The 40,866-nt window shown below is 33.8% G+C and carries 24 protein-coding genes and 1 tRNA gene; 9 read left to right on the forward strand and 16 right to left on the reverse strand.

Annotated features, from left to right (window positions below; all coding sequences use genetic code 11):
• Positions 1-620: 620 nt before the first annotated feature.
• On the reverse strand, positions 621-1,097 hold the full coding sequence (locus RINTHH_RS00005) for a hypothetical protein (protein ID WP_008231328.1): 477 nt from the start codon (positions 1,095-1,097) through the stop codon (positions 621-623).
• Between the two features lie 1,176 nt (positions 1,098-2,273).
• On the opposite strand from RINTHH_RS00005, the gene ubiE reads away from it, so the two are divergent.
• The gene (gene ubiE / locus RINTHH_RS00010) at positions 2,274-2,981 is read left to right on the forward strand and encodes a bifunctional demethylmenaquinone methyltransferase/2-methoxy-6-polyprenyl-1,4-benzoquinol methylase UbiE (RefSeq protein ID WP_008231329.1); all 708 of its coding nucleotides are present in this window, start codon (positions 2,274-2,276) and stop codon (positions 2,979-2,981) included.
• A gap of 613 nt (positions 2,982-3,594) precedes the next feature.
• Here the strand turns inward: ubiE and RINTHH_RS00015 are convergent.
• The 4 genes from RINTHH_RS00015 to murC form a co-directional block, all read right to left on the reverse strand.
• Positions 3,595-4,080, reverse strand: a complete 486-nt coding sequence (locus tag RINTHH_RS00015; protein WP_044304250.1) for a low molecular weight protein-tyrosine-phosphatase — start codon at positions 4,078-4,080, stop codon at positions 3,595-3,597.
• Between the two features lie 67 nt (positions 4,081-4,147).
• Positions 4,148-4,495, reverse strand: coding sequence for a YbaB/EbfC family nucleoid-associated protein (locus tag RINTHH_RS00020; RefSeq protein WP_008231336.1), 348 nt, complete (start codon positions 4,493-4,495; stop codon positions 4,148-4,150).
• A gap of 219 nt (positions 4,496-4,714) precedes the next feature.
• Entirely contained in the window at positions 4,715-5,713 is a 999-nt protein-coding gene (gene murB / locus RINTHH_RS00025) for a UDP-N-acetylmuramate dehydrogenase (protein ID WP_008231338.1), read from the reverse strand.
• 175 nt (positions 5,714-5,888) lie between these two features.
• The gene (gene murC / locus RINTHH_RS00030; protein WP_008231339.1) at positions 5,889-7,358 is read right to left on the reverse strand and encodes a UDP-N-acetylmuramate--L-alanine ligase; all 1,470 of its coding nucleotides are present in this window, start codon (positions 7,356-7,358) and stop codon (positions 5,889-5,891) included.
• A gap of 999 nt (positions 7,359-8,357) precedes the next feature.
• Here murC and RINTHH_RS00035 point away from each other — a divergent pair.
• Positions 8,358-9,371, forward strand: coding sequence for a type I glyceraldehyde-3-phosphate dehydrogenase (locus RINTHH_RS00035; RefSeq protein WP_008231341.1), 1,014 nt, complete (start codon positions 8,358-8,360; stop codon positions 9,369-9,371).
• 44 nt (positions 9,372-9,415) lie between these two features.
• On the opposite strand, the gene thiL is transcribed toward RINTHH_RS00035, so the two are convergent.
• From thiL to pdhA, 6 genes are all read right to left on the reverse strand, one after another.
• A complete protein-coding gene (gene thiL / locus RINTHH_RS00040; RefSeq protein ID WP_008231343.1) occupies positions 9,416-10,423 on the reverse strand; it encodes a thiamine-phosphate kinase in 1,008 nt (335 codons plus the stop codon).
• Positions 10,424-10,801: 378 nt separating this feature from the next.
• Positions 10,802-12,016, reverse strand: coding sequence for a peptidylprolyl isomerase (locus tag RINTHH_RS00045; protein ID WP_008231346.1), 1,215 nt, complete (start codon positions 12,014-12,016; stop codon positions 10,802-10,804).
• 436 nt (positions 12,017-12,452) lie between these two features.
• The gene (gene fba / locus RINTHH_RS00050; protein ID WP_008231348.1) at positions 12,453-13,532 is read right to left on the reverse strand and encodes a class II fructose-bisphosphate aldolase; all 1,080 of its coding nucleotides are present in this window, start codon (positions 13,530-13,532) and stop codon (positions 12,453-12,455) included.
• Between the two features lie 372 nt (positions 13,533-13,904).
• A tRNA-Lys gene (locus RINTHH_RS00055) sits at positions 13,905-13,976 on the reverse strand.
• A 58-nt stretch (positions 13,977-14,034) separates the two neighbouring features.
• Positions 14,035-14,892 carry an aldose epimerase family protein gene (locus tag RINTHH_RS00060; protein WP_008231350.1) on the reverse strand — a complete coding sequence of 286 codons (858 nt, stop codon included), beginning with the start codon at positions 14,890-14,892 and terminating at the stop codon, positions 14,035-14,037.
• An 820-nt stretch (positions 14,893-15,712) separates the two neighbouring features.
• The gene (gene pdhA, locus RINTHH_RS00065; protein ID WP_008231351.1) at positions 15,713-16,741 is read right to left on the reverse strand and encodes a pyruvate dehydrogenase (acetyl-transferring) E1 component subunit alpha; all 1,029 of its coding nucleotides are present in this window, start codon (positions 16,739-16,741) and stop codon (positions 15,713-15,715) included.
• 894 nt (positions 16,742-17,635) lie between these two features.
• Between pdhA and RINTHH_RS00070 the strand changes: the two genes are divergently transcribed.
• The 4 genes from RINTHH_RS00070 (at position 17,636) to RINTHH_RS00085 (ending at position 26,914) form a co-directional block, all read left to right on the forward strand.
• Positions 17,636-19,840, forward strand: a complete 2,205-nt coding sequence (locus RINTHH_RS00070; RefSeq protein WP_044304252.1) for an IMS domain-containing protein — start codon at positions 17,636-17,638, stop codon at positions 19,838-19,840.
• A gap of 2,338 nt (positions 19,841-22,178) precedes the next feature.
• The gene (locus RINTHH_RS00075) at positions 22,179-23,042 is read left to right on the forward strand and encodes a Tab2/Atab2 family RNA-binding protein (RefSeq protein ID WP_008231355.1); all 864 of its coding nucleotides are present in this window, start codon (positions 22,179-22,181) and stop codon (positions 23,040-23,042) included.
• Between the two features lie 238 nt (positions 23,043-23,280).
• On the forward strand, positions 23,281-24,594 hold the full coding sequence (locus tag RINTHH_RS00080; protein ID WP_044304253.1) for a TldD/PmbA family protein: 1,314 nt from the start codon (positions 23,281-23,283) through the stop codon (positions 24,592-24,594).
• Between the two features lie 910 nt (positions 24,595-25,504).
• Positions 25,505-26,914 (forward strand): hypothetical protein, encoded by a 1,410-nt coding sequence (locus RINTHH_RS00085; protein ID WP_008231358.1) that lies wholly within the window; start codon positions 25,505-25,507, stop codon positions 26,912-26,914.
• Between the two features lie 778 nt (positions 26,915-27,692).
• Here the strand turns inward: RINTHH_RS00085 and ahcY are convergent.
• From ahcY to RINTHH_RS00105, 4 genes are all read right to left on the reverse strand, one after another.
• Positions 27,693-28,970 carry an adenosylhomocysteinase gene (gene ahcY, locus RINTHH_RS00090; protein WP_008231359.1) on the reverse strand — a complete coding sequence of 426 codons (1,278 nt, stop codon included), beginning with the start codon at positions 28,968-28,970 and terminating at the stop codon, positions 27,693-27,695.
• Between the two features lie 173 nt (positions 28,971-29,143).
• Entirely contained in the window at positions 29,144-29,956 is an 813-nt protein-coding gene (locus RINTHH_RS00095; protein ID WP_008231360.1) for a TIGR01548 family HAD-type hydrolase, read from the reverse strand.
• 1,104 nt (positions 29,957-31,060) lie between these two features.
• Positions 31,061-31,855 carry a metal ABC transporter ATP-binding protein gene (locus RINTHH_RS00100; RefSeq protein WP_008231361.1) on the reverse strand — a complete coding sequence of 265 codons (795 nt, stop codon included), beginning with the start codon at positions 31,853-31,855 and terminating at the stop codon, positions 31,061-31,063.
• A gap of 277 nt (positions 31,856-32,132) precedes the next feature.
• Complete coding sequence (locus tag RINTHH_RS00105; RefSeq protein WP_008231362.1) at positions 32,133-33,161, reverse strand: metal ABC transporter solute-binding protein, Zn/Mn family; 1,029 nt, start codon at positions 33,159-33,161, stop codon at positions 32,133-32,135.
• Between the two features lie 179 nt (positions 33,162-33,340).
• On the opposite strand from RINTHH_RS00105, the gene RINTHH_RS00110 reads away from it, so the two are divergent.
• Positions 33,341-34,954 (forward strand): iron uptake porin, encoded by a 1,614-nt coding sequence (locus RINTHH_RS00110; RefSeq protein WP_008231363.1) that lies wholly within the window; start codon positions 33,341-33,343, stop codon positions 34,952-34,954.
• 1,235 nt (positions 34,955-36,189) lie between these two features.
• Positions 36,190-36,648, forward strand: coding sequence for a hypothetical protein (locus tag RINTHH_RS00120; protein WP_044304248.1), 459 nt, complete (start codon positions 36,190-36,192; stop codon positions 36,646-36,648).
• A gap of 1,023 nt (positions 36,649-37,671) precedes the next feature.
• Here RINTHH_RS00120 and pedR read toward each other — a convergent pair.
• Positions 37,672-37,938, reverse strand: coding sequence for a photosynthetic electron transport-dependent transcriptional regulator PedR (pedR, locus tag RINTHH_RS00125; protein ID WP_008231365.1), 267 nt, complete (start codon positions 37,936-37,938; stop codon positions 37,672-37,674).
• A gap of 259 nt (positions 37,939-38,197) precedes the next feature.
• Between pedR and RINTHH_RS00130 the strand changes: the two genes are divergently transcribed.
• Entirely contained in the window at positions 38,198-39,175 is a 978-nt protein-coding gene (locus RINTHH_RS00130) for a carbohydrate kinase family protein (protein WP_044304249.1), read from the forward strand.
• The last annotated feature ends 1,691 nt before the right edge of the window (positions 39,176-40,866 follow it).

Genomic DNA, 40,866 nt, shown 5'->3' on the forward strand with positions numbered 1-40,866 from the left:
CAGTAATAGAATTAGATAAATAAAACCCTATATTAGAAGATAATTAAGATAAGAAAAATATATCCTGCTGTTATTAGAATAGATAAAATAGACAAAGTATAATATATATCTCTTACATGGAAGAATCCACTAAGATTATGCCTAAGAGAGATTTTAAGAGAAATAACCATTACTTTAAGTTCATAACTTTGGCTTTAATCCTAAAAATAAAAGAAAGTCATAAATACATTTGAGTGAAGGCAGAAAATATAAGAGAAATTAGAATACTTAAAATTAGAAAATAAAAAGATCAGATGCTAATTATATCTACTATAGTCCTACATATGATAAGCATTATAAAAATCCTAATTCCAACTTGCCTAGGATTATTTTAGTATTTTCATACAAGTATTATTATTACCTAATATTAATTTTACATTAGAAAATGTTTTTTAATGTTTTAACAAGTAACTTAAATAAATAGTAACATGATTTTTTTAGGAAAGCATAGTTATGATTTATCACTTCTACTGATAAAGAATAAATTTTCCCTATAAGAAATAATTTTAAATCCTCATATTAAACATAGGAATAATAGTTTAATATAGCTGCTTTACAAGCATCTATCCTAATCTTATTAACTATTCTGGTGATTTTAAGGCTCGATCTAGTATATGTCGGGCTTCCTCTGCTTTGACTCGGGCTTCCTGGTAGCGTAGATTTGCTTGGGCAAAGCTTTTAAGAACTTTAAACCCCTCTCTCAAACTGATAATCCCCTCATGTGTGATAGCATCATCTGAAAACAGGATATCAATAGCTTTGCGTATTTCCAGGGCCTCAGTGCGTGATTCTTGAACCTTTAACTTTAATGTTGCCAAATTGCTGAGAATTTGAACAGCTTGGGTAACTTCTTCTTCTTCGCTGTTAGTCACATTACTGGGTTCTTTTACTTCAACTAATTGTTGTGGACTGAATCCATCCTCCAATTCACTGGGTAGTTTACCCTCTTCCATTAGTTCTATTAACTGATCCATGGCTTTATCACGGGCTTTGGCGGAATCTCTCCCAGGGACTGAGAGTATAATTTCTGGACTTTGAGCAAGAGTGTACTGAACCATAATCTAAACAAAAACTAGCCTAAAAACAGCTATTATTACCAGTTGAGGAATCCCATTGTACAGTAAATCTCTGATCCTTAAATACTATTTGGAATTAAATTGACATAATTTGGATATAAAAATAGAGATGATAATGCATACAAACAAGTATCAATTCTGAGGTATTTCATTCAAGTATTAGTATAAACTATAGATATAAAAAGATCCAAACTTATTAGATAGATTAGGTAATTAGATAACAATGGTTTTTAGCAAGTAGATAGATATTAAAAATACCTCTTATGAGGAAGAAACAATCAGCTCAGATTGAAAAACTCATTTCTATACTTAATAAGTAATAATAAAATAGCCCCCTAAGAGATTTGAATTTCTCTCATATGAGCAATAGGGTCGGTTTTGAAGACAAATATTAAGAATACACTATGAATATATGGTGAGTTTTTCCACCCTTCTCATTTCCCATTTAATTTTAGCTACTAACTATTTATTATTTCTTTGAGTTTCAGACAAAAGATATATATAGATACTAATTGATATCTTATGAATAATTCTGTATCTAATAATGATTATTTTTTGATCAATTGAGAAAATTGAGAAAATGTAAATTACCTGTAATAGCTCCACAATTATAAAATTTTGGAAACATAATGAATGAAAACAGCGTTAGACAGAATTTTAAAATCCATGATTTACCTAAGCAAAGCATAAAATAGACTAATATCTAAGTAGATATACTAGGAATATTTAAATGATGAGCTTGATTAAATAATGCTAATACTTAATAGTAGATAATTATCTTTAAAAGATATTAGAAAATGCTATTCCAGTAACCTCAACAGTAATTTTCTAAAAAAAAGAAAATTACTTAGCCGAAAGTATACTATTTCAAAACTTAATAAATATTAGAAATTATTAGAAAAATAACAGGTATAAGTAAATGCTTTTCAAGTATCAAAGATACTTATACATAAGTATCTTTGATACTTGTCATGAAAATCTAGTGTAAAGCAATTTAAATTGTTAATTATATAGTGAGAAAATACTATACCTTACTGGAAAGTAAAATGAATTGTAAAGTATTAATTTATTGGTATCACTGGTGATAATTACCTTTGGATTATAATGGATATTTATTAGTGTACAAATATTTAAAATTTATTCTTTACAGAGGAACTAATGATTACGACTTCATCTAACGAAATACGTAATATGTTTGACCAAATTGCCCCCATTTATGACGATTTGAATGATTGGTTAAGTTTCGGACAACACCATATTTGGAAAGAAATGACAGTAAAATGGAGTGGAGCAAAACTAGGAGATACTTGTCTGGATTTATGTTGTGGTAGTGGTGATTTAGTATTTAAATTAACTAGGCATATAGGTAAAAAGGGATTAGTATATGGGGTAGATTTTTCTGCTGCTCAATTAGCAATCGCACAAAAACGTTCCCGTAAAGAGTATCATGCCTCCCCCATAAATTGGATAGAAGGGGATGCCTTACAACTACCCCTTGACAATAATACCTTTGATGCAATCACTATGGCATATGGGCTCAGAAATGTGAAAGACATACCTCAATGCATGAAAGAAGTCCACCGCGTTCTTAAACCAGGCAAAAAGGCGGCCATTTTAGATTTTCACAGACCCCAAAGTAACTTAGCAATCGGGTTTCAAAACTGGTACCTTGATAATATAGTTGTTCCTGTGGGGAGTTGGATAGGATATCAAGAAGAATATACTTATATTAAATCCAGTTTAGACTGTTTTCCCAGAGGTAAAGAGCAAGTAGAAATTGCCTTAAAAGTTGGTTTTACCCAGGCAACCCATTACTCCATTGTTAATGACATGATGGGAGTACTAGTAGTGACTAAATTTAGATAGATGAATTGTTAGCTTTGTAGTTAATTGTAAGAGCGGTAATACTGAATATTAAAACTTGTAATTAACATTAATAAAAAATGCCAAACAATATCAAGCCTAAATATCAAACATCTGGTGGTGTAGACTTCCACTGTTGGTAGCCAATATGCCAATAATTAATGATATAGCCATGAAGATATTATTTTGATCCTATCCAACTATCTACAGAAGTGAACAAAAATATGGTGTAGCCATTACTAAAAAATTATCCAGTATAGCAGGATTTTATTAGGTTATTTACAGGATTCATGGAGATAACTCCTATCAGAAATAATCAAGTTAATATTATGAGGATATTCTTTCTTTAGTTTTATGATTAATCATTTGACTTGAGATGAGCACCGTATAAAATTATTGTAATTATCAGCAATTTCTTTTGTTTCCTTAATATAATAATGGTGCATAGTAAAGTTAATATTCTTTAATTATTGATTAGTATAAAAAGTCAAGGCAAAATTCTATGGGAGTCTTAAATAAAGCAAAATTGGTAATCATTAAAGATGTCTCACCAATAGTTAGAAATCAATACCATTGGTACAGTATAAGTTAGCAATCATTGTCACACAAATCGGAGCTAAATTAATCCTTGACTAAGAATATACTCTAAAAGTCCTCTACAACCATCTACTAGTAAATCTATTACCTGATCAAAACCCTCATAGTCACCATAATATGGGTCAGGCACTTCTTTGAGTTTATACTGAGAACAGAAATCACATATAAGATGAACTTTATGTTTGTGCTCTCCCCCTGTAGGATTGAGAGATAGAATATTTTTATAGTTATCCAAATCCATTGCCAATATCAAATTGAACTCTTGAAAGTCTGAAATTTGAAACTGACGTGCTTTACCTACGAGTGGGAAACCTAATTTCCGTATAGCTGTTGCACTCATTCGTTGATCAGGAGAATTACCAATATGGTAGCCAGATGTGCCAGCAGAATCGCAGATAATACGTTCTGTTAGTCCTGACTGCAAAATTAGGTGATTCATAATATTTTCTGCCGATGGTGATCGACAAATATTGCCTAAGCAGACAAATAATAATTTATAAGCCATAAACTGATTTGATTGTTTGCCATTGACCATTAATAAGAAATAAAGATCAATGACAAATAAATAGTTACTATAGTCCAGGTAATTCCAAACCACCTGTTAGGTCTTCCATCCTTTCTCGCATGGTAGCAGTAGATTTATTGTAAGCGTCTTTCATTGCTACTGTGACTAGGCTTGAAAGTACTTCTGCACCCTTATTGAGAGCATCAGGGGAGATTTCTACCCGTCTAGGTTCTTGGTTGCCACTGACAATTACCTTAATTAGGCCATTATTAGCTTCACCAATAATTTCCATTTGCTCCAATTCTTCTTGGAGTTGCTTCGCGCCTTCTTGAACCTGCTGTGCTTTTTTAAAAGCATCAGCTAATTCCTTCATTTTTCCCAAGCCAAAGCCAAATCCTTGTCCTTTTCCTGTCATAATTTTTATCCAAGTGTGCTTTAGATCACAGATTAAATTCAATTATAGATGTGGGAAGTAATTTGTTCTTTCCCCATAACGCTTTTGATTTTCACTTTATTGTGGATTGTAAATACTTGAAACACTTTACTATTTGCTTTTGAGCAAATACGTGGAGTATAACTCCATATTGTTACATACTCATAATCCCATGATTACCAACAGTCTTGATAGACGATTTTAGCTAATTGCTGAGAATTCTCCAATCATTTTGACTTCTGGTTCTAACCAAATAGACCACTGTTCTTGGACCTTGTACTGAATGTGGCGAATGAGACGAAATATGTCACCAGCAGTAGCTCCGCCGCAGTTAACAATAAAATTGGCATGACGCTGAGCTACTTGGGCCTTACCTATTTGAAATCCTTTAAGACCAGTTTGTTCAATTAGCCACCCTGCACCATGGGGATTAGGATTACGGAACACACTACCACAACTAGGCTTATCATATGGCTGGGTACTAAGACGATGTCTTTTATATTCTTTAGTAATTGCCAACAATTCAGCTGGATCTGCCCCTGGTTGTAATTGGAAAACTGCTTGGGTAACTATGCGATTACTTCCTTGCAAATTAGAAGTGCGATATCTATAACCCAACTGCTTGGGAGTCAAAGCTTCTAAAGTTCCATCAGGAGATAGAACTTGGACACTGAGCAAAATATCTGCGATGGAGCTTGCATGAGCCCCTGCATTCATTACTACAGCTCCACCAATAGTCCCAGGAATACCTACAGACCATTCTAATCCCCGCCAACCTAATCCAGCAGCTTCCCATGCCAAACTAGGAATAGACTCACCTGCAGCTACACTTAATTGACCAGTTTCTGGATCAAATTTGCTGTATCGTAAATGGCGAGTTACAAGTACTAACCCAGATATACCGCGATCACTAATTAATAAATTGGAGCCAGAACCGATTACTGTAATTGGCAATTGATAATTTCTAGCATATTCAATACTTGTCTTTAAAGATTCCAAACTACGCGGGGCAGTATAGTATTCGGCCGGACCACCAACCCGATAGGAGGTGCATCCCGATAGAGATACCTGAGTTTTAATTCCACAGTCTGTACCTGGTAAGTAAATGTCTTTCAGCCGACTTAATTTGTCTGTAGCCCGTGAACTTGATTTTATACTAGCAATTGAGCAGACACTTGCAGTTGTCTGAGAGATTGTCATATTTTGAATCAGTGTTAATTTTAACAATTTTTACCGTAGTTATATGGTTATAACGTCAATTTGTATAGCACTTGTTATACGGATAATACGTAAATTATGTGAACAAACTTGGATACAAAATCTATAGGTTTTACTTTTGGAATAAACCTAAGGCCATGTAAGTATAATAGCTCCCCTAGGATGTAGCCGTAGCCGGTTGGCGAAGTGTGTTAATGACTTCAGGAATTACCTGATTTAAATTACCCGCTCCTAGAAATAGTGTTAAATCCCCTGGACACAGTGTCTGTAATAGACAATCACACACGTTTGTCAAACTGGGCTGGTAAATCACTTGCTTATGGTATTTACCAATTTCCTTTGCCAATTTTTCCCCACTAACTAGTCCTAAATCTGCTTCTCCAGCACTGTAAATTTTAGTTATAACTACTGCATCGGCAAAAGCAAAGGATTGGGCAAATTCATATAAAAAAGTTAGGGTACGACTATAACGATGAGGTTGGAATACAACAACTATTCTCTCCCCTGGTTGCAAGAGCAATTTTGCAGCAGCCAGAGTTACCCGAATTTCGCTGGGATGATGTGCATAATCATCAATGAACGTAATACCATTGACTTCACCCCGTAATTCAAAACGTCTTCTGGCACCAATAAAAGAAGCTAGTCCTTTGGCTATATCTTCAAATTCCAAACCAAGATTACGCCCAATTGCAACTGCTGCGAGAGCATTACTCAAGTTATGATGACCAAGCAAGCATAATTTTAATACTCCTAGAACTGTTCCTTTTTCCCAAACCAATGCCGTAGTCCCCTCAGCATGGTAATCAATATCAGTTACACTATAATCAGCATCAGTATTAGAATGAATACTGTAGCTGATGGTTGGTTTTAAGCGATTACGTACTGTAGAGCAATCATTACAGCCCACAACAATTTCACACTGTTTGGCAAACTTTAGGAAAATATCCACCACTTCTTCTAATGTCTCATAGTGATCTGGATGATCCAACTCAATATTAGTAATAATACCTATTTTAGGGCTATGTTTTATGAGAGAACCGTCAGATTCGTCCGCTTCAGCTACTAAATATTGGCTTTGTCCAACTCTTGCATTTCCTTTCCAAGCATTTACTTCACCACCTACAATTATGGTGGGGTCTAGACCCGTTTCTAGCAACATATATCCTACCAAACTACTAGTGGTAGTTTTCCCATGGGTTCCAGCAACTGCAATGCTATGATGGAGAGCTATTAATGCTGCGAGAACATCAGAGCGGTGAAAAATTGGGCATCCTAATTCTAAGGCTGCCTTATATTCTGAATTATTATTGTTAATAGCTGTAGAACAGACAACTTGTGGTGTCATTCCCTGTTCAATATTATGTATTTTTCCTTGTTTTTCTAGGTATACTTCATTTGTGGATGTTGGTGTTGGTGATCGAAAAAATAGCAGATTATTAGCTTCTTGTCGATCAAAAATATTAACCCCAATAGATTCTAAACGCTTTGTTATGTGATTAGGATACTTATCTGAGCCCGAAACTGGTAGTTGCTTGTTTGCCAATACATAAGCTAATGCTGACATTCCAATACCACCAATACCAATAAAATGAAATGGTCTACCGTCAAAATCTACAGAGTTGCTCATCAATTATTCCTCAAACACCACACCACATAATGATCACAAATGACACGCGTATCATAACAGGCTTTTGTTTTCCACCGATACTGTACCCCTACAATTTTCATATTTAGGATAAATGATTTCTTTACATTTTGTATTTACTTATTCAATAATATTTTTACTGCCATATTTTAGTTGTTATTACTGAATCAGTATTATATTTATTCTAAAAAATCACTGCAGTTATGTATATAAATCCTAAGCATATTCTCAATTCAACATTTGTAAACCAGCTACTACAAGTTAACTATAATTGTATTTAAAGCTATACTTAAATAAGTAAAGAGTGTTAATTAAGTCAAGTTTTACACCTAAAAATTTAGTGCTGGGTAGTTCATAAACACAATAATTAATTACTTACAACACCTAATAATTAAGAATAAAAACACTTTATAGAGTTAAGCAGTGCGTATAAATTTCACAGAGTGAATTAAATTTATACTTTGCTTGATATTAATCAAAATATAGTAGTAATTGCTGCACATTTACTTGGAATCAGTTTGATTAAGTGCTACTTAATATTTTCGTAGTAATCACTTGCAGATATTCAATTGTACAGGCGATTAAAATCAGTATGAATTCAATCAAGAAATTGCCTTGATCCATTACCTTTAGTTATTATTCTGAGCCCACGGAATTTTTTGAATAGTTCAGTTTGATATTAAACGACTCAAAATCTACAAAAATAAAAATAACCAAATACACCTTCAGGATTCAAAATGCTTAATATTTAATGAGTTTTAATATCTAGCCCCCAACTTATGTTCAATTGGGCTTGGCCAAGACCTAAAATCCAGTCTAAACCTCAGTAGTAACTGCAAGTTTTGCAGGTATATTTACACGGAAAAATTTTTCTTTTTTCAAAAAATAGCAGTTTATGGTTATAAATACTTCTCTGTTTGCGATATGATTGGGGTCAATAAGAATTTTATTTAAGCATAATCAAGCAGAGGGCAAGACGCTGTGATTAGAGTTGCAATCAACGGTTTCGGGCGCATCGGACGTAACTTCATGCGGTGCTGGTTGGGTAGAGAAAATAGCAATTTAGACTTAGTTGCCATTAATGACACATCAGATCCTAAAACAAATGCTCTTCTGCTCAAGTATGATTCCATGCTTGGGAAATTAAAAGATAATGACATTCAAGCCGATAAAAATTCATTAATTGTTAATGGTAAAACAATTAAGTGCGTATCTGATCGTAATCCAGAAAACTTGCCCTGGAAGGAGTGGAATGTTGACCTTATTATTGAATCCACAGGGGTTTTCACTTCAGAAGAAGGGGCCCTCAAGCATGTTAGTGCTGGAGCAAAAAAAGTACTAATTACAGCTCCTGGTAAAGGTGGTAATGTTGGTACTTTTGTGATTGGTGTAAATGACCAAGACTATGACCCTAAAAAGTATCAAGTTATCAGTAATGCTAGTTGTACAACCAACTGTTTAGCTCCTGTTGCCAAGGTTTTACATGAAAAATTTGGGATTATCAAAGGTACTATGACTACTACCCATAGTTACACTGGTGACCAGCGCTTATTAGATGCTTCTCATAGGGATCCTCGTCGTGCTCGTGCAGCAGCTGTTAATATTGTGCCTACTTCCACTGGTGCTGCTAAAGCTGTTGCATTAGTGCTACCGGAACTCAAGGGTAAATTAAATGGTATTGCACTGCGTGTTCCTACTCCTAATGTTTCTATGGTAGATTTTGTAGTTCAGGTGAAAAAGCCTACTATTACTGAAGAAGTAAACCAGGAATTCAAAAACGCATCTGAAGAAAAACTTAAGGAAGTCCTTGATTATTGTGAATTACCCCTTGTTTCTTGCGATCACCAGGGGACAGATGCTTCTTCTATTGTTGATGCAAGTTTAACCATGGTTATGGGCGGTGATATGGTTAAGGTTATGGCTTGGTATGACAACGAGTGGGGTTATAGTCAGAGAGTTGTAGACTTGGCTGAATTGGTAGCTAGCAAATGGTAGTCAGAAACTATCAAGAAAGGTAATATTTTTTACCATTCTGAATCTTAATTGGCAAAGTGTTGAAATCCTCGATCACGGCTTATAACGAGGTCGGGGTATTTTTCTGGGAATTGTATATCCTGTAATATGATTTTGGAGCCTTCTGTGATTACACCGATGATGGCAGCATTTTTATTTAGTTTTTGCACTAGTTTTTGGGCTGCTTTTGGTGCCATACACAACACTAATTGAAAATCTTCTCCCCCATAAAAAACATACTCCCAAATTTTATCTTTACTCAACCATTGATGAAATACTGGTGGGAAGGTAATATTATCGATTTCTATTACTGCACCTACTCCACTCTGGTGGCAAATTTGTTGGATTGTATCTGCTAAACCATCACTGCTATCCATACCTGCTACAGATAATAGAGATTCTGAATTTAAAACTTCCCATAAGTGTTCAATAACATCTAATCTGGGCTTTGGACGCAGGTGAGAATTGATCAAAACCTGTTGGTCATTATAGGAAATACAACTCCCAATCTCAGGATTTAACAATAATTCTAAACCCCCACGTGAGGCTCCATGCTGTCCAGTAACAATAATTGCATCTCCTACTCTGGCACAATTACGGCGGATAATTCGTGTTGGGCATACTTGGCCAAAGGCAGTAATAGCAAGGAAAATAACACTCGAACGTACCAAGTCACCACCTACAATAGGAGTATTATACGCTTGTAGGCAAGCTGTCATTCCCTGATATAAATCATCTACCCAACTTATATCCACATCACCAGGTAGTCCTAAACCAACGGTAATTCCCAAAGGTGAAGCCCCCATAGCTGCTATATCTGATAAATTGGCTGCTACTCCTCGCCAACCTACATCGAAAGGGCTGGTAGTCATTTTACTGAAGTGAACTTTATCAACTAATACATCAGTTGTGACAACTAGGGAGCAATCAGGTATAGGGTTTAAAATGGCAGCATCATCCCCTACAGCATCTTTAGGGCAGTACTTGTAGATTAATTGTAATAATTTATGCTCACCAATATCTGATATTTTCATTCTAGATTGAGGGTTTAGTTATGCCAATATAGAAATAACTCAACAAAATTGACCTTGGGAATTAGGGTGAAAACACGACAATTTTATTGAGATTCATTTAAGAGTAACTTACCTATTAGCCCTTTCAATTATGACTTAACTGATAAATAAAGCCTACTGAAGTAGGCTCAAAAAATAGGGTTTATTTGTTCATGTGTAAATAAATTTGTTTAATGGGTAAAGATATCAATTTCTTGATGTTGGTACTCGTACTTCCCTGCATCCTTAATTAATGCTTAAAAGTTTAGGCTAACAAGAATACATCAAAGATCAAATTTAGCTTCATTTAACAAACTGAACCTAAACCAATGAATCAATTATCGTACATATATACTAATACTAAGCTGCCTTTGGTTGTATGAGCTTTTCACCACCACTAATAACCTTCGCGGCCATAATTTTATCACCAGCTCTAATTTTACCCAACACCTCCTTTCCTTGAGTTACATAACCGAATACAGAGTACTGCCCATCTAAAATATTACGGCCAGCAGGGGTTAGCTCTGAATCAAACAACAAGAAGAAAAATTGTGAGGAGGCATTATTCACATCTACCTCTGCATGAGCCATAGCAACTGTGCCATAAGCTGAGAAGGGTAGTTGCGGTAATTTAGTATAAAGGCCAGCTTGTTCAAAAGTATTGCCATACAACGGTTTATTATCCCCATCCACCAAAATTTCTAAAGGAATGAAACGGTACTGTTTAGTTTTGGTGTCTACAAACCCAAATTCCTCTCCTGGAGGATCGCCAGTTTGCACAACATATGATTCTTCAGCACGAGTAAACTCTAAACCATCATAAAAACCACGTTGCACTAAATCAACAAAGTTACCAGCTGTAATGGGTGCACTATAACCATCTACTACCATGGTAATATCACCCTTAATTGTTTCAATTTCAATAGTAGCACGGCCTTTTAGTTGAGGGAGATTACTATATTTCTCTGGTACTTCAAAGGGGAAATCTTGAATCATTAACTCTTCCAACTTACCTACAAGATAAAGCAGTTGAGAACGTTCTTGTAATATTTTATCTTTATTTTTCGTTGGGATGAATTTTTGTAAGTTAACGACTCCATCTTTCAATTCTTTAATTAAATCCTCCGCCTGGATATTATATATCTGAGGTATATCTCTAATAATTTCATTTGGCTTATCCAATATATTTAATGCTTTGCTTATATCTTTAGATATGGCATTCCAACGGCGATTGGCTCTTATTTGGTTGGATATATCTTCCAAATGGATTTGTAAATTTCGTATAGCCTGGTTATTAATTGGCAGAGCATAACGTAACAAAGCCTTTCCATCAGTAATTGCGTTTCCAGCTGGTAATCCAGCATAACTAGGGTTTGTCCATCCTACTGCACCCACACCTAAAAATATTATGAATAGTAGTACAATTTTCAACTTTACTACTTTAGTTCCGCTCAAAAATAATACCGGACGAAACCAACATATTAATATATCTCTAAGAAGAGATGTATTAATATTATGTAACCTGTATAACCAGAATTTTAATGATTTGAACATAAGATAGCTCAAATAAAGCATCAGATTTTATCTAGGTGAATCCATCAATAATCTTCCCATAGTATTAGCAGTATTATCACTTAGACATATAAATTGAAAATAGGGAATACCATTTGTCGTTTATCACAGTTTAGTATTTTATACAGTAGAAATAAAATTCAAAACCTTCTGTTTACTTAAAATATATATCAACAGGTAGAAACTATTACATTGTTTATTGCTATTCTCATAAAGACTTCTAAGAGATTTGGCTTATAAATTTAAATTGGTTAGGGTTTATTTATATTGAATAATATGAACTTTAGTATGGCATCATAGACTTTCAATGAATTTTGATATTCACAGTGTGTTAATTGGGCAATAGCATACCAAAAAACATAAAGAGAAATGCAAAGATACAGTGTTACGGTACCTTTACATTTCTGGGAACTTTTTAATGTTTAAGATTAGTTAGGACTTAGGCTTTTATTACTTGTTTGGTAACAGCATCGAGTTCGCCTCTGGCATACTTAATGGCAAACATATCAACAGATACTTGTTTGATCTTGCTGGCATTACCAGCAGTATCAAATTGCTGGTAGCGATCAGTACAAACCTTTTGCATATATTTAATAGAAGGTTTGAGAAAATGACGGGGATCAAATTCTTTGGAATTTGATGCTAAAGCTTCTCGTACGGCTGCAGTAATAGCTAAGCGGTTATCAGTATCTATATTTACTTTACGTACACCACTCTTAATACCCTTTTGAATTTCTTCTACGGGCACACCGTATGTTTCAGGGATAGTACCACCATACTGGTTTATCAAAGCAATTAAATCCTCAGGTACAGAGGAGGAACCATGCATTACTAAGTGAGTATTGGGTAAACGACGATGAATTTCTTCAATACGGCTGATTGCCAGAATTTCTCCAGTAGGCTTGCGGGTAAATTTATAAGCACCATGGCTAGTACCAATAGCTACAGCTAATGCATCTACTTGGGTTTGCTGTACAAAATCAACAGCTTGATCAGGATTGGTTAATAGTTGTTCCTTATCTAATTTACCTTCAAAACCATGACCATCCTCTTTATCACCCATCCCAGTTTCTAGAGACCCCAAACACCCTAGTTCTCCTTCAACGCTGACACCTAGTGAGTGAGCCACTTTCACTACTTCACGAGTAACATTAACATTGTAATCATAGCTGCCAGGAGTTTTTGCATCAGCCTCTAAGGAACCATCCATCATTACGCTAGTAAAGCCATTCTTTATTGCTGAATAACAAGTTGCTGGCTCATTACCATGATCTTGGTGCATAGCAATGGGGAGATGAGGATAAGTTTCTACCGCCGCTAAAATCAAGTGTCGTAGGAAGTTTTCCCCGGCATACTTACGAGCACCACGAGAAGCCTGTAAGATTATGGGGCTGTCTGTGTCACTAGCAGCCTGCATAATTGCTTGTATCTGCTCCATATTATTCACGTTGAAGGCTGGAATACCATAATCATTCTCAGCAGCGTGATCCAAAAGCAGTCGCATTGGTATGAGCCCCATAAATAATCCTCCTAAGTTTTGTCATATGTATTATCTGGTTGTCTTCCTAAGACAAACGTAAATAATCGTTATGCTTGTCTTCAGATGATTTTCAACTCATCAGAAATTATAACTATTCATGTGTATTTATGGTCGATAAGTTTGCTCTAAGTACCATTGAATGCAAAGGGTTTTCTGCAAATAGTATAGGACTGATTAACTTATGTAGCAATGGATTTATCAGTTGGAAAGTCATTGTTTAACCGGATAACTCGTAACTGCCAACGGCAAAATGTCTTTACTTTCTACTTCTAAATTCTTACCTAGCAATCATTTTCAACTTTGATACTATTGAAGCTTCTAACTATGCATATTATAAAAATAGTAGATTTATGGGTCGCCTGGGATTCGAACCCAGAACTAATCGGTTAAAAGCCGAGTACTCTACCGTTGAGTTAGCGACCCACCATGTCGTTATGTCCCCACTATTGTAACACTACTTCCTTGAGTTTTGTAAATAGGTTCAGAAAAAATTTGCAGTGAGCTTAATATTACTTTTGCAACTTGTTCCTGGTTCTAAAATTGTTAGTTTTTCCCCTGTATTTATGGCATTACGGGGAGCTGTCCAAGGCTCAAGACAGTAATAATATTTATTTTTAACTGTCCAAAAGACTAGAGTAGAGAAAATATAACTACTATCTAAGGTTAATTTAAATTTACGATCATAATCTGTTGTTGTGATAGAGTGGCTACTAATATCCTTAAATACAAAATCAATTTCAGACATATCAAAGTCAAATACGCCATTAAAAGGAAGAGTTTCCTTGGTAATTTGATTTTGATATGTCTGAGCGGGAATATCTAGTTCTAGTCGACTTTTATTGGTAATCAGAAAATATGGGTGAAATCCTGCTGAGAATGGCATTGGCTCATAACCAAGGTTTTTATATTCCTGATGAATTTCCAGTACATTTTGCTGAATCTTATACGTGAAAACTAATTGGAAATCAAAAGGATAAATAGCCTTAGTATGATGATTACTAGAAAGTGATAGGGTCGGCCACTCTGTTGATAGGTCTATTTCCCAAGGTAAATCACGAGCAAAACCATGCTGTTTAAGGATATATTGATTCCCTTTATAAGTATAAATGTTGTTAGGCAAATTGCCACAGATGGGAAATAGTATGGGAATTCCCCCTCTAATACTCAATGCTGGATTGGCAAAACGTTCTTCATCTAAGTAAAGTATTTCCCTGCCTTGTACCTGCCAACCTGTTATGATGGCACCTCTTTCAGGGACTACTTCTATTTGAGAATTACTCATTTCGTCCGCAATGGTATAAATTTTGTATTGTTTTTCAGCAATAGAAATAGAAACCATAGTACTTAGAGTATTTTAAAATAACACAATACATTGCATGAAGGCCCCCCAGGCAACTATTACGAAATAAATAGTAAACTTATGAGAGACATGATGAAAGCTTAACCTAAACAATGCAAATATGAATGTGTATCATCATTAATTTGTCAATGCTTCTGATTCCAGAACCCAGTTTGTGTGAGTAAAAAGCTAATTAGGCAGCCAGTTATTATTGAAATCTCTCATAATTCTGCTATAAGGAACATGGAAATTCTCTGTAACAACTTTGCTCATAATCTTCATTTGCTTAGATAGCGGCTGTTGCAGAAAATTTCTGTGTAATTGGCAATAACTGTTTATACTCTAGGAATCCAATGTGGTTATAATAAGGCAGGAACAAGCCAAGGAATTAACACCACAAAAACTAACTTAGGTAGCAAGGCATGATTGCTAGCCTATTAGATCTTGGTATAACCCATTTTGGAGTATGAATTATTTTATTATCTAAAATACTTACATACTAATATGTCATTTAGATGAAGATGAGATAATTAACATGAGTTATTACCTTTAGGGAATCTTCAAATACTACTTTTGGCTATAATTTTGGGTCTGTCCTTATATTTTACCAAGATGACCAGTAGAATCTTTAATGTTAAAGCCCTAGAAGTCTGTTTTATTAGGTTCCGTCTGTACTATAGTAATTTGAGATAGTACATTTACTGGGAAATATTAACATTCTCCAACTCGAAAGCAAGGTAAATGTATACGAGGCTAGGTCTTAAATTAGCATAAATATACTTGTTGTTCATCAAAATTAATAACTCCTTGTGTCTCCTTACTAAGCAAATACAAAACGATATAAATCTTGTGCATCTGGCTCGGGACTGCTTTCAGCAAATTCAACTGCTTCTTCAATTAACTCTTGAATTTGAATATCAATAGCCTTCAGTTCTTCTTGGGTGGCTAGACCTATCTCAGTGACATAAGCTGCAAACTTCTTAATTGGATCACGTAATAGCCACTCTTCCTTTTCCGATTTACTCCGCAACTCATCAGGATCTGCAAGTGAGTGCCCTCGAAAACGGTACGTTAAAGCCTCAATTAAAGTGGGTCCATCCCCTGCACGAGCACGCGCAACTGCCTCCTGGGCAACAGCACGAACAGCTATCACATCCATTCCATCTACTTCTACACCCGTCATGTTAAACATGGTGGCTTTTTTATAAATTTCAGGGTTAGAAGTTGCCCTTTCATGAGACATACCAATTGCCCATTTATTATTCTCCACCACAAAAATAATTGGTAACTTCCATAAAGCAGCCATATTTAATGTTTCAAAGAATTGACCATTATTGCAAGCTCCATCCCCAAAAAATGCTGCAGTAACTTGGTCTGCACTTTTATCACCCAACACTTCCCGCCGATACTTGGACTGAAAGGCGGCACCGGCAGCTACTGGAATACCCTCAGCAACGAAGGCATAACCACCTAAGAGACGATGTTCTGATGAGAACATATGCATAGAACCACCCCGGCCCTTACTACAGCCTGTAATCTTACCAAATAATTCAGACATGACCTCCTTAGGGGGGACACCTGCACTTAAGGCATGAACATGGTCACGGTATGTACTACATACATAATCACTTCCTGGCTGCATCGCCCCCCGGATGATACCACTGGAAACAGCTTCTTGCCCATTGTACAAGTGAACAAACCCAAACATTTTTCCCCGATAATACATCTCGGCGCACTTGTCCTCAAATGTACGTCCTAAAACCATATCTCGATATAATTCAATGGCTTCAGATTTAGTCATTTGCGTGTTGGAAGCGTCAAATTTAGGGGGTATGCGTTCTCTAACCATTGATTTTGTATATCCCTTCTGTAAAATTTAATAAGTACTATTCTAAGGTATGACTTTACCCCTTCGGCAAGTTAATTTTCTTGCTGAGGACAGTCAAAAATTTATTAGTTGAGACCTATACAGGCTAACACTAGTAGCTTGAGATTGGTTTTGGGTCTATTCTAGTCCCTGCCAGGACTGGTTGATTTTACCTGATTATGCCTAATTTTTAGTGTGTAAGCCCTTATATGTTTTTTCAACAAAAACCCTGTAGGCATTCACTGCGTTGGATCCTGAAACCCTATAATTTAAGAATGGTGAGACAAGCACCATTCTGCTCTTTAAAGCTAGCAGTTTGCCATCAATTATTTCTGCATAGTTACTAACATTTTCATTCGCCACTGAGAAATTCAGTATATTCCACTATAAAATTGCAATTGCTAGTTCTTCATGGTATTATGTTAATCGCTTCCTGAAAGTGAACATATCAAGTGAAAGTCATAGCATATATCTTGTTATGTAATGAATTAACACCCATTGTAATGAAACAATCAAAAACCTACAATATTTCAGAATTCTATAATTACAGATTGGGCGTAGTTGCTGACTGAAGAAACTTGCTGGTCAGTTTTTGTACCTGTAGAATCAAAACTCGGGCTAATGCTATTTTGTTTCTATTAATTTATCTGCAACGAGTAGAAGCTCCCAATGAAACACATTTATTACTGGCAAAATAAATGACATAAATCATTGACCATACAAGAGAACAACACTTAATGTTTAACATAGAATCCATCAGGTTGTTATTACAACAGCTTAGTCAGGTAAACTTGCCGGTAGAGACTATAGCAATTTTTAACATGCTTGGAATGCTATAGATGAGTTGTTATGAATCACGCTGCAGGGGAAGTAGCTGTGCATATACCATTGGATTATTACAGAATTTTAGGATTGCCATTGGCTGCAAGTGAAGAACAGTTGCGTCAAGCTTATAGTGATCGTATAGCACAATTGCCACGACGAGAATATTCTCAAGTAGCTATTGCTGCACGTAAACAAATTATAGAAGAAGCCTATATAGTACTCTTCGATCCACTAAAGCGAAGGGAATATGAGCAGGAGTATTTGTCTCATAGTAATAAGCAAAATAATAATAATATTAGTGGGGTAGTAGTTGAAGATTGCCAAACTCCAAAAAATGTAAATTCTGATAACCAAAAGTCAGGTATAGAAATCTCTGCACAACAAATAGCAGGAGCTCTGCTAATTCTGCAAGAGTTAGGGGAATATGAACTGGTACTCAAACTAGGTCATCCTTACCTCGTAAGTCAAAAAGATAATGCGAACTCCAATGAGGTTTGGGATTTATTACCAGATGTATCCGATATTATCCTTACCGTATCTTTAGCTTGTTTAGAGTTAGGACGAGAACAATGGCAACAAGTCAACTATGAAAATGCCGCGATTTCCTTAGAGACAGGAGAAGAACTATTAGTTAAGAAAAAACTATTTCCCGATTTGCAAACGGAAATTCAATCGGATCTATATAAACTTAGACCATACCGGATCTTGGAACTATTACAACAACCCATAGAAAAAAAATCTGAAAGGAAACAAGGGCTAAAATTATTAAAAACACTTATAAAAGAGCGTGGTGGCATTGATGGGACAGATAATGATCACTCTGGGCTGAATTTAGATGATTTCTTACTATTTATTCAGCAATTGCGCCATTTTTTAACAGTGGCAGAACAACACAAGTTATTTGGGGAGGAGAGCAAACGCCCTTCATCTGTGGCGGTATATTTGACTGTCTATTCCTTGATTGCACGTGGATTTACACAAAGGGAACCTGCTTTTATTTGTCAGGCAAAAAAAATGTTATTAAGTCTAGGAGTGCGTCAAGATATCCATCTAGAGCAATCTTTATGTAGTTTATTATTAGGACAAACTGAGGAAGCCAGTCGAGTGCTAGAACTTAGCAATGAATATGAAGCGCTGGCTTTTATCAGGGAAAAATCTTATGACTCTCCAGATTTATTGCCTGGTTTGTGTTTATATGCAGAACACTGGTTGGAAACAAAATTATTTCCCTATTTTCGGGATTTAGTAGGCTGCCCAGCATCTTTAAAAGAATATTTTGCGAATCACCAAGTACAGTCATATTTAGAAGTATTACCTGTAGAAGAACAAGAGCCTCTTGCTAATTCCGATAAAGCCAATTATCACCATGGAAAATTGCAATATCCTTATACTTCCTATAGTCAAAGAATTGACTATGAGCAGTCACCTGATATTTCTAATGAGGGAATAAAACAGCAATCGATAAATTCTAATATTTCATTTTCACCTTCGTTCTCTACTAGTCAGAAAAATCCCCTTACAAGCAATCAAGAATTAGGGGTAGAACAGACTAGTTATTATCCTTCTCCAAATATAGCTCACAGAAAACAAAAGCTTAGTAATATTAACTATCGAGGTGGACGTAAACGTAGGAGAATTAGCCGTTATCGTAAAAATGTAATTCGTCTTTTGTTAGTGGTACTAATATTAGTAACTAGTTTGGTATTTTTGTGTCTATTGCTCAGTACAACCTTAGGCTTATTAATAGGTCTATTTAGCCCCTTACCATCCTTACAAGGAAAACAAGTTAATGTGCAAATTAATAAGCCATTAATTGAAGTCTCTAAACTGGAAGGCCAATACAAATTACTAGAGACAAAATTAATAGAAACTATGGCCAGAAAAGTAATTGAGGCCTGGCTATACAGCAAATCAGTAGCCTTAGGGCCAAATCATGATACAAATAGTTTAGAGAGTATATTAATTGGTTCAGCTTTGTCTCGGTGGCAAGCAATAGCTCAATGGGATAAAAATAATGGTAGATACCGTCAGTTTGAACATCAGGTTAAGGATATTGAAATAGAACTAAACAAAAATGATGAGAATCAGATGATAGTAAAAGCATCTATCAGGGAAGTTGCTAACATATACGAGCGTGGCCAGAGAAATTATAAAAAGTCATATGATGATGACTTAAGAGTGAATTATGATCTAATTAAACAAGACGGGAAATGGAGAATTCAAAGTATGTCATTGCTATTTAGTACAGCTAGTTAGTTTTATACTCATCTTATTTCAGTTGTATTATATATAATCATTTCCATATCTATCAGAATCTAAATTATAGTTTTCAATAGCTCAGTTAGTATTTTCCTATCGACTTACTTGTTATTTTCTCTACCAAGATGGCTTTAAAAAATAGACCTATTATTGCGTTGGGATGGGCAGCTAACTATCAAATTATTCAATATTGTTAAGAACTTACTAACAGGAATTAATTAAGTCATATAATTTGTGAAATTTTCGTATTTGTATTCAAATTCCCTATAGGATAATTATTTTGAGTAAGTGCTATTAGGAAATTGTAAATTTTTAATAATTATTGGACTTTGTATTTAGTACTTATTCACTCAATTTTAATCAGCATAAATAAAGCCAAGTGATAATTAGTAATGTCTAGATACCCTATAAACTTTGGAATGTGAGTCTATCAGCTTCGAAATTCCTATTGTTATGGGAAGTAACTCTTACTCGAAGGTTAATTAATAACATAAACTAACCAAAAGCAGTCTTCACTAATTAATTTTCAGCAATATGAAAGTTTAACGTTAATAATAAACAACCATTGTTAACCATGGGCTTTACATTTAAACCATAGTCTGGCATTATTAATTAGCTTTATCACTGGATATTATAATAGTAAAAAATATCTAAAAATTCGTATGACAAAATATTATTTGCATGGATTATTAATCTTTAGGATCCATTACTGCTGATATTTATTCTATCCTTCAAGAAATACTTGATTCCTAGAAAAATGTTAGCTCAGACTATAATAAATAAAAATATAAAAGTTACTATCATAATTAATTATTCTATTATTTTTAATTCTTTAATTCTCAACAGTTATCTTGGTTTAATTATTGGATAGAGTTTCATATCGATATTCTGATAAAATTCCCAAAAATATTTTTTTGATTTCAGTCAGATGCTTATTCTACTTATAGAAGTACTTATCATTAGTATGTAATAGCACAGATTATTCAGGTAACCTCTCCAAACTAAATTCTTCTGAAGATAATATAGAAAATTAGTATTATGACTAATCAAATACGAATTTTCTATATTATCAATCTAGTTAATTTTTATGAATAAGATGACTTATAAATCTATAAATGGGTTTAGATTATATTTGAAAAATCAAGTTTATCATGAGAATCTATAATTCAGTAAGATATAGGAACTATATAGTAAAACTTATTAATCAAAGGGAAATAACTAAAGCACTTCATCACTAAAATATGCCAATTTAATTAAAATAGTCAAAAGTAAGTGGAAGTACAATTTATAATAAATTCCTAAATATCATTGATCTAGATAATATATAAGTGTTCTCACAGAGTAAAATAGTAGGTAAACCCTATACACTTTTAGATAAATTATTTTGCGATTAACTTACTATTGATGGATATGAAATGCTTAAAATAGTAAATCTATTTTGTGACACAATTAGTTTCAATTAATTTGATTTACTAAAAATTATTACTAATACCAAGTACCATTTTAGGATTAATTTTAAGATAAAGCCAATACCAATAATACAATAATATTTTTCTTTATTAAGATACTTTCAAAATTAAAAATATTATGTTAGAGGGCTCTTAAAAAACTCTATCTTGAATAACTAACATCCTTACAATCCATGTATAAAAAAGATGCGTGCTATCACATGAAATTAGGACTTTATCAACCAAAATTCACATATGTCTACAATTCCAAAAACCTCAGGCGAAAAAATTTAATAATCAACAAAATATAAAGTTGATAGCCATCTAGGCTTCATCAAAATAATAGCTCAGTCTCATATTTCTGTATACAGCCTGAAAAGTAGTGAATGTACCGAATAAATTTTATACAAGAAATATTACGTCTTGCATTTAATAATCTTGACAAAGTATTATGACTGATTTGCTAGAGATTAAAAGAATAATTAATACAGGGGATACTTTCAGTAAAATTTCCAGTTAAAAGCTAGGGATTTTTCAGAGTGCATAAAAGTAATGAAATACTCTATAATTTAGGAGTAAGAGCTTACTTTTAAGGTTTTTACTAGTATTTAAACAAGCAAGACAAATTATTAGGAGATAAATACGGAATTAATACAAATACTTTCACCAGATGAAGGGCGACTTTTGCCAAATTAAAAATGTGTTAAATACGATATATTTGTCAATATAAATATACATCCAAGGCATATGTGTTTTATTAGAACCCCCAACTGAGTAATTTGTAGTTTACCTTCTCTGCTCTCTTATTCCCCTGTTTTGTCTGCTGACTCTAACTATCACCCCACATCATAAAAAAATAAAAAGTAGCTATAACTGAATATCATCACATGGGTAGTATTTGGGAAATTGATTTTTACTCTCGTCCAATAGTAGATGAAAAACAGAAGAAAATATGGGAAGTGCTAATTTGTGAAGCTCCTACGAACATTAGAAAAAATATAAATTCCTTGTTTCGCTATTCACAATATTGCCCCAGCACAGAGGTAAATTCTGTGTGGTTGAAAACAGCTATTACAGAAGCGATTACCAAAGCACCAGAGGCACCAATCAAAATTCGCTTCTTTCGTCGGCAAGTTAATAATATGATTACTAAGACTTGTCAAGATCTTGGAATTCCAGCACAAGCAAGTCGCCGTACTTTTTTCCTTTATAAATGGTTAGAAGAAAGGATGAAAGAAGTTTATCCCCAAGAAACTGGTTATACAGGAAAAACTAATTCTTCATTCACGCTGGAATCTCCTCTTGCTCAAAGGTTACCTGATGCCTTAGAAGGGGAAAGATGGCAATTTGTCAGTTTATCAGTAGAGGAATTAGGGGATATGCCAGAGTGGGATATCTGTTTTGGTGAAAGCTTCCCTCTAGATATAGTGAAAATTGCCCCTAAAAATTTCATTCCTGGAATCTTGGTTTTCTCACCTCGGGCATTACCATTAGCAGCTTGGATGTCTGGTTTAGAGTTGGCATGGTTAAGGTTTGACGATAGTCAAGGTGGAAGATTAGTTTTGGAAGCCGGAGCAAGTGAAAGTTGGATTTTAGTTGGTCTTAGAAATCCTCAAGTTCTAGCTAATGCCAGGGGTTTTGAATTAGCTAAGAAGAATGCTAATGGTGTACATTTTATTGCAGTACAATCCGATCCACAGGCAAAATCCTTCGCAGGATTTTGGCTCTTATGCGAGGTAAAACTATTTTAAACTTGCCCAGCATATTGATGTAAAGAGAAATAAGTTATTCGGCTTGAAAATTTTGTATTTATATCTGGACAGTTTGATGTATGTATGTTTTTCAATCAAACTTAATTCAAAAGCCAATGATTTATTGATTTATTTGGTAACAGTAACAATTCTCTTACTCCAAATCTCTGGATAAAAATGCCCACATTGTTTTTTGAACAATCCTCTATTGCCGGTGCATTACAAAAAGTCAATGCAAATGGTGTCTAAACAGCTACCACAACAAGATACACTAGCAGAGCAATTGCTAGAATTAGCCATCAAGTGTAGAGCAGAGGCGGCTGAAGTTTATCAGTCGCGGTCACTCTCCCGAACCGTCTTTTTTGAAGGGAATCGCTTAAAACAAATAGAAACGAATGAAGCTGAAGGTACAGCCTTAAGATTATGGCGTAACGGATGTCCTGGTGTCGCTGTTGCATACGGTCCTGCAGAGCCAAAGTCAATTGTAGATAAAGCTTTAGCTCTAAGTATGCTAAATCCACCTGAATTTATTCAACTTGGTAGTAACTTCCACCCCAATTACTCAAATTTAGGTGAAGATGTACCTATAGAAAAGTTGATGAATTGGGGTCAGCAAACTATTGATACGATTCGCACATATTACCCTGATGTGGTATGTAATGGGGATTGGGAGTGTGATGTTGAAACTACTAGACTAGTTAATACTAAAGGTTTAGATTGCTATTATACTGATACAACTTTAAGCTCCTACATTTCTGCCGAGTGGGTCAGAGGTGAAGATTTCTTAAGTGTATCAGATGGTGAAACAGAAAGATGTATTCTGCAACCAGAAAAGGTAGCTGCCCAAATTTTGCAACGTCTGGATTGGGCAAAAAATAAAATAACTGCTCCTAATTGTCATGTGCCCATATTATTTACCTCCAAAGCCTCTGATATGTTATGGAGTACTGTACAAGAGGCTTTAAATGGTAAGCAAATATTAGAAAGGGCTTCCCCATGGGCAAATAAATTTGGTCAAAGAGTTACTTCTTCACAGCTGACTTTATATCAAGATCCAAAAGCTGGTCCCTACAGTTGCCCTTTTGATGATGAGGGTACTCCCAGCCAATCAGTAATTTTTGTTGAGAATGGTATTTTACAGCACTCCTATTGTGATCATTCTGTTGCGAAACAGCTACAAATGAATTCTACAGGTAATGGCTTCCGTCCTGACTTGGGCAGCTACCCTACCCCTAGTTTATTTAATTTCCTGGTTCAACCAGGTTTAGCAAGTCTCCAAGAATTGATTGTAGATATGGATTATGGTTTGATTATTGATCAAATTCTTGGTAAGGATGGAGGAATTTCGGGTGATTTTTCAATTAATGTTGAGTTGGGCTACCTGGTAAAAAATGGTCAGGTTTTTGGGCGTGTTAAAGACACTATGGTAACTGGGAATATTTATAATGCCCTTAAGCAATTAGTGTATCTGGGTGGTGATGCTGATTGGAATGGTTCATGCTATACCCCCTCTTTGGTAGTTGAAGGTTTATCTATTATTAGTAAGGAATAACAAGCATTATGTAGCTTATGGTAGCGGAAACTTTAGTGATATAAATTAATAATTACAGATATTATGAATAATGTGAAAATTTACTTGAGAGGGTATTTATTTCACAAATAAATACCCAAGAGATTAGTATCTTTTATCTTGATAAAGATATTAGTATTCAACCTTATCAGAATAAATCTAAAAGTTGAAACCTATAGGTATTAAAGTTTTTTACTTATTCACTTTTTATTTTCTACTTATATACAGTAATTTTATACCTGCATAATAATAGTGTGGTGGACGCATATAACATATATTCAAATGAATAATACTAATATCCTGAATCAATTAAATATAGGTCAGAAAACAAAATTTATTTCGTCTTGATCCTATATTTTATATTTGATTGTTTATTTAATTTTATTAGACTTAAATAATGGTTTTTTCAAGAGAATATAGTAGAGATTATTTGGTTACTCTCAAAAATCATCCATATTTAGGTAAAGACTTTTATTTAACTATACTGAGAGCACTTGTGTCTATTGGATTTGTTTGAAATAGAATCAGACCATTTGGTTTAGCATTAAACAAATAGAGTTTTTCCTCTCAACTTATTAGTGTTTACTTGAATATAACTTGTAGCAGATAAGATATTTCATATGGCTTAGCAGTCTAATGTCCAACATGACTGTCTTTTCATTTCAAGCTTAGATCATGGGGTCATTTTCAATCGACTTGCTACCATCTAATTGCAAAATGATAATTTAGTCATAGCTACTTGACATATTTCCTGTTTATAGAGTATGTGAGTGAAGTTATGATTAACGAGACGTTTTATGATTAACGAGACGTTGCTTTTGTATTATTTCTTTTTTACCAGAAAAACTAACGATTCTATTGATTTAAACGAGCAGAATAAACAATAATAGCTATGTCTTACGCCTCTATTTTCAAGAATGTGCCAGATGTTTTAAGCCAACCAGCAGGTATGGCTGCTATAGCCTCTATAGGTATCCATGGGGCTATAGCCTTTATTTTGCCATTGATGCCTATAGACTATAAACCTAAGCCTGTAAGATTATCTAAGGCTGTTGGAGTGCTTCAATTTAGCCGATCAGAACAACAACGCTTACCAAAAACTTCAATTGCTCCTAAGGTAGCACTACAGACTCAAATACCCACACCAAATATTAATTATACTTCACCCAAGCTAATTACTTTACCTCCTATACCATCAAATTCTTCCACCTTACCAATTCTCCCTCAGTTACCAAAATCAACTTTTAACGACCCTACCAATTCCTTGCCAATATTTGATTCTGGTAGTATCTATAGGCCTTATACTTTCACTAATCCTATTCTTCCAAGAGTAAGGAGTATTTATAACCTTCCTGATATCCCCAATTATGCAAACCCTAGGACATGGAAGAGTAGTAATACCTCACCAACCATTGTGAGTATCAACAGCAATAAACCTTCTACTGCTGAAAGAACTGCCAAAAACAAGACTATTAGTTTCACTAGTCAAGAACTAATGGCTCCTGTTAAATCAATCTTTAGACCGGGAGGTAACTATGCGATTGCAACAACAGGTGGTTTTCAAGAATTTAAACTGCAGTCCCCCCAAAAAAATGATGTTGTAAGTTCCAATAAAGTCCCAAAGAATAAAACAGCAATACTTAATTCACATCAAGATTTAAGACATAGGATTATCAAGAAATACCCTCTAAGTAGAGAAGAAACTTTAATCCAGAAAGTGATTCCCACTAATAAGACAGTTTTACATGGGGATATAAAAGGGATATTAGTAATGGAACCAGAAGGGAAAGTAATAGATATAGTTTTCCAATCGGATCAACCTCTTTCTCCCTTACAAATGGTAGTCGTGAGAAGGCATTTTCTCAAAAATCCACCGCCAGCAACTAAAAACCTATCTTATTATCCTTTTAAATTAAGTTTGAAATATATCTCCAATATTTCACATGCAAGTGAGCAACATCTTATACCTAGAAGTCCCCATACATCTTTAGGGGAAAAGCTCAGAAAACATACAAGGCAAAAAGAAATATTTTCTAGTCAGCCAGTAAAAATTAAAACAACATCGCGCATATTTGCTCTGCCCAATAAACCATATACAAACACTAATAATTCTCTAACAGCAAGCTCTATGATAAATAATCAGCAGAACTCACTTTCCAATCAGCCAGTAAAAATTAAAACAACATCACGCATATTTGCTGTACAGAATAATCAACAAGCTGCAGATGATAAGTCAAATAATAAAAAACTTATCAACCAACTACGCCAAGTGAGGGAAAAAAGACAAAATAAAAATAAATAGTGATTAAATTTAGTAAAATAAATTATGATTTGTAGGGGTAATGATTATATTTATCCCTATATTTTCTCGGTTAAGAAGGAAACTATAATTTAATATTTAAATACGATAGGTATTCCTCGCATAGCATCAGAATGGGGAAATACGGATTATCAAAATTAAGGTATTAGTTCCCTATTAATTACAAGTGATTATTTTTATATAAAAAGGATAAATACAAAAAATACTTATTCCTAGCTTTTAAACTTTAACTTCTATCTAATTTCCAAAATAGTATTGAGGCCCATTCAATATCAATAATAAGCAAGGGCAATACTTTTTACACTGACCTATTTGTTGTATGGTTTTACTAAACCGGAATAACAATAGTTCTGCAATATAAATATCTCCAACCAGTATTATTATATAATAATTTAGTGTGAAGTTAAAATGGGGAAAATTCAATAAGCAGAAATGCCATGAATTACAATTATTAGCCAGATTTCGTAACCTACCATTTAATTCTGACAGAATTAAATGGCAATAATATTATGTAATTGCAACAATTGTTGAATAGTCTATCTTTCTTTTTTTCTGATTTACCCAGAGCCAAGAAATAATTAAAAAACGAAGTACTCTTCAAACACCTAAATTAAATGTGGTTTCAGTTAAGACTTCAGTGTAAAAGGGAAACACAAAAAGGGATAGTGTGACTGTCTATCCCATGATAATTGCCTCGGACAATTTACAAGTAAATTTTTTAGGTTTTAAAGCCTCTATTTAGATGGATTTTCCTTTAATATCAAGTTCCAACATTCCAAGAATTAATATACTCAATTTGTTCTTCTGTTAAAGAGTCAATATTAATACCCATTCCCTGCAACTTCAGGCGAGCTATCTCCTCATCTATCTCCCTAGGAATAGAATACATTCCAGGCTCCAGTTTACCCTTGTTTTTTACTAAGTATTCACAGCCCAAAGCCTGGTTGGCAAAGCTCATATCCATTACTGCACTAGGATGCCCCTCAGCAGCAGCCAAGTTAATTAAACGTCCTTCTCCTAAAACAACTACAGATTTACCACTAGGCAGGTGATACTCTTCAGTGAATGGGCGAACATTCTTTACTTTAGTAGCCTTTTCTTTTAGAGATCTGAGGTCAATTTCAATATCGAAGTGACCAGAGTTGCATACGATCGCACCGTCTTTCATGACATCAAAGTGCTCGGAGCGAATAACGTGTTTATTACCAGTTACAGTGATAAACATATCTGCCAAGGGAGCGGCTTCTGCCATTGTCATTACTCGAAAACTATCCATTACTGCTTCAATGGCCTTAATAGGGTCGATTTCAGTAACAATTATATTTGCACCTAAGCCCTGTGCACGCATAGCTATACCCCTGCCGCACCAACCATAACCAACAATAACTATGGTTTTGCCTGCTAGTAGGACATTAGTAGCACGGATGATACCATCTAATGTAGACTGCCCTGTACCATAGCGGTTGTCAAAGAAATGCTTGGTATCAGCATCGTTGACGTTCATTGCTGGAAAAGGAAGCACACCATCACTTAGCATCGCTCGTAAACGAACAATACCTGTAGTAGTTTCCTCTGTAGTACCGATAATCTCAAATAATTGTTTTTTACGCTCTTGAACTAGGGTGGCTACGACATCGCTACCATCATCAATAATTATGTTGGGATGATGATCTAAAGCAATTTGCACATGACGATTGTAGGTTTCATTGTCTTCACCTTTAATGGCAAAGACAGGAATATTATGGTCTTTGACAAGACAAGCCGCTACATCATCTTGAGTAGATAGGGGGTTACTAGCAATTAGCAAAGCATCTGCACCACCTGCTTTTAGTGTAATTGCCAAGTTAGCTGTTTCTGTTGTTACATGAGAACAAGCTGCAATCCGGATACCTGCAAAAGGTTTTTCTTGCTCAAAGCGATCACGGATTTGCTTTAAAACAGGCATTTCCCGTGCAGCCCATTCAATACGCTGCATTCCCAGGGGAGCTAGAGCAAGGTCTTTAACCTCATGCTTTAATTTTGGGGTAATTGCGGCCATTAATTAAATAGTTCCTCTAACAATAAAAAATTACGTAATTACTACGCGCTCCCTTACTAGGGTATGCTAAAATTAGTAAATCAGGCCAGGATTTTTTTACCTATATTCTGCTTTCAAACTTGCAAGAACATATTTATATTTTTGATAGTAGAGGCCCTAAAATTAAATTAGTTTTACCACTGCTCTGATTCGTCTTTTAATAGATGTTTTACCATTCTAGGTGTTAGGTCTTGTATATTATCTATAACTACTGCTGCTCCAGCTTGTTTTAGCTTCTTTCCATACGCATTCTTTTCAGAGGGGTTTTCTTGCACATGGGGTGGGAGAACTCCGACTCCAACCCAGTTTATTCTTGGTTCTACTTGCCGTGCATTTTCTACCGTTTGCATATCTGCTACCGTATCCCCTGCATATATTACCATAGAAATATGATCAGTTCTACTTTGCAGGAGGCTAACTGTAGCAAAAAGTCCTGTGGGATCTGGTTTGCCAGGAGAATCTTCCATAGCAATTAGAATAGGTGATTGTAAGCCTAAACGGTCTTGTAAGATATAATTGGCAGATGCACGGGTTGCACCGCTAAAAAATCCCCAGTCAATATTAGCTAAACTTAGTTGTTCTAAATAAGGAAGTCCTAATAATATTCGTTCATTACAAATATAACCATTCCACTTGTTAGGATCAGTACCAAAATAACGTCTCTGAAAAAAGTCAACAATAGTCTTATAATTTATTTTTACTGCTTTGTAGGATTTACCTTGAGTTTCAAAGTAACGATGAACTAACTCTTGAGAAGCTTCCCAATCATTATTCCAAATACCTTCAGATTTAAGCTCATCAATATCTGTTAAGGTTGGGCGGTATTCCCCAGAAGTGAAATGCTCTACGGTGTCTGCCAAAGCTTTACGATAGGAATTACCAACATCTCGGATGACGCCATCAATATCAAAAATAACAAGCGTGCGGATGTAACTATTATCTGTCATTCAATTTTGGATTTTTGTTGAAGGAAGTAAGAGCGAAAAAGCTGGAGATAAAAGTTTGTGAGTTAATAAGATTAATGACCTGAAACCTCTGATACTTTTGCCCCAATAAGTATCGGCCAGATAGTCTTGAGACTTGAGTTTTTGGAATTAAAGAATTAATTCTATCTTAGGGCTTTTACTATTTTCATGTCAGCAAAGTCTTAACTGGGGGAAAATTATTTTCCTTTAGCTAAATATAAACCAACATAGATTTCAGCTTTTACATAGAAACTAAACCTCCTTAAAAATTTGCGTTCAATGCATTCAAATAGCTTAGCTACAAGAATTAGACCACTATAAACTCACTGTTATTTATGCATGATAATGTTTAGATTGCTGGTATAAGATTTACACATATTAATAATAAACAAGTATATCCCTAATTACTTATCCACATATCTACCTGTAAAGTCTTCGGAGAAGATACTGAAGGTTAAAAGAAAATTTAAGGATAACTAGAACATTTGGTATATACCTTAACAATAAATATAAGGCAAGCATGACACATAGTTAATAAACTGAAAAACATGATAGGAAAATCCTAATTGGTGAATCTCTCAAGGCCCATTTAATAGATGTTTTATTTGGGTCTTAGATTTTTAAATGACAAGATAATTAGTACTAAAATAGTATTTTCACTATGGTTACCAGTTAGTAACTTTTCTTCATGGTTTTGAAAATGTTGTAAGTTTTATGAATTAGTGTTGGAGATGCACATATAAATCGTATAGCAATCTCATTAATTTATATTTAGGGAGAACTATTCATACAAATACCTAATACAAAAAAGAAATGTAAGATTGTTAATATTATAAAATAAACTTATTTTTCAGGCTTTCCTACAAGAGTAAATTTCTGCCAATATCCAATATAAAAATTCTTTGTTATAAACATGTCAATAGTCAATTGTAAACAATACCTATTGCAAGTAAAATTGCGTATTTTTTCTTGTATCTAATATAAAACTATGAACTTCCCATATCAAAAGTAACTAGACTAACTTTATTACTCCTTTACTAACATCAAGCTTCAAGTATTCAAGTACAATAGTGCTTATATAAAATGCTAAGAAAACTGATGCTGGGAACAGCTAAATCCAGGTCCATAGGTAGCCATCATATTATCAGCAGAAAATGCAACTTCTGGAACTCCTGTACAAATGATCGTTTGGTTCAGACAAATCACACGATCACAGTGGCGATTTACCATATCAATATCATGCGAAATCTGTAATATAGTCCAACCTTCTTCTTGTTTTAGTTGGTTGAGCAAAATATAAAAGTGTGCCGAGCCCTGGATATCTAATCCTGTAAAGGCTTCATCTAGTATCAATAGTTTACGAGGTATAACTAAGCAATATGCCAGCAATACTCGCTTAAGTTGACCACAACTGAGAGTTCCTATAGCTTGGTTGCGTAGGTGATAAGCATTCGTGCGTTTTAAGGCCTGATTGATTGCTGCTGATTTTTCCTGACCTATTTGCCATAATTTGGATAGGGAATTACTATTTTTATATATATTTGCACTCCCTACCCAGCCTAAACCAACTAATTCGCTCACAGATAGGGGAAAACTTCGATTAAAGATGAAATTTTGTGCTATGTATCCTAGCAAATAACCTAGCTTCCCCATTTTTGTATTTGGACAACCAAGTATTTGCACTCTTCCAGACATATGAGGGATTAGATTTAGGATGGCTTGTACTAATGTGGTTTTCCCTGCACCATTTGGTCCTACTATCGCCATATTAGTTTTGGGCAATAATTCAAAGGAGATATCCCTCAAAATCAAATACTTACCCCGGGATACATTTAAGCCGTCTACATCCAAAATTGGGTTAGGGGTGTTAGTAATATCCATATTTCAGGTTACGAAAATTCAAAATAACAATATAGAAGAATGACAAAATAACTTTAAAACTATATGGTACATCCCGTTCACCTAACGAAGAGAAGAGAATGAGAGTTTGAAAGATTCGTGAATATGAGAATCTGATGTATTAGCCTTCTAGTATGAACATTCTAAAGAATCTACTTTGTCAGATGATGCTACCTATCAATTCTTGGCCTAGGCAATAACAATTTATAAATGGACAGAACAGTAAAATATTCCCATAAAATTGATATTAATAAGTAATTTACTTACAAGCCGAAGCCAAGTTTTCTAAATTAGCGTGCATACCTTGGAAATAATATAGGGGATTTTTATCCCCCAATTCTAAAGAATCTAGATAAAGTAAAGTAATATTTAAATCTTTAGCAAGATTGTTAAGTAATTTATTATCTATACCAAATTCGCCGAATAAGGCTTTCACTTGATACTTTTTAACAGTATTCACAACTTTTTTTAATTCGTGTGGTGATAATTGTTCTTCTGGCAGCTCCACAATGACTACTTGTTCAAGACTATATCTTTTGGCAAGATATGGAAAGGCATCATGAAAGGTGATAAATTTGCAGCTCATATCAATAGCATGATTTTGCAATCTTTGCTGAAAAGCACTATGCAGGTTCAATAATTCCTTTATATAAGCAGATGCATTGTCCTGATAGCTACTTTTATTTTTTGGATCGACAGTAATTAATCCATCTCGAATATTGTTGACTTGTTGTATTACTAGTATGGGATCTAACCATACATGGGGGTTCCCTCCAGTATGATGATGCGACTTATCATAATGTTTTCCAGTAGTTTCTAAAGGATCGATTGGATTTAAGGGATTAATTCCTCTACTCGCATCAATTATATGAAGCCCTTTGTTCTCAGAACTTTTAACAGCACCATCTAAAAATTTTTCCAGACCCAGGCCGTTTTTTACTAGTATATTAGCCAATGCCAATTTTTTTATATTTTCTGGGGTTATTTGATAATGGTGTATTTCAATACCCGGAGGCACAAGCACCTCAATTTCTGCCAAATCACCGGCTACAGCTCTTGTAAACCAATAAATTGGCAAAAATGTAGTCATAATTTTCACTTTATTATTTACTGATACAGGGACCAGGGAGTTAGATATCTTTGCGGAATAATCCTTGGAGTCACCTTCTAATTTTTGTGAACTAGATAGAACACAACCTTCAAAACCCAATAGAAACAAAGATAATAAAAGCCAGAGTATTCTGCAATTATTCTTCATCCATTTATAAACTTTGCACTTTAGTTTCATTTTTTAGATTTATCCTAGTAGACTTTTAGCTCAATAGATAAAAAGTCGGACTTTATATTTCGACTTTCTTTTTTTTGCTTTTAAGTATAATTTAAGAACAAGTATCATTATGAGAAAATACTTAGAAATAGATATCAACTACTTTTGTGCAAAACCTGAAAATCTATGTGTGGAAGGCAATGAAGAAATTCCTGGGTTCACTACTAATTAATTCTGTAGTTATGGGCGTTGTTTTATCTTTGGAAGTTATGGGGGTAGCAGCAAAGGGTACACCAACTTCAGCAATGGTGGAAGAGAATCAGAAAACAAACAAGGAAGAACAAAATGCCCAAATAAGCTCTAGACGTAAGTTATCAGATGTAAATCCAACGGATTGGGCTTTCCAGGCTTTGCAATCTTTGGTTGAGAGATATGGTTGCATTATTGGGTATCCCAATAATACTTATCGTGGGAACAGAGTAATAACACGATATGAATTTGCTGCTGGTCTTAATGCTTGTTTGGAGAGAGTTAACCAATTAATTGCTACAGAAGCAGCAGATATGGTTAACAAAGAGGACTTGGCTATGTTGCAAAGGTTGCAAGGGGAATTCTCCGTGGAAATGGCTGCACTCCGAGAACATATAAACAGTTTAATGGCCCATACTGGAAAATTAAAAACGGAACAGTTTTCAACTACGACAAAACTTCAAGGAGACGTTATTACAGCTGTAAGTGATGTTCTGTCAGGAAATACATATAACAGTGACAATACAACTTTTGCAGCTCGGACCCGAATAAAACTTCTAACTAGTTTTACTGGAAAAGATACTCTATTTACTAGGTTGGAAGCGAATAATATTCTCGGACCTAATATTAGTACACGGGAAGGGAGTTTTTCCTTTAGTGGAGAGGATGGTAATACGGATATTGCCTTAGGCACTCTATATTATCAATTTCCTGCAAATAAAAATACTCAAGTGACTGTCATGGGAAACGCAGGTGCAGCAGACTATTTTGCCAATACTGTCAACCTTTTTGATAGGGATGGTGGAGTAGTTCCTTTATCATTATTTGGTACTGGGAATCCCATTTACCACCATATGAATGGTGCTGGCTTAGGTATAACTCACCAATTTGGAGGTAAGTTAGATTTGAGCTTAGGCTATTTAGCAAATTCATCTAACAATCCTAGTAATGGTAATGGCTTATTTAATGGAGGTTATGGAGCTTTAACCCAACTAACTCTCAAACCCAGTAATCGCCTTACCTTTGGTTTAACTTATATTAATGCCTATAACCAAGAACTAGCCACAGGTAGCAATCGGGCAAACCTACGGACATTTTTAGGTGAATTCGTCCAAAATGCTACAAATAACCCTAACGACTCCTCTGTACCAATTTCCAGTAATTCCTACGGTATACAAGCATCTCATAAACTCAATGACAAAGTATTGTTAGGAGGTTGGGTTGGCTATACCACAGCTCGTAACTTGTCTACTAAAGGAGGTTTGATTGACCGTGGTGATATCGATATCTGGAATTGTGCTGTAACCTTTGGACTTCTCGATTTAGGCAAAAAGGGTAACCTTGCCGGAATAATAATGGGTATAGAACCAAAAGTTACGAAATCGAATATTAGCCAAATATCAGAAGATAATGATACCTCGTTGCACCTTGAGGCTTTTTATGAATATCAGGTAACAGATAATATTGCTATTACCCCTGGAGTTATTTGGCTAACGGCACCTGATCATAACAGTAATAACGATAATATCTTAATGGGCATATTGAGAACTAACTTTAGTTTTTAAATAGACTTTAGAGTTTTCCAATAAAATTTTTGGGAAATAACTTAAGGTTTCAGTTGAAATTTTATAAATACATTGATTCATGAAACCTTTTTTGTCCTACCATTAAGTGAGATTTTTATATAATAGCAATTATGGCCATGAAACTTTTGCCAAAGTTCTTCTATTATTGTATTTTCTGCCTGATAAAGTATTTTTATGAAATGTTCATGGCTGATATAATTCTCAATTTTAGTAATTTTGATTATTGCAATATAGGGAGTATTATTACCGTTTCATAATTATAATAAGCCCCAAATTTACTCTATCTTAACTAGAATATGATTAGGTAAAATTGCCACATTCTATCTAGGTTGTTTAGCTTTATATCATAGAGGTTTATCTGAATTGAAACGAGGTGCCCTATTTACTTGAATATGTCTAATACTAAAGTAAATAGGGCATATCATGGCTTATTAACTGAAAAACCTAATTGTTAACTTGCCTAAGCCTTGATTGTTTTTAATGGGATGTTCAAGTTCATCAACTATAATTTTTATAAGACCATAATTAAGAGGATTAATCAATTATTAATTATAGGTGCTTAATTTTGTATTATGGTGACAGCATTCCATTACGAAGTAGACATTTTAAGATACCTTATAATTTATGTTTTTAGTAATGACTTTGATCACAATTTACATAGGGCAAAGGGTAAACCTCTATTAATTAGAGTCTTGGATAAAATTCTAAGTAGCACAGAATATAAAATGATTGATATTGGGAATTATGCAGGCAGATTGTACATTGTTTCAGGGAAAGAATATCTGTAGTTAGGAAAACTCATAAGTTGTTATAAGAGCCAATAAATATTGCTAATATAAATCAAAAATTCTACAACTTAATTTTTTTATTTTCCATATCAAACACTCTCAGATTATATATGTTTTTATATCCAGTCTTTCCTAAATTTGATTGCTAGCCCTACTAGTCTCTATTATTTACAAATAGTTCTATTTGATGACTATATGATTCTACAATTCTGGCATTTACCTTATGTATAAAAAATAATTTTGATGACAATTTAATTATCAAAGCAACTACCATAGTCTATGGCAAAATATAACAAAATATCATTTAGTAATTTATTTCTTATTATTTTTATAATGTCTGTTTACAAATTGATATTATGTTCATAATTCCTAATATATCTGGTGGGTCTAAATCATATAAACTTTGTCATGTATGACATATAAACTATGATGCAAAATGCCGTGACTTTCTCTATTAATAATTGGCTTGAAAAAAAACAAGAGCTCTTACGCTTATTAAAATTACTAGATTGGTCTACTCATCATCCTGTTATAAGTTCAATTATTATACTATTTATAATTACTATCGTATTTACCCTTATTAAGGTGATTATTCGAATGGTTGAAAATACTATTTTATCAATCATTCACATACCATTGAGGGTATTTTTAGGCATTATAAGGGCTGGCTGGAGCTCAACAAATAAATTTACTAAACTAATATTTCAAAATATTGAGCCAATAGAAAAAAAATATTTTCCTGCCACATCAAAATATAACAATTCAATTATAAGTACTATGGAAGGGAAAAAAATGTCAGAGATTTATCAGCAATTAACAGAACTAAATAAACAACAGGAGAAACTCTTACAGGAAATTCATAACATCTTGGAACAAGATAAATAAAAGATAAATTATTGTATATATGATTAATAATAATTCATATTACTTCAATGCCTGCTCCATATTCGGTATTATTTTTTTCGGTTTATGAATTTTCTATCTGGTCTTACTGACAAAAGGTTATAATGAAGATAATAAAATTAAAATATTCAAAATTAGTAAGGTTAAAAATTTACTTGTACAATAGCTAATACTTACATATATATCCATAATATATTGAAATAATATTAGTCCTATTAGACTAACACTTAAAATCTAAGTTATTCAAAAGAGACATAAATAATATGCTTAAATCTAACTGAAGAATTCTTATCTCCTCTTATGTAAACCATATGATTGCACTTACAAATGTGTACCATTTATGATTAGTATATTATTGACAAATCATGTTAGACTTCTATTAACTCAAGTCCAACACTTCATAAAAATTATATGGAGCACCTTAAAGGTAATACTTTACCACATCGATAAATAGCTATAAAAATCTAAAAATAAGAGAAACATTGAATTCGCTGATAATTGAAAATACAGCGCTGCTATGGTATTAAATCCTCTCTAAAGAAAATATCATTGAGAATAACATAAAACTAACTCTAATTGACTTAAAAAATTTGTTGATTTGATTTTTATTCAGATGTACGCAACGTCTTTAAATCGGTTAATTTTTTATCCTTATTTTTACCTATAATTCAATCAGAATCCTAGTTATTTCACCAAATTTACAAGAATTTAAAAATGGTGGTAAGTAGATTTTCTCACTTACCACTAAGATAATTGTATGCTGCAAGCAACATAAAGAAAATTCATTTGCGGCATTCAAATACCAGGAAATTATGCTGAGTACATAATTTGCATTAATCGTAAGTTAATCTCTTTGGTATACAGAGTCACCTATACACATTAAGAATTGTCTTCTCACAGCCTAGTGGAATTAGAATTCAGAGATTCACACAAATAGTGAGGTGTAATGAGAAAAATACTTAAGAGAAGACAATTGTAATAGTTTTGGTAATATGCAAAAAACAATCACTCACCACTTGAATTAGGCAAGATACAGCAATTAACATCGTTTAAACAAACCTTGCCCCATTGTAAAGCCCAACGGACTAGGGCTACTCTATTACCAGTCTCCGTCTTGGTAAGAATATTGCTGATATGGTTATCAACTGTACGTTTGCTAATCTCCAGTTTGGCTGCAATTTCTTGGTTAGTTAAACCAGCGGCCACTAAATCAGTTATTTGCAGTTCTCTATCTGAAAGACTAACAGGGTTCTGAGACTCGCCACCAGCCATACTTGTTTTTGTCCTTCCTTAGTATAAGTACTTAATCACTATTTCTCATTTTAGAAGATTCTCGAATTGGTAGTCATTTCAAGTGTTAGTTGCAATACCATTATGGGAATTTTTTTTCACTATTTGCTTAAAATTTAGAATATTCTCATACAAAATAAGCAAATCTTATTTCATTGTATGAATCACTGCCAATAAAACCAAAAAATATTGTAGTTTTATACTGGAAAACTCTAAACCAAAATCTATTATCCAAAACGTAATGAGTAATCCCCAAGTTTTGTGTCTGGGTGAAATTCTGTTTGATTGTCTAGCTGATCAATTGGGACAGGGACTAGAAGATGTTGAATCTTGGACTCTCTATCCAGGAGGCGCACCAGCCAATGTTGCTTGTGCTCTAGTCAAATTAGGTACATCAGCAGGATTTATTGGCGCTTTGGGTTTAGATGAGCTAGGAAATTCTCTAATTCAAGTTTTGCAAGATGCAAGTGTAAATACTGAGGGAGTACAAAGATATTTTAATGTACCAACTCGTCAAGTTTATGTATTGCGAAATGTATATGGTGATAGAAACTTTGCTGGTTTTGGTAAATATGAGACTGAGAAGTTTGCTGATACACTTCTGCAAGCAGAACTATTACCTGAATTACTATTCCAAAAAGCTGATTTCCTAGTGTTAGGAACCTTGGAATTAGCATATCCAGAAAGTAATAGAGCTGTACATCATGCTTTAGATTTAGCAGACAAATATAAACTTAAGGTGATGTTAGATATCAACTGGCGTCCAGTATTTTGGCAAAATATTGATATTGCACCCCAAGAAATTAGAAGCTTATTTAACAAAGTTGATTTTGTAAAACTAGCTAAAGAAGAAGCTGAATGGCTATTTGATACCCATGATCCTGAGAAAATCATCTATAAAATAGATAGAGCTGAAGGTATATTAGTTACAGACGGGGGTAATGGTTGTGCTTATTGCCTAGGTAATAATGAAGGTCAATTGCCAGCTTTCCCCGTAGATGTTATTGACACAACTGGAGCTGGAGATGGTTTTACTTCTGGATTTATACACCAATTACTCACTTATGGAGTAAAAGATTTGAATAATACCCAGATAGCTAAAGATATTGTTGTCTATGCCAGTGCAGTGGGAGCATTAACCACTACAAAACCAGGAGCAATCACTTCTCAACCTACAGCAGCAGAAGTACAAGTTTTTTTGAACAGACATTTTCTTTAAGCTATTTTTATGTAGTTATATAATATTTATCTTTTAAGAATTTTAAATTACTTTAACTTCTAATATCTACCCCATAAAGAAATAAATTTACTTGCTCATAAACCCAGTTATACTTGGCATTTTAGAAAAATAAAATAAGGGAACTGAAAATTATCCAAATCGCCTCAAAATAATATGGATTATAGTTAGGTACAAACAAATATCTGATATTTTGGGTAATCACTATATATTCCCCGATTAATCGCCAGTATTACATCAACAAAACAAAATTATTCTGTACTACACTAAGGTTTTTTAGGCAATAAAAAAACTGGGTTTTAAGATATCAAAAATCTCTAGATAATCAAATCAAAAGACCAAAATCTGTTGCGCAAAATTTTCTCTATCTAGAGCATAATGAATCCGGATATTTATTAAGTGGTTTTTTACCAATCTTTCTTAAATTATTTAAAAAGTTATTGATTGCCATAAATATCCCCGTGGTTTACTAGTATAATTCGAACTCGTAGCACCAGTCCTAAATTATTAACTATGATCAATTACTTACAAACTTTAAGATTTTTATCATTGTCAAAAACTATATTTTAACTCATCACCTCTCATAGGCTAAGTATTGATTTAGCTCTAGTTACTCAAATGTACATACCATAACAATAATAGTAAATCTACAAGTTTATCCAGCCACCGTCTTAACTACTCTAGTAAAATAATGGAATTATGTGTTCATACATGATCATATATAAATCAATGCTTGAGTTTAACTAGGTTGATTTTATAAATCAGATGGATTACCAAGAAATTAACAATTAACATTGCACATACGTAAATTCATGAGATTAAACTTTATTCGTATAATTTGCAAATATATTGAATAATATTCATCTTAATTCTATACTGAGGGTGACTTTAGCAATACACCTACACTACCCGATTTTTATATGAATCTTACTTCAAATAATCATACCATCGAAAAATGTCTGAATTCGAATTTAAGGTTTAGTATTACTAGTCGTATTTTAACAAAAAATTGAACTTGTAAAGCAGAGATAGTATATTTATAAGTATTGCTAACAGGAAGTTATTTTGTCCTATACATTACAAATATAATTTTTAAGATCCAACAGTTACTATTATCCGATTTTTGTAACTGAAACTGTATTATAGAGATACATACAAGTAAGAAACTAAAATATTTATTAATCATGCAGCAGAGTTAATCATTATTTTGATTATTCAGTTTACTTAGTGATAAGTATTGAAGTCTATCCTATAAAAACAGCCTTGATTAGCGCTTATTACTTTTATTACAAAAAGTATTTTTCTAAGTTATTAGTATAGTCATATATCAAAACAGAAATAAACAATTCCAGTTTTAGGCTTTGGATTATAAAGAATGAAGAAATTTGGCTGATTATTGTTTAGACTTCTTTCTTAATTCATAAGTATATTATTTGGTGTAAATTCATAATTGCAAGATAGAGAATAATAAGAATTTATAAAAAAGACATAGATAGAATAACTTTGAAACTGATTTAATCATATTAATTAAATACTTATATATAAGGTTCAATTATCATTAAAATATTCATTATTCCTTAATTTATATAGAACAAAATTCTATACTTCATAAGTGTTTACTAGTCATTTATTTTTAATAAGTATATTAATATGGATGTAGATAAGAATTAGTA

Origin of the sequence: Richelia intracellularis HH01, from assembly GCF_000350105.1 — a bacterium.
Lineage (GTDB): Bacteria > Cyanobacteriota > Cyanobacteriia > Cyanobacteriales > Nostocaceae > Richelia > Richelia intracellularis.

What these genes read in the sequence shown, in the direction of transcription:
- RINTHH_RS00085 (WP_008231358.1), top strand. Translation starts at nt 25,505, where the DNA reads ATGTCTTACGCCTCTATTTTCAAGAATGTGCCAGATGTTTTAAGCCAA.
- RINTHH_RS00015 (WP_044304250.1), bottom strand. Translation starts at nt 4,080, where the DNA reads ATGGCTTATAAATTATTATTTGTCTGCTTAGGCAATATTTGTCGATCA.
- RINTHH_RS00020 (WP_008231336.1), bottom strand. Translation starts at nt 4,495, where the DNA reads ATGACAGGAAAAGGACAAGGATTTGGCTTTGGCTTGGGAAAAATGAAG.
- ubiE (WP_008231329.1), top strand. Translation starts at nt 2,274, where the DNA reads ATGATTACGACTTCATCTAACGAAATACGTAATATGTTTGACCAAATT.
- RINTHH_RS00095 (WP_008231360.1), bottom strand. Translation starts at nt 29,956, where the DNA reads ATGACAGATAATAGTTACATCCGCACGCTTGTTATTTTTGATATTGAT.
- RINTHH_RS00120 (WP_044304248.1), top strand. Translation starts at nt 36,190, where the DNA reads ATGATGCAAAATGCCGTGACTTTCTCTATTAATAATTGGCTTGAAAAA.
- RINTHH_RS00105 (WP_008231362.1), bottom strand. Translation starts at nt 33,161, where the DNA reads ATGAAACTAAAGTGCAAAGTTTATAAATGGATGAAGAATAATTGCAGA.
- RINTHH_RS00110 (WP_008231363.1), top strand. Translation starts at nt 33,341, where the DNA reads ATGAAGAAATTCCTGGGTTCACTACTAATTAATTCTGTAGTTATGGGC.
- ahcY (WP_008231359.1), bottom strand. Translation starts at nt 28,970, where the DNA reads ATGGCCGCAATTACCCCAAAATTAAAGCATGAGGTTAAAGACCTTGCT.
- murB (WP_008231338.1), bottom strand. Translation starts at nt 5,713, where the DNA reads ATGACAATCTCTCAGACAACTGCAAGTGTCTGCTCAATTGCTAGTATA.
- pedR (WP_008231365.1), bottom strand. Translation starts at nt 37,938, where the DNA reads ATGGCTGGTGGCGAGTCTCAGAACCCTGTTAGTCTTTCAGATAGAGAA.
- pdhA (WP_008231351.1), bottom strand. Translation starts at nt 16,741, where the DNA reads ATGGTTAGAGAACGCATACCCCCTAAATTTGACGCTTCCAACACGCAA.
- murC (WP_008231339.1), bottom strand. Translation starts at nt 7,358, where the DNA reads ATGAGCAACTCTGTAGATTTTGACGGTAGACCATTTCATTTTATTGGT.
- RINTHH_RS00100 (WP_008231361.1), bottom strand. Translation starts at nt 31,855, where the DNA reads ATGGATATTACTAACACCCCTAACCCAATTTTGGATGTAGACGGCTTA.
- RINTHH_RS00045 (WP_008231346.1), bottom strand. Translation starts at nt 12,016, where the DNA reads ATGCTTTATTTGAGCTATCTTATGTTCAAATCATTAAAATTCTGGTTA.
- RINTHH_RS00130 (WP_044304249.1), top strand. Translation starts at nt 38,198, where the DNA reads ATGAGTAATCCCCAAGTTTTGTGTCTGGGTGAAATTCTGTTTGATTGT.
- fba (WP_008231348.1), bottom strand. Translation starts at nt 13,532, where the DNA reads ATGGGGCTCATACCAATGCGACTGCTTTTGGATCACGCTGCTGAGAAT.
- thiL (WP_008231343.1), bottom strand. Translation starts at nt 10,423, where the DNA reads ATGAAAATATCAGATATTGGTGAGCATAAATTATTACAATTAATCTAC.
- RINTHH_RS00060 (WP_008231350.1), bottom strand. Translation starts at nt 14,892, where the DNA reads ATGGTTTCTATTTCTATTGCTGAAAAACAATACAAAATTTATACCATT.
- RINTHH_RS00005 (WP_008231328.1), bottom strand. Translation starts at nt 1,097, where the DNA reads ATGGTTCAGTACACTCTTGCTCAAAGTCCAGAAATTATACTCTCAGTC.
- RINTHH_RS00080 (WP_044304253.1), top strand. Translation starts at nt 23,281, where the DNA reads ATGGTGTCTAAACAGCTACCACAACAAGATACACTAGCAGAGCAATTG.
- RINTHH_RS00075 (WP_008231355.1), top strand. Translation starts at nt 22,179, where the DNA reads ATGGGTAGTATTTGGGAAATTGATTTTTACTCTCGTCCAATAGTAGAT.